Source organism: Haemophilus haemolyticus (assembly GCF_001008205.1).
Classification (GTDB): Bacteria; Pseudomonadota; Gammaproteobacteria; order Enterobacterales; family Pasteurellaceae; genus Haemophilus; species Haemophilus haemolyticus_Q.
The window spans coordinates 1-56,708 of the sequence record NZ_LCTK01000032.1 but is presented as its reverse complement, the minus strand read 5'-3'; the positions used below and the strand labels follow the sequence as shown (position 1 = coordinate 56,708).

At 38.1% G+C, this 56,708-nt stretch carries 46 protein-coding genes, 1 tRNA gene and 3 pseudogenes; 22 read left to right on the top strand and 28 right to left on the bottom strand.

What is annotated here, in order from left to right:
- From AAX18_RS07620 to seqA, 3 genes and pseudogenes are all read right to left on the bottom strand, one after another.
- Positions 1 to 2,129, bottom strand: a pseudogene (locus AAX18_RS07620) (mechanosensitive channel MscK); the annotation flags it as partial.
- A gap of 16 nt (positions 2,130 to 2,145) precedes the next feature.
- Positions 2,146 to 3,507, bottom strand: coding sequence for an o-succinylbenzoate--CoA ligase (menE, locus tag AAX18_RS07615; RefSeq protein ID WP_046953459.1), 1,362 nt, complete (start codon positions 3,505 to 3,507; stop codon positions 2,146 to 2,148).
- Between the two features lie 2 nt (positions 3,508 to 3,509).
- Positions 3,510 to 4,121, bottom strand: coding sequence for a replication initiation negative regulator SeqA (seqA, locus tag AAX18_RS07610; protein WP_046953455.1), 612 nt, complete (start codon positions 4,119 to 4,121; stop codon positions 3,510 to 3,512).
- A gap of 69 nt (positions 4,122 to 4,190) precedes the next feature.
- Between seqA and AAX18_RS07605 the strand changes: the two genes are divergently transcribed.
- The 3 genes and pseudogenes from AAX18_RS07605 (at position 4,191) to fur (ending at position 6,070) form a co-directional block, all read left to right on the top strand.
- On the top strand, positions 4,191 to 4,973 hold the full coding sequence (locus AAX18_RS07605; protein ID WP_046953454.1) for an alpha/beta fold hydrolase: 783 nt from the start codon (positions 4,191 to 4,193) through the stop codon (positions 4,971 to 4,973).
- Positions 4,974 to 5,071: 98 nt separating this feature from the next.
- Positions 5,072 to 5,596, top strand: a complete 525-nt coding sequence (gene fldA, locus AAX18_RS07600; RefSeq protein WP_005629135.1) for a flavodoxin FldA — start codon at positions 5,072 to 5,074, stop codon at positions 5,594 to 5,596.
- Positions 5,597 to 5,625: 29 nt separating this feature from the next.
- Positions 5,626 to 6,070, top strand: a pseudogene (gene fur, locus AAX18_RS07595) (ferric iron uptake transcriptional regulator).
- Positions 6,071 to 6,176: 106 nt separating this feature from the next.
- On the opposite strand, the gene gdhA reads toward fur, so the two are convergent.
- The 5 genes from gdhA to AAX18_RS07570 all read right to left on the bottom strand — a co-directional run bounded on the left by gdhA (position 6,177) and on the right by AAX18_RS07570 (position 10,325).
- On the bottom strand, positions 6,177 to 7,526 hold the full coding sequence (gene gdhA, locus AAX18_RS07590; RefSeq protein ID WP_046953453.1) for an NADP-specific glutamate dehydrogenase: 1,350 nt from the start codon (positions 7,524 to 7,526) through the stop codon (positions 6,177 to 6,179).
- Between the two features lie 375 nt (positions 7,527 to 7,901).
- Entirely contained in the window at positions 7,902 to 8,672 is a 771-nt protein-coding gene (gene tatC / locus AAX18_RS07585; RefSeq protein WP_046953452.1) for a twin-arginine translocase subunit TatC, read from the bottom strand.
- Positions 8,673 to 8,681: 9 nt separating this feature from the next.
- Complete coding sequence (gene tatB / locus AAX18_RS07580) at positions 8,682 to 9,242, bottom strand: Sec-independent protein translocase protein TatB (RefSeq protein ID WP_046953451.1); 561 nt, start codon at positions 9,240 to 9,242, stop codon at positions 8,682 to 8,684.
- Between the two features lie 3 nt (positions 9,243 to 9,245).
- Positions 9,246 to 9,473: a twin-arginine translocase TatA/TatE family subunit gene (gene tatA, locus AAX18_RS07575; protein WP_005629124.1), complete on the bottom strand. Its 228-nt coding sequence runs from the start codon at positions 9,471 to 9,473 to the stop codon at positions 9,246 to 9,248.
- A gap of 444 nt (positions 9,474 to 9,917) precedes the next feature.
- Entirely contained in the window at positions 9,918 to 10,325 is a 408-nt protein-coding gene (locus AAX18_RS07570; RefSeq protein ID WP_007526955.1) for a MerR family transcriptional regulator, read from the bottom strand.
- 121 nt (positions 10,326 to 10,446) lie between these two features.
- On the opposite strand from AAX18_RS07570, the gene AAX18_RS07565 reads away from it, so the two are divergent.
- Together AAX18_RS07565 and fghA are read left to right on the top strand one after the other, a co-directional pair.
- The gene (locus AAX18_RS07565) at positions 10,447 to 11,583 is read left to right on the top strand and encodes an S-(hydroxymethyl)glutathione dehydrogenase/class III alcohol dehydrogenase (protein WP_005629122.1); all 1,137 of its coding nucleotides are present in this window, start codon (positions 10,447 to 10,449) and stop codon (positions 11,581 to 11,583) included.
- A gap of 8 nt (positions 11,584 to 11,591) precedes the next feature.
- Entirely contained in the window at positions 11,592 to 12,419 is an 828-nt protein-coding gene (gene fghA, locus AAX18_RS07560) for an S-formylglutathione hydrolase (protein WP_046953450.1), read from the top strand.
- Between the two features lie 185 nt (positions 12,420 to 12,604).
- On the opposite strand, the gene AAX18_RS07555 is transcribed toward fghA, so the two are convergent.
- From AAX18_RS07555 to AAX18_RS07545, 3 genes are all read right to left on the bottom strand, one after another.
- The gene (locus AAX18_RS07555) at positions 12,605 to 14,044 is read right to left on the bottom strand and encodes an alanine/glycine:cation symporter family protein (RefSeq protein ID WP_046953449.1); all 1,440 of its coding nucleotides are present in this window, start codon (positions 14,042 to 14,044) and stop codon (positions 12,605 to 12,607) included.
- A gap of 183 nt (positions 14,045 to 14,227) precedes the next feature.
- Entirely contained in the window at positions 14,228 to 15,142 is a 915-nt protein-coding gene (gene nagK, locus AAX18_RS07550; RefSeq protein ID WP_046953448.1) for an N-acetylglucosamine kinase, read from the bottom strand.
- Between the two features lie 62 nt (positions 15,143 to 15,204).
- Positions 15,205 to 15,930, bottom strand: a complete 726-nt coding sequence (locus tag AAX18_RS07545) for a phosphatase PAP2 family protein (RefSeq protein ID WP_005629113.1) — start codon at positions 15,928 to 15,930, stop codon at positions 15,205 to 15,207.
- Positions 15,931 to 15,999: 69 nt separating this feature from the next.
- Between AAX18_RS07545 and ribA the strand changes: the two genes are divergently transcribed.
- The gene (gene ribA / locus AAX18_RS07540) at positions 16,000 to 16,650 is read left to right on the top strand and encodes a GTP cyclohydrolase II (RefSeq protein WP_005629111.1); all 651 of its coding nucleotides are present in this window, start codon (positions 16,000 to 16,002) and stop codon (positions 16,648 to 16,650) included.
- A 272-nt stretch (positions 16,651 to 16,922) separates the two neighbouring features.
- Here the strand turns inward: ribA and AAX18_RS07535 are convergent, their stop codons facing one another.
- A complete protein-coding gene (locus tag AAX18_RS07535; RefSeq protein WP_046953447.1) occupies positions 16,923 to 18,578 on the bottom strand; it encodes a putative transporter in 1,656 nt (551 codons plus the stop codon).
- A gap of 205 nt (positions 18,579 to 18,783) precedes the next feature.
- Here AAX18_RS07535 and AAX18_RS07530 point away from each other — a divergent pair, with 205 nt between their 5' ends.
- From AAX18_RS07530 to mreD, 4 genes are all read left to right on the top strand, one after another.
- Entirely contained in the window at positions 18,784 to 20,562 is a 1,779-nt protein-coding gene (locus AAX18_RS07530; protein WP_046953446.1) for an ABC transporter ATP-binding protein/permease, read from the top strand.
- Between the two features lie 134 nt (positions 20,563 to 20,696).
- Positions 20,697 to 21,752 (top strand): rod shape-determining protein, encoded by a 1,056-nt coding sequence (locus AAX18_RS07525; RefSeq protein ID WP_005629101.1) that lies wholly within the window; start codon positions 20,697 to 20,699, stop codon positions 21,750 to 21,752.
- 79 nt (positions 21,753 to 21,831) lie between these two features.
- Positions 21,832 to 22,887: a rod shape-determining protein MreC gene (gene mreC / locus AAX18_RS07520; RefSeq protein ID WP_046953445.1), complete on the top strand. Its 1,056-nt coding sequence runs from the start codon at positions 21,832 to 21,834 to the stop codon at positions 22,885 to 22,887.
- Complete coding sequence (gene mreD / locus AAX18_RS07515; RefSeq protein WP_046953444.1) at positions 22,887 to 23,375, top strand: rod shape-determining protein MreD; 489 nt, start codon at positions 22,887 to 22,889, stop codon at positions 23,373 to 23,375. The genes mreC and mreD overlap by 1 nt, the downstream gene beginning before the upstream one ends.
- A gap of 53 nt (positions 23,376 to 23,428) precedes the next feature.
- Here the strand turns inward: mreD and AAX18_RS07510 are convergent, their stop codons facing one another.
- From AAX18_RS07510 to AAX18_RS07490, 5 genes are read right to left on the bottom strand one after another with little or no spacing between them, the layout of a single operon-like run.
- Positions 23,429 to 24,205 carry a TIGR01619 family protein gene (locus AAX18_RS07510; protein ID WP_046953443.1) on the bottom strand — a complete coding sequence of 259 codons (777 nt, stop codon included), beginning with the start codon at positions 24,203 to 24,205 and terminating at the stop codon, positions 23,429 to 23,431.
- A gap of 9 nt (positions 24,206 to 24,214) precedes the next feature.
- Positions 24,215 to 25,018 (bottom strand): exodeoxyribonuclease III, encoded by an 804-nt coding sequence (gene xthA, locus AAX18_RS07505; RefSeq protein ID WP_046953442.1) that lies wholly within the window; start codon positions 25,016 to 25,018, stop codon positions 24,215 to 24,217.
- 47 nt (positions 25,019 to 25,065) lie between these two features.
- The gene (locus tag AAX18_RS07500; RefSeq protein WP_046953441.1) at positions 25,066 to 25,740 is read right to left on the bottom strand and encodes a TIGR01621 family pseudouridine synthase; all 675 of its coding nucleotides are present in this window, start codon (positions 25,738 to 25,740) and stop codon (positions 25,066 to 25,068) included.
- Positions 25,740 to 26,804 (bottom strand): YcjF family protein, encoded by a 1,065-nt coding sequence (locus AAX18_RS07495; protein ID WP_046953440.1) that lies wholly within the window; start codon positions 26,802 to 26,804, stop codon positions 25,740 to 25,742. Before AAX18_RS07495 ends, AAX18_RS07500 begins: the two co-directional genes overlap by 1 nt.
- 60 nt (positions 26,805 to 26,864) lie before the next feature.
- On the bottom strand, positions 26,865 to 27,527 hold the full coding sequence (locus AAX18_RS07490; protein ID WP_005635459.1) for a Bax inhibitor-1/YccA family membrane protein: 663 nt from the start codon (positions 27,525 to 27,527) through the stop codon (positions 26,865 to 26,867).
- Positions 27,528 to 27,707: 180 nt separating this feature from the next.
- Between AAX18_RS07490 and AAX18_RS07485 the strand changes: the two genes are divergently transcribed.
- Positions 27,708 to 27,797, top strand: a tRNA-Ser gene (locus AAX18_RS07485).
- Positions 27,798 to 27,853: 56 nt separating this feature from the next.
- On the opposite strand, the gene AAX18_RS07480 is transcribed toward AAX18_RS07485, so the two are convergent.
- Positions 27,854 to 28,408, bottom strand: a complete 555-nt coding sequence (locus AAX18_RS07480; RefSeq protein WP_046953439.1) for a YtfJ family protein — start codon at positions 28,406 to 28,408, stop codon at positions 27,854 to 27,856.
- Positions 28,409 to 28,511: 103 nt separating this feature from the next.
- Between AAX18_RS07480 and AAX18_RS07475 the strand changes: the two genes are divergently transcribed.
- Complete coding sequence (locus AAX18_RS07475; RefSeq protein ID WP_046953438.1) at positions 28,512 to 28,838, top strand: zinc ribbon domain-containing protein YjdM; 327 nt, start codon at positions 28,512 to 28,514, stop codon at positions 28,836 to 28,838.
- Between the two features lie 47 nt (positions 28,839 to 28,885).
- Here the strand turns inward: AAX18_RS07475 and AAX18_RS09025 are convergent.
- The 8 genes and pseudogenes from AAX18_RS09025 to AAX18_RS07435 all read right to left on the bottom strand — a co-directional run.
- A pseudogene (locus AAX18_RS09025) lies at positions 28,886 to 29,181 on the bottom strand (IS3 family transposase); the annotation flags it as partial.
- A gap of 458 nt (positions 29,182 to 29,639) precedes the next feature.
- On the bottom strand, positions 29,640 to 31,928 hold the full coding sequence (gene gshAB, locus AAX18_RS07465) for a bifunctional glutamate--cysteine ligase GshA/glutathione synthetase GshB (protein WP_046953437.1): 2,289 nt from the start codon (positions 31,926 to 31,928) through the stop codon (positions 29,640 to 29,642).
- A gap of 174 nt (positions 31,929 to 32,102) precedes the next feature.
- The gene (locus AAX18_RS07460; RefSeq protein ID WP_046953436.1) at positions 32,103 to 32,816 is read right to left on the bottom strand and encodes a TerC family protein; all 714 of its coding nucleotides are present in this window, start codon (positions 32,814 to 32,816) and stop codon (positions 32,103 to 32,105) included.
- A 97-nt stretch (positions 32,817 to 32,913) separates the two neighbouring features.
- On the bottom strand, positions 32,914 to 34,743 hold the full coding sequence (uvrC, locus tag AAX18_RS07455) for an excinuclease ABC subunit UvrC (RefSeq protein WP_046953435.1): 1,830 nt from the start codon (positions 34,741 to 34,743) through the stop codon (positions 32,914 to 32,916).
- Position 34,744: 1 nt separating this feature from the next.
- On the bottom strand, positions 34,745 to 35,509 hold the full coding sequence (kdsB, locus tag AAX18_RS07450; protein WP_005643449.1) for a 3-deoxy-manno-octulosonate cytidylyltransferase: 765 nt from the start codon (positions 35,507 to 35,509) through the stop codon (positions 34,745 to 34,747).
- Positions 35,510 to 35,579: 70 nt separating this feature from the next.
- Entirely contained in the window at positions 35,580 to 36,578 is a 999-nt protein-coding gene (gene lpxK / locus AAX18_RS07445; protein ID WP_046953434.1) for a tetraacyldisaccharide 4'-kinase, read from the bottom strand.
- Between the two features lie 71 nt (positions 36,579 to 36,649).
- On the bottom strand, positions 36,650 to 38,413 hold the full coding sequence (msbA, locus tag AAX18_RS07440) for a lipid A ABC transporter ATP-binding protein/permease MsbA (RefSeq protein WP_005627993.1): 1,764 nt from the start codon (positions 38,411 to 38,413) through the stop codon (positions 36,650 to 36,652).
- A gap of 40 nt (positions 38,414 to 38,453) precedes the next feature.
- Positions 38,454 to 40,820 carry a DNA internalization-related competence protein ComEC/Rec2 gene (locus tag AAX18_RS07435; protein WP_046953433.1) on the bottom strand — a complete coding sequence of 789 codons (2,367 nt, stop codon included), beginning with the start codon at positions 40,818 to 40,820 and terminating at the stop codon, positions 38,454 to 38,456.
- A gap of 258 nt (positions 40,821 to 41,078) precedes the next feature.
- Between AAX18_RS07435 and dksA the strand changes: the two genes are divergently transcribed.
- The 8 genes from dksA to glnE all read left to right on the top strand — a co-directional run bounded on the left by dksA (position 41,079) and on the right by glnE (position 51,321).
- Positions 41,079 to 41,516 carry an RNA polymerase-binding protein DksA gene (gene dksA, locus AAX18_RS07430; protein ID WP_005627987.1) on the top strand — a complete coding sequence of 146 codons (438 nt, stop codon included), beginning with the start codon at positions 41,079 to 41,081 and terminating at the stop codon, positions 41,514 to 41,516.
- Between the two features lie 247 nt (positions 41,517 to 41,763).
- Entirely contained in the window at positions 41,764 to 43,122 is a 1,359-nt protein-coding gene (gene pcnB, locus AAX18_RS07425; RefSeq protein WP_046953458.1) for a polynucleotide adenylyltransferase PcnB, read from the top strand.
- Between the two features lie 8 nt (positions 43,123 to 43,130).
- On the top strand, positions 43,131 to 43,613 hold the full coding sequence (gene folK / locus AAX18_RS07420) for a 2-amino-4-hydroxy-6-hydroxymethyldihydropteridine diphosphokinase (RefSeq protein ID WP_046953432.1): 483 nt from the start codon (positions 43,131 to 43,133) through the stop codon (positions 43,611 to 43,613).
- A gap of 75 nt (positions 43,614 to 43,688) precedes the next feature.
- Complete coding sequence (gene tsaE, locus AAX18_RS07415) at positions 43,689 to 44,165, top strand: tRNA (adenosine(37)-N6)-threonylcarbamoyltransferase complex ATPase subunit type 1 TsaE (RefSeq protein ID WP_005627897.1); 477 nt, start codon at positions 43,689 to 43,691, stop codon at positions 44,163 to 44,165.
- Between the two features lie 7 nt (positions 44,166 to 44,172).
- Complete coding sequence (locus tag AAX18_RS07410; RefSeq protein ID WP_046953431.1) at positions 44,173 to 45,546, top strand: N-acetylmuramoyl-L-alanine amidase; 1,374 nt, start codon at positions 44,173 to 44,175, stop codon at positions 45,544 to 45,546.
- On the top strand, positions 45,547 to 47,427 hold the full coding sequence (gene mutL, locus AAX18_RS07405; protein WP_046953430.1) for a DNA mismatch repair endonuclease MutL: 1,881 nt from the start codon (positions 45,547 to 45,549) through the stop codon (positions 47,425 to 47,427). It abuts the gene before it with no gap.
- Positions 47,428 to 47,434: 7 nt separating this feature from the next.
- A complete protein-coding gene (gene miaA / locus AAX18_RS07400) occupies positions 47,435 to 48,370 on the top strand; it encodes a tRNA (adenosine(37)-N6)-dimethylallyltransferase MiaA (RefSeq protein ID WP_046953429.1) in 936 nt (311 codons plus the stop codon).
- Positions 48,371 to 48,375: 5 nt separating this feature from the next.
- A complete protein-coding gene (glnE, locus tag AAX18_RS07395; RefSeq protein WP_046953428.1) occupies positions 48,376 to 51,321 on the top strand; it encodes a bifunctional [glutamate--ammonia ligase]-adenylyl-L-tyrosine phosphorylase/[glutamate--ammonia-ligase] adenylyltransferase in 2,946 nt (981 codons plus the stop codon).
- Between the two features lie 21 nt (positions 51,322 to 51,342).
- On the opposite strand, the gene recN is transcribed toward glnE, so the two are convergent.
- Both recN and AAX18_RS07385 read right to left on the bottom strand, forming a co-directional pair.
- Positions 51,343 to 53,019: a DNA repair protein RecN gene (recN, locus tag AAX18_RS07390; protein ID WP_046953427.1), complete on the bottom strand. Its 1,677-nt coding sequence runs from the start codon at positions 53,017 to 53,019 to the stop codon at positions 51,343 to 51,345.
- Positions 53,020 to 53,130: 111 nt separating this feature from the next.
- On the bottom strand, positions 53,131 to 54,021 hold the full coding sequence (locus AAX18_RS07385) for an NAD(+) kinase (RefSeq protein WP_046953457.1): 891 nt from the start codon (positions 54,019 to 54,021) through the stop codon (positions 53,131 to 53,133).
- 100 nt (positions 54,022 to 54,121) lie between these two features.
- Between AAX18_RS07385 and grpE the strand changes: the two genes are divergently transcribed.
- Positions 54,122 to 54,712: a nucleotide exchange factor GrpE gene (gene grpE / locus AAX18_RS07380; protein ID WP_046953426.1), complete on the top strand. Its 591-nt coding sequence runs from the start codon at positions 54,122 to 54,124 to the stop codon at positions 54,710 to 54,712.
- 315 nt (positions 54,713 to 55,027) lie between these two features.
- On the top strand, positions 55,028 to 56,708 hold a 1,681-nt coding region (gene nrdD / locus AAX18_RS07375), incomplete at its 3' end, for an anaerobic ribonucleoside-triphosphate reductase (RefSeq protein ID WP_046953425.1).

Genomic DNA, 56,708 nt, shown 5'->3' with positions numbered 1-56,708 from the left:
TTCAACGCAGTGTAATAGTATCCCAACGCGACTAATATCACTAAGCCAACAGGAATAATCTGTAAACCGAATTGAACGATTTTGACAATAATGTGATTATGGCTTTTTTTCTCATCTTCGTAAGAACGTAGCACATTTTTGAAACGTGGCGCGATGATAATAATGCAGAACAACAATGAAACTATTGTATTCACTTGTCCAATCACATCATTTGCTAACCCATAATCAGTCACGTTACTAAATACTGATGTATTCAGTAATAAAACAACCGCTACAACAATACGTTTAATTACACTTTGAAAACGCACCGCACTTTGTTGAGAAAATTCAAAGTGACGGACAAAAATCCCATTCGGGCGAAATAAAGAAAGCCAAAACGTGAAGAACCACCAATAGCCCGCCATACTAAACGACCAATCCCAAAACTCAGTTGGATTTTTCATAAAGAAAAAGCCAAGCATTTGACAAATGGCTAAAAACCATAAAGTTCCTGAAAGCGTTAAAAATGCAGTAAGCAATAAGGCTTGTGGAGTATTCCACTGATTATCATATTTTAATCGGTTAATTTCGCCGTTAATTTTTGACAGGCGTTGTTTGATACGATCTTTGAATTTAAAAATAGCGCCACCAATAATAAACAAGCCCAAGCAGTACATCAGTAAGTAAGGCAAGTTACTGTAATTTGTTGGTAAACCAATTTTTTTCAAAATACCATCAACTTGCGCCATAAATGCTCGAGGCAATTCAGCAAACCAATCTAAATTGATAGGATTATTACTCCTAACCCAGAAACTTTGTTGCTCCAATTTTGATTGAATTTGATCACTAATTTGAGTAATTTGTTGCTGAGTAAGCTCTAAAGAAATAGCTAAATTAAGTTGATTATTCAATGACTTAATTAAGTCAGAAGCCATTTTACGACGTTCAGTTAGCAAATTAACTAATTGTGTTTTTTCAGCGTGAGTAAATTTCTCACCTTCATCTGATTCGACTTTAGCAATATAGGCATCTAAATCGTAAAGTTCATTACGTTTTTGAGTAATATCGAAAATTTGTACCCGCAAATCCGCAATTTGTTTTGATAAACCTTGAATATTTAAGTTCGTCGGTAATTTTTGTTTTTGTTGTTGAATAATACGAGAAAGCACCAATGTACCTTGTAATGCACTAATTTGCTCCTCGATGGTATGTTGAGTTTGAGTGAGACTATCAAACACATTGCGCATTCTTAAATCATCTTGTGTCAAGATGTTCGTCTTTTCAGTTTGTTGCAACAAATATTGACTCAACTCTGCATTACGCGCCAATTCTTTCTGAATATAAACATTTTTTGCACTATTTTGTTGCTGTTGCTGAACTTGTTCTACTTGGTTTTGAGTTTGCGCCAAGTTTTTCTGATTAATCACTTCTTGGAGCGCCACAATTTGTTGTTGTAGCAGTTGCAAACGAGCATTCAACAAATCATAACGGCTTTGATAAAGCAATGTCAGCTGATCGCTATTTTTCAATAAATCTTGGTTATAAGCGTTTTTTAAATCAATCAACTGTAATTCTATTTGATTTTTTTGACGTAAGGTTTTTGTAAGATTGCTATCGGCTAATTGTTGATTAATTTCTTGTGTGCGTTTCAAATTCTCAGTAAGACTAGTTTGTGCACGCTCAGATACAGAACTTTGCCCCGCTAATTGAGTATTAGCCTTGCTTAACTCAGTTTGGGTTTCCTGCTGTTGAACATTAAGTTTACTTAATGTAGCCTGTAAATCTGCTAAATTTTGTGCTTGATAATCGACTGATTTAGATTGTTCTAACTGCTTCTTAAACGCCAATAAATCTGCATTATTTTTCTTAATTTCACTATCAGCATGGGCTAAAACATCATATAAATCTTCGTTATTTTTTTGTTGAGTTTGAATGAGTTGCAATAAATCTAAAGAGGTTTGTAATTCATTAATAAGTGCTGTTTTTACATCACCATCAGCCATTTTTTGCACATCAGCTAAATCTGCAGTGAGTTCTTGCTCCGTAGGTAATAATATTTTGCTTTTGTTTGCAGCAAATGTTGGAGGCACCGTTGCCCAACCAATTAAAGCTGTAGCTAAAAGTGCGGTGAAAAAACGTGATGTTTTCATAAGTTACCTGTATTTTTTATTGTTCGTTTATTTGTTTTGCTAACCAATCGGCAAGCACTTTACGTGATATTTTTATTGCGCCAGCAGATAAATCTACTGGTAATTCATAATAAGCTATTGGCTGTTTAAAACGAGCCAATTTATCTTGTAAAAATTCAGTGAGTTTTTCGACCACACTTTGATTAAAGGGTTCATTCAAAGCAACAATCGCAACTGGGCGATAGCCAAATTCATGATCGGCTTTGGGTAAAACAAAAACTTGTTTCACCGTAGCATTTTTCAGCATCACTTGCTCTATTTCTTCTGGCTGAATATTTTCACCGCCTGAAATAAACATATTATCAAGTCGTCCGATAATAACCAGTTCGCCTTTTTGCAAAATGCCCTTATCTTTTGTCTGAAGCCAGCCGTCGCTATTCGTTAATGGAAAAATTTGTCGATCTTTCCAATAGCCCATCGCCAAACCAGCACCTTTTAGCCAAATTTCATCATTTACTAAGCGATACTCCCTGCCTAATAACGGTTGCCCTACGCCTTGTTTTTCATTAGATTTTTTGGCAAAAACCGTAGAAGCCATTTCCGTCATTCCGTAGCCAGAATACGTTTCGATACCATATTTCACCATTTTTTGTGTAAGTTCTGTCGGAATATGCGCACCGCCCAGTAAAATATGACGTGTAGAAAATGAAATACTCGGATTTTCCTGTAAATAATCTAATAAACGCTGTAATTGCGTTGGCACAAGAGAAACGTGAGTCGTCTCCAATAATGAAGCGTAAAAATCCGTTTCCGGAAAATGCAATTCGGCGCCACAACTCAACCAACGCCAAACAATACCTTGACCTGAAACATGATATAACGGCAAGGAAAGTAGCCAAGAATGTTCACTATCGAACTTCATCAATTCGCATACGCCCTTCGCATTATCTAAATGCGCTTGAACATTATGCACTACCGCTTTTGGCAAACCTGTCGAGCCAGACGTGAGCGTCATTGTAACAGGGCGAAAGAAATGAGCTTTTTGTATAACTACATCAGCTTTGGGAAAATACCTCAAATCTTCATCATAAAAACAAAAATCGATATGATGAACATCACACAATTCTGTAATTTTTTCTTGCGGAAAAGCCGGATTAATACCTAGAATTTTTGCACCCAGTTGGATTGTAGCAAGATATAAAAATAAAATGTTTTCTGTATTTTTTCCGACAAAAGCAACCGCACTTTCAGGATTTACACCTTTATTTTGTAAGAAGGAAACAGTTTGGTTCACTTTCTCGGCTACTTGCGCCCAATTAAAAATATCGCCCTGTGCAGTGCGCAAGGCGATTTTATGAGAAAACTTAGATTGGAGAGCAAATTCTTGCCAAGGATACATCATTAATTTACCGTGAAATATGCCCGCACTTCGTCAATTAAACTTTCAGGCAAATCCATTGATTGCATGGCACCTTCCAACATCAGCATTTTACGACCACTGTTTGTATTAGTAATAACCCAATAAGGCGTATCTGGAATTTGTTTTGGTTTTGTATGATTGCCGGTCATTAACAATGTTGCTTCATCGCGCGCAAAATAAACTCGAGTACGGCCTTGTAAAGATTCTGTGGCTTGCGCAAAACTTTCAGGATTAGTGCGATAAAGCACGCGCAAAATAGCCAAGAAACGCGTAACAGCTTTGCCTTCCTCTTGAAATTCTGTCGAGTTCAATAAGGTTTGAACTTTTTCTACGATCTGATTAATTGCAGTTATCGGCTGTTTTTTCGTCGGTTTTACACTTTCTGACTTAACAAGTTCAGGCTGTACTTCTACTTTTGATTCTGTTTTTTCGTTATTTTCAGCCGGAGCAAATGTTAAGTCATCAGCAAAAACACTCGCATGTGCCGGTAAATTAAGCAAACGGCGTAAAATATCCGAAGCACTTTCCCCAATAGAGCGGGTTTGGCTCGCAATGTATTGGTATAATTCTTCATCAACTTCAATGATCTTCATTTTTTTCTCTCTGTTTGCTAGAATTTTTTTAATTATAGCGACTTCTTTACAAATTCTCACGCAAAAATTATGGCAAATTCATTGCTCAATTATCAATTTCATCAAGTAAAACAAACGATTAATTCTCCAACTTTAGTTTTTATTCACGGTTTATTCGGGGACATGAATAACCTTGGCATCATCGCCAGAGCTTTTAGCGAAAATTACAATATTTTACGCGTAGATCTGCGCAATCACGGCCATAGTTTTCATTCGGAAAAAATGGATTATCAACTTATGTCGGAAGACGTTATCGCAGTAATCCGCCACTTAAATTTATCCAAAGTGATATTAATTGGCCATTCCATGGGGGGAAAAACCGCCATGAAAATCACCGCACTTTGTCCAGAATTAGTCGAAAAATTAATTGTAATTGATATGTCTCCCCTGCCTTACGAAGGATTTGGACATAAAGATGTGTTTAATGGCTTGTTCGCTGTAAAAAATGCAGCCCCTCAAACTCGTCAAGAAGCCAAACCGCTCTTAGAAAAGGAAATTGGTGATCAGGATGTCGTTCAATTTATGCTGAAATCTTTTGAACCCAATTCACCTGATTATTTTCGCTTTAATCTCACCGCACTTTTCAACAATTACGCTAACATTATGGATTGGGAAAAGGTGCATGTACTCACGCCGACGTTGTTTATCAAAGGCGGAAATTCTTCTTATATAAAAATAGAGAATAGCGACAAAATTTTAGAACAATTTCCTCATGCGACGTCTTTTACTATTAGTGGTTGTGGGCATTGGGTACATGCTGAAAAACCTGAATTTGTTATACGTGCGATAGCGCGATTTGTAAATAAGAATTAATTAATTTAAATGAGAATACTTTTGTAGTATACTCCCACATAATTTAGGGTATATCCCCTATTTATAATCAATACGTTAAATTTTAAAAGGAAAGAAAAATGGCAGTTGTTGGTCTATTTTATGGCAGTGACACAGGCAATACCGAAAACATCGCGAAAATGATCCAAAAACAATTAGGTAATGACTTAATCGATATTCGTGATATTGCAAAAAGTAGCAAAGAAGATATTGAAGCATACGATTTCTTACTTTTCGGTATTCCGACTTGGTATTACGGCGAAGCACAAGCTGACTGGGATGATTTTTTCCCAACGTTAGAAGAAATTGATTTTACAGATAAACTCGTAGGTATTTTCGGCTGTGGCGATCAAGAAGACTATGCTGATTATTTCTGCGATGCTATCGGCACCGTGCGCGACATCGTAGAACCGCGCGGCGCAATCATTGTGGGTAACTGGCCAACTGAAGGTTATACTTTTGAAGCATCAAAAGCATTATTAGAAGATGGAACTTTCATTGGGTTGTGTATTGATGAAGATCGCCAACCTGAACTCACGGCAGAACGTGTAGAAAAATGGTGTAAACAAATTTACGATGAAATGTGTTTAGCCGAGCTCGCTTAGAATTTTTCACATAAAAGGAAGGGAACTTTATGTCTGAAGAAAACATTAAATTACTTAAAAAAGACTGGATTAAAAATCACTGAACCTCGTTTAACGATTCTTAGCTTAATGCAAGAACACAAACACGAACATTTCTCAGCAGAAGATGTGTACAAAATCCTACTTGAGCAAGGGAGTGAAATTGGCTTAGCGACCGTTTACAGAGTATTAAATCAATTTGACGAGGCTCATATTCTAATTCGTCACAATTTTGAAGGTAACAAATCTGTATTTGAGCTAGCTCCAACTGAACATCATGATCATATTATCTGCGAGGATTGCGGAAAAGTATTTGAATTCAGTGACAATATCATCGAACAACGTCAACGTGAAATTAGCCAACAATATGGTATTAAGTTAAAAGCACACAGTTTATATCTTTACGGTAAATGTAGTGATATCAATAAGTGCGATGAAAACAATTCAAATAAATAACATCACTAAGGCGACTCAATGTCGCCTTTCTTATATTCAAATTTTATCCGAAAAAATAACCGCTCTTTTTTAAAGTGCGGTTATTTTCTATTTGAAATTTTGAGGATTAATAAACACCTTGTGCCAGCATAGCATCAGCAACTTTGACAAAACCTGCTACGTTTGCGCCTACCACATAGTTGATATTTTCTTGCCCCTCAATCGTGCCGTATTTTTTACAGTTTGCGTGAATATCTAACATAATTCGATGCAATTTTGAATCTACTTCTTCTGCAGTCCAATACAAACGTTGTGAGCTTTGCGCCATTTCTAAACCTGAAGTCGCTACGCCACCAGCATTAGCCGCTTTACCAGGTCCAAATAATACACCTGCAGCCTGTAAGGCTTCTGTTGCTTCAATGGTAGTTGGCATATTGGCGCCTTCAGCGACCAATCTCACGCCATTTTTAATTAAAAGTTGAGCATCTGAAAGTTCTAATTCATTTTGAGTTGCACAAGGAAGCGCAATATCAACTTTCACTTCCCAAGGGCGTTTACCTTCAAAATATTGCAAACCAAATTGTTCTGCATAATCTTTCACGCGACCACGTTTTACATTTTTAATTTCTAAAAGTGCGGCTAATTTTTCAGTAGTAAATCCCTCCGCATCATAAACATAGCCTGATGAGTCAGAGCAAGTCACCACTTTTGCGCCAAACGATAATGCTTTTTCAATAGCATATTGCGCTACGTTACCAGAACCTGAAACCGATACGACTTTACCCGCAAAGCTATCGCCTTTTTCAGCCAACATGGCTTGAGCAAAATAAACTAATCCATATCCCGTTGCTTCTGGACGAATTAAACTACCACCAAAAGATAATCCACGCCCAGTAAAGACGCATGCTGCTTGGTTCGATAATTTTTTCATATAGCCCGCTAAATAACCAACTTCGCGCCCACCAACACCAATATCACCCGCAGGCACATCAGTATCCGCCCCGACATGGCGATAAAGTTCAGCCATCAATGCTTGGCAAAAACGCATGACTTCTGCATCTGATTTCCCTTTCGGATCAAAGTCCGAACCACCTTTTGCTCCGCCCATAGGCAATGTAGTTAAAGCATTTTTAAAAATTTGCTCAAAACCTAAAAATTTTAAAATAGATAAGTTTACTGATGGATGGAATCGCATACCGCCCTTAAATGGACCAATTGCACTATTAAATTGCACTCGGAATGCACGGTTAACTTGCACCTGACCATTGTCATCGATCCAAGCTACACGGAATTGAAATGCACGTTCAGGCTCGACTAAACGTTCTAATAATCCCTCTGAACGATATTTAGGATTCGCTTCTAAAAAGGGCCAAATAGAAGTAAATACTTCTCTCACCGCTTGTAAAAACTCAGGTTGATGACCATCACGTTGAGCGACTTTTGCTAAGAATGCATCTAAGGAAGCAACTGTTGACATAATGAATTTCCTTCTTTGTTGTTGATGTTGTGTGTATTGTGTTTTTTATTATGTTCGCCTCATAGGCTCGCAATGACAATATGCAATGAGCGATTTAACGTTGCAATAATTTTTATGAAGGAAATTTAAAGAAAAACAAAACAAAAAGAAATTATCTAAAAAATCACCTTATCTATTAAATATAAAATAAAAATAAAGATAATAACCTAATAAAATGATGCTGTTTTAGGTGAAAATATGAAACTTTTACTAAGCTATAAATAACATTTATTCGTGAATAAAGAAAAAATATTGTTTTATGAAAAAACAACGCGAGGATGACATCAATGCAATAAAAAAGGGGCTAAGCCCCTATTTAATATATTAATCGATTTATTATTCTGTTTTTTCTGATTCATCGTTGTTTTCAACCGCAATTTCATCGTCTTTAGGTTGATAAAAACGAGCTACTAATAGGCCAAGCTCAAAGAGCAAGCACATCGGTACTGCGAGTAAAGTTTGTGAAAAAACATCAGGAGGCGTTAAAAGCATGCCGATAAAAAACGCTCCCACGATAATATAAGGACGTTTTTCGGAAAGAGCTTTCACAGTGGTAACGCCAGTCCAGCAAAGTAGAATGATAGCTATCGGTACTTCAAAACACACACCAAACGCTAAAAATAATGCCAAAGCAAAATCTAAATAGCTGCTGATGTCTGTTGCAATAGCAACACCTTCTGGTGCAGTTTGTGTAAAGAAACTAAAGACAAACGGGAACACAACGTAATAAGCAAAAGACACGCCACAATAAAATAAAATCGTACTTGAAAATAGCAACGGATAAATCATCCGTTTTTCATGTTGGTACAATGCAGGCGCAACAAAAGCCCAAATTTGATAAAGCAAATAAGGGACAGAAATAAAAACAGCAACAATCGCTGTCAATTTAATTGGCGTAAAGAAAGGCGTTTGAATATTGGTTGCGATCATCGTCGCACCTTTTGGCATAACAGCCGTTAAAGGTGCAGCAACGAAATGATAAATATCATTAGAAAAATACACCAATGCGACAAAAACCAATACGACACAAATCACACAGCGTAATAAACGGTTTCTTAGCTCAACAAGGTGTGTAATTAAAGGTTGAGATTCATCCACATTACTCATAAAAACTCGCTATGATTCAGTTTTTGAAGATTGAGATTTTGGTGCTGGAGCGATGTCAATCTCATCCGGCGGATAATAATCAGATAAACGCTCAGTCAATTCTGCTTGCTCGTGGGCTTCAAGTGCGGTTAAATCTGCAGGTTTTTTTTCTACTTCAGGTAAAGTTTCTGTAGAATCCTCAGTTAATGCCACATTTTGAGGCTTTTCTGCATTTTCAGCCGCACTTTTAATTTCTTTAATTTGCTCTTCCACCGTTGTACCAGCTTGAGCCGCTTTATCTTCTAGCTCTGCTTTCATTTTATCTGCTTGAGCTTTTAATTCTTCCACCGTTTTACTCAATTCTGGTGAAAGGGTTTGCAAGTTCAAAGATTCAGCTTTTTTGATACTATCCTGTAATTCTTGCAATTTTAGTTCTTGTTTCAACTCATTTTGCACATTGGCAGCTAAACCACGAATCGTTTTCACCCAGCCCATCACTGTGCGAATAGCGATAGGCAAACGCTTCGGTCCTAGCACAACTAGGCCAACCACCATTAACAAAACAAGTTCTGAAAAACCAATATCAAACACGGATTAAGCCTGTTCTTTCTCTTTTGTGGTTTCAGTTTTTGCAGATGTTGCATTATTGTCAATAGACTTAAATTCAGCATCCTTTGCTTTTTCATCATCTTGCATTGCTTTCTTAAAGCCTTTCACAGCAGCGCCAAGATCTGAACCCGCATTTCTTAATTTTTTCGTACCGAAAACCAATAAAATGACCACTAATAAGATAATCATTTGAGCAGGGGATAAACCAAACATAATAAACTCCGTTCTGTAAAAAAGAAAAAATTTGGGTCGGAATATACCCTTTTTACCCACGTAGAACAATAGCTATCGCGGATTATTTTTATGTTATTCTGATCTTAATCATAAAACTCAATTTTTAACTTGTTTATGTAATAAAAAAGTTAAAAAATTTATCTATATGCCAAAATGAGATAAACAATCTACAGATTTTCTATAGCTAAATTTAACAAATTCGTTATGTTGGAAAAGATGGATATAGGTAACTATGAAATTATTGTAAGTATAACTAGTGCAATCTATTTGATGGATAGGTAACTATTCCAATATAGTAACATAAGCCATCGCTTAGAGCAGATTACTACTTTATCTTCAATATCAAAGCATTCGGCGTGATAACGGTAAGACAATCTTAAAAAGCGGTTTATTTTTAGCTAAATTTTGACCACTTTTCCCCTTTTAGGTCGTTTCAGGAATCTGCGGCAAATTTACGGCTTCCACCGAGCCTAATGCTTTGGCTTTTTGATAAAATGCTAACTTGTATTCCAGTAAGTTTAAATAGCGTTTTAATTCAGCAATCTGGCACTTCACATTTTCTGTTTGGCTTTCAAATAATGCAAGGCGTTCGTCAATGGTATCGTCGCCAATGGTGGTACATTCAGCGAAGCGTTTGATGTCTTTTAAGCTCATTCCTGTATTTTTCAAGCATTGTAATAAACTCAACCATTGCAAGTCGTTATCTGTAAAACGGCGATTGCCGTGTTCATCGCGTCCAACGTTAGGCAATAAGCCCTCTTTGTCGTAAAAGCGTAAGGTGTGGGCGGAGATACCGATTTTTTCGGCAGCTTTAGCGGTGGTGTAAGTCATTTCCCTTTCTTCCCAATAAAAAATTGCAAAAAACGCTTGCCTTAGAGTGAGCTCTAAAGTGTAAACTGTTGCTATCTTGCTTAGGCAAGGCAACTTTGTCAATGAATTAAGAGGAAGAACAATGGAAATTAAACAAATCAATTCAACAATCAAATCTCGTGCGGCGGTAGCATTCGCCCCAAATCAACCCTTACAAATTGTAGAAATCGACGTAGAAATGCCACGCAAAGGCGAGGTGCTAATCCGTAACACTCACACTGGCGTGTGCCATACTGATGCATTTACGTTATCAGGAAGCGATCCTGAAGGCGTATTCCCAGTAGTGCTTGGGCACGAAGGTGCCGGTGTAGTTGTCGCCGTGGGCGAAGGTGTGTTAAGCGTAAAACCAGGTGATCACGTTATTCCGCTTTACACCGCAGAATGTAGCGAATGTGAGTTTTGTCGTTCAGGTAAAACTAACTTGTGCGTCTCAGTGCGTGATACACAAGGTAAAGGCTTAATGCCAGATGGCACGACACGTTTTTCTTATCAAGGTCAGCCTATCTATCACTATATGGGCTGTTCAACCTTCAGTGAATATTCTGTTGTTGCAGAAGTGTCACTGGCAAAAATCAATCCAGAAGCGAACCACGAACAAGTATGTTTACTCGGCTGTGGTGTTACCACAGGTATTGGTGCGGTACATAACACAGCAAAAGTACAAGAAGGCGACTCTGTTGCCGTGTTTGGCTTAGGGGCAATTGGTTTAGCTGTGGTGCAAGGTGCACGTCAAGCCAAAGCGGGTCGTATTATCGCCATTGATACTAATCCTGCAAAATTCGAGTTGGCAAAACAGTTTGGTGCAACGGATTGTTTGAACCCGAACGATTACGATAAACCGATCAAAGATGTGTTGTTAGACATCAACAAGTGGGGCATTGACCACACCTTTGAATGTATCGGTAACGTAAACGTAATGCGTCAAGCATTAGAAAGTGCACACCGTGGTTGGGGACAATCCATTATCATCGGCGTAGCGGGTGCAGGACAAGAAATTTCAACGCGTCCGTTCCAGTTGGTCACAGGTCGTGTTTGGAAAGGCTCCGCATTTGGTGGCGTGAAAGGCCGCTCTGAACTGCCGAAAATGGTGGAAGATTCAATGAAAGGTGACATCCAGTTAGAACCGTTTGTGACTCACACAATGACACTCGATCAAATCAATGAAGCCTTTGAGTTAATGCACGAAGGTAAATCGATCCGCACGGTTATTCATTACTAAGGTACGCTATGAAACTTATTGAACAACATCAAATTTTTGGCGGTTTGCAGCAAGTTTGGGCACATGATGCCCAAACGCTTCAATGCGAAATGAAATTTGCCGTCTATTTGCCAAATAATCCGGAAAATCGACCGCTTGGTGTGATTTATTGGCTTTCCGGCTTGACTTGTACGGAACAAAATTTCATTACTAAATCAGGCTTTCAGCGTTATGCAGCAGAACATCAAGTGATTGTGGTTGCCCCTGATACCAGCCCTCGCGGAGAGCAAGTGCCGAACGATGCAGCTTACGATTTAGGGCAAGGTGCGGGCTTTTATCTTAATGCGACCGAGCAACCTTGGGCGACGAATTATCAAATGTATGATTATATTTTGAATGAATTGCCTGATCTGATTGAAGCAAATTTCCCTACCAACGGCAAATGTTCCATTATGGGACATTCAATGGGCGGACACGGTGCATTGGTATTAGCACTACGAAACCAAGAACGTTATCAAAGTGTTTCTGCCTTTTCGCCTATTTTATCGCCAAGCCTCGTGCCTTGGGGAGAAAAATCCTTTACTGCTTATTTAGGGGAAGATCGTGAAAAATGGCAGCAATATGATGCCAGTTCGCTCATTCAACAAGGCTGTAAAGTGCAAGGCATGCGCATTGATCAGGGCTTGGAAGATGAATTTTTGCCAACACAATTGCGTACCGAAGATTTTATTGAAACCTGTCGTGCGGCAAATCAACCGGCCGATGTGCGCTTCCACAAAGGCTACGATCATAGCTATTACTTCATCGCCAGTTTTATTGATGAGCATATTGCCTATCATGCGGCATTTTTGAAGTAAGCCAAAGAGTGGACAATTTTCAAAGCTGTTTGGGATAGCCGGCACGAGGGCGGTAAAGATGTGCCGGCAAAAGTTTATTCCGTCTGAACTAGAGGAACCAAGCCTGAAACAATATCAAAACATTTCTTTAAATAAGAATCTAACTTTTTGGAAAGGTAGATGATCTCTTTCTAGCCATTTTATCTTTATTTCCAAATACGGGAATCAAATATTTTCTTACGTAATTCAGGGTGTTCGTCAATTTTAAACTCTGGCGTTTTTCCTTCTTTAAGCTGGCGTTGATAATCCTTCATCAATTTCCATACGATTGGCGACAACATCAAAATTGCGATCAAGTTAATAATTGCCATGACTGCCATTACCGTATCTGCGAAATTCCACACTACATTGCCTGAACGAACCGAACCAAAATACACGAAGAATAGCACCATTAAACGGAACAAAAATACAAACCAAGGTTTATTCTTGATAAAACGGATATTACTTTCCGCATAAGCATAGTTACCAATAATAGAAGAATAAGCAAATAACAATAAGATAAACGCTAGGAAATGCACCCCAAATTCACCTATGTGATATTGCAAGGCATTTTGCGTAAGTGAAATACTTTTTAGCGTTTCGCTACCATAATTATTTGAAAGCAAAATAATCACGGCAGTACAAGAACAAACAATCATGGTATCAACAAACACACCCAACATCTGTACTAAGCCTTGACTAACAGGATGTTTAACATGAGCAGCAGCCGCTGCATTAGGCGCAGAACCCATCCCAGCCTCGTTAGAGAATAATCCGCGTTTAATTCCCATCATCATTGCTTTTGATACCAGCGCACCAAACATTCCGCCAGCGGCAGCGTCAACACTAAATGCACTTTGAATGATACGATGAATCACAGAAGGAATCATATCAATATGCATGCCAAGAATAATCACAGCCATAATCAAATAGAAAAGCGCCATCATTGGCACAAGACTACTCGAAATAACCGCAATACGCTTAACACCACCGAAAATAATAAGTGCGGTCAAAATTACTAATGAAATACCGACATATTCTCCTTTCCAATTCCACGCATTGCTCGTTGCTTCCACAATGGAGTTCGCTTGTACAGAATTAAAGGCAAAACCAAATGTAAAAATTAATGCAAGCGCAAAAGCCACTGCCATACAGCGTGATTTTAAACCTTGCACAATATAATAAGCGGGGCCACCACGGAATGAGCCATCTTTATCTTGAATTTTAAATAATTGAGCAAGAGTGGATTCAGCGAAAGCACTCGACATACCAATAAATGCCGTTACCCACATCCAAAACACTGCGCCTTCGCCTCCTAAGGCGATTGCCGTTGCAACCCCACCAATGTTACCTACACCAACGCGGCTCGCAAGACCTGTCGTAAACGCTTGGAAAGGTGTTAACGAACTCCCCTCCACCGCACGACCAAACCACATTTCACGAAGGCTTGCTGGGAATAAACGGAACTGTACAAATCCTGTTGTAATGGTAAAAAATAGACCCGTCCCAAGCAAAATAATAATTGTGGCATCCCATAAAGGTCCATCAAGGTGTGCGACTATCCAAGTTAGCACTTCTTCTAACATTTTTGAAAATTCAAATTCCATAATCATCCCTCAAGCGATAAATAATTTGATTGTATGGGTTTTCAATGAAAAGGCGAGATTTTTTAATAATTTCTCTAAAGAAAAGAAATACAAACAAGAAAAAATCTAATAAATTTAGAATATTCTAAATATTTTTCAAAATAAAGGGCGTATTATTTAAACACGCCCCACTAGTTTGCTGAATTATTTGGTTAAAAACAACGCTGCCGCACCACGCACACCACCGGAATCGCCATGTTTCGCTTTTTTAATTGGCGGAACTTTTGCTGTCCGCATCAAATGAGGCGGGAGTGCTTTTGGTAAAGCCTCATAAAGGTAATCAAAATTAGATAATCCACCACCTAACACAATCATATGAGGATCAAATGCCGTAATAATATTGCCAATAGAAATCGCCGCTAATTCAACAAAAAGATTCACAAAATCTACCGCACTTTCATAGCCTTGATAGAACAAATCAATAATTTCACGAGCGGATAATGTTTCGCCTTTCAAATCTCGATAAAGCATTTCAAAACCGCGACCTGACAGATAATTATCCAAACAAGCCTTGTTGCCACAACCACATTGATAAATTGGGGCTTTATCCCATCCCAATAATTTCAAGGCATGATAATTTAGTTGTAAATGACCAAGCTCTCCCGCCATTCCTACTTGACCTGAATGAACTTTACCGTTTAAGACAAAGCCACCACCAAAACCAGTCCCAAGAATTAAACCAAGTACAGTCGGATATTGCTGATTTTCCGTATCCCACGCTTCAGATAACGCAAAACAATTTGCGTCATTTTCAGCCCGCACTTCTCGGCCTAAACGCGCAGACAGATCGCGTAAAATTGGTTTATTATCTGCCACACGAATATTGGTAATTTCGGCTAATCCAGTTTGTTGATTAACAAAACCAGGTACGCCCAAACCTACGGTGCCCACTTCACCAAACTTTTCATCAGCACGATTCACTAAATCTACAATCGTGTTAAGCCATTCTTCATAGTCGTTTTTAGGTGTTGGCACCCGTTCAGAATATAATTTTTCTAATTTTTCATTGAATACGGCAAGCTCTATTTTCGTGCCACCAATATCTAAACCATAATACATAATCTACCCCTTATAAAGAAGTGCGGTTAAAATTAGCCAAAATTTTAACCGCACTTAAATCATTATTTTATGACGAAGATCGCCTTTTTCTTCAAAAAGGCAAAAATAATGCTATTAATCAACCATGCCAGTAATGTCGCTACCAATAAATCAATTGGGTAATGCATGCCTAATCGCACACGGCTAATCAACATCAACAAGCCCCACGCCGCAATACCCACCACCAGCAATTTTGCTTTAAAAGAACGGTTACCCAATAATTGGGTAAAGCCAACAGCAAGCATAAGCCAAGTTGCCGCAAAAATTGTATGTCCAGAGGGGAATGAATACCCCGTTTCATTTTCATAATGATGAACTAACCAAGCTGGTGTGATGGCATCCATCGCATAAAAATCCTTAGCTATTTCAGCACGCAAAGTGCGGTCATTTTTATAAAAGTTTTCAGGCGTTGAATGAGTTTGCTCAGCCAGATAAACGGTGAATGGACGAGGTTCTTCAAATAATGCTTTAGCCCCTGTTTTTGCGGCTTGAGTTGCAATAACTGAAATCCCCATCACAATTACGCCTAATAGCCATTGTTTTGGATTTTTAAATAAAAACGCGAACAAAAATGTAAACAACACACAGGTGATCAACGCATAAGGTACGCTACCCGTTTCAGTGAGCAAATAAAGCCAATAATCAGCTTCAGTTAATTGGCTATTGCCATGCCACTGATAGGAAATACCCCAAATAAAAAATGGTACAAGACAAAGTAATAACGTATATAATGACAGTCTTTTAAACATGCTCGCCCCTTGATAATAAAAAATAACGCGCGCATTCTAACAGAAATGACTACGAATAAGGATCACTTTATGGCAAAAATTCAGCTAGTTGCCCAAGCTAATTTACCTACTGAATACGGCATTTTTAAAATGGTGGGATTTGAATTTCCAGATACAAAAAAAGAACATGTAGCCTTAGTGATGGGTGATATTTCTAATGCAGATGAACCTGTGTTAGCACGTATCCATTCTGAATGTTTAACTGGCGATGCACTTCACAGCTTAAAATGCGATTGTGGGTTCCAACTGGCGACAGCATTGAAACAAATTCAAGAAGAAGGACGTGGCGTCTTAATTTATCATCGTGAAGAAGGCCGCGGAATTGGTTTGATTAATAAAATCCGTGCGTATTCTTTACAAGATAAGGGAATGGATACCATTGAAGCCAATCTTGCTTTAGGTTTCAAAGCAGATGAACGTAACTTTGAGGTCTGTGCCGATATGTTCGAGCTACTTGGTGTCAAAAAAGTTCGCTTGATGACCAACAATCCAGAAAAAGTAGAAACCATGAAAAAAGCAGGTATCAATGTGGTTGAGAGAGTTCCGCTTAATGTTGGCGAAAACCGCTACAACACAAAATATCTTGATACTAAAGCGAAAAAAATGGGGCATTACATTGTGCATAACAATGATGAACAACATTTAATGACTTGCCCACATTGCCAGGAAGAGATTATTTGATACTTCTTAATATATAAAAAATTAACTGAAACTAACCTTCCAGATTGATATAACCTTTAGAAGTCTCAATTAAGGATTTTTATTTAGAACTTTCTAGTAACTAAAAGATACGATCCATTAATACATATTAAGATAAAAAGAATAAATCTTATGTATTAAATGGATCATATTCTTAACTAAGAATGAACCTAAAGTTAATTATAAAAATAAACGCTAACGTTATTTATATGAATTATTCTTGCATTCAGTATTTTCTATTAAATAAAAACCATCTACGCGGCCCACAATAACACAGCCAATAACTGTGGCGACATTATCCGCAAGAACATCACCAATGGATACACTGTTGCATAAGAAAGTGCTGCAGCACCATTATCTTCTTTAATTTCATTAGCAAATGCTAAAGCTGGAGGATCTGTCATTGAACCGGCAAGTAAACCACATATTGTAAGGTAATTCAGTTTACCATATAGACGAGCCAAAATACCGGTAATCATTAATGGAATAAAGGTGATAAAAATACCGTATCCCATCCATTCAAGGCCTGAGCCATTCAATAAGGTGTCAAAGAAACTTCCGCCTGATTTTAAACCTACCACAGCCAAGAAAAGAACAATCCCTATTTCGCGCAATGCCAAGTTAGCACTAGGTGGCATAAACCAGTAAAGTTTACCAATCGTACCAATTCTCGCTAAAATCAACGCAACCACCAATGGCCCACCAGCAAGTCCTAATTTTAACGCGACAGGGAAACCGGGAATATAGAATGGAATCGAACCAACAAGCACACCTAAACCAATACCGATAAACACAGGTAACATCTGCACTTGAAGCAATTTTTGTTGTGCGTTACCAATTACGGAAATCGCTTTGTTTAGCACATCGGTATGCCCCACCATATGAAGTACGTCACCAAACTGCAAGGTTGTATTCGCTGTTGGCACTAATTCAATACCGGCACGATTCAAGCGAGAGATCACCACACCATATTTTTGATGAATACCCAAAGTGCGGATCTTTTTACCCAAGACTTTTTCATTAGTAACCACTACACGTTCGGCACGAATCTCTCCACTATAAGAGGATGTTGGCGCATCTACCTCATGACCAATAATCAAGCGCATTTTGGATAGAGCGGTATCATCGCCGACTAATTGTAAAATATCATTGATACGAATTTCTGTGCTAGCCTTTGGAACAATTTCCATGTCCTCGCGTTTTAGGCGAGAGCAAACCACTTCCTCATCACTAAATCCTGGCACTTCAATCAGCATCAAACCATCTAAATTTTGGTTGGTCACTTTTAAAGAAATATTATGTAAACTTTCCTTATCTTGACCACTCTCTGCATTAAAACGAGCGGCTTCATCGTCCACTTTTACTTTAAAAAATAAGCGGATTAACCACATTGCAAGCAAAATACCACAAATCCCGAATGGATAAGCCATCGCATAAGACATCCCCATTGTCACTGTAGTTTGTTGCACGCCAAGTTCAGTCAAAATTTGCTGACCAGCACCAAGGGCTGGCGTGTTAGTTACCGCTCCAGCATAAATACCAAGTGCAATATCTAACGGAACATCCGCAACCTTATGCACTATTACCGCAGCAACAGAACCGAGTACAACGATTAAAATGGCAAAAGCATTGAGCTTTAAACCTGATTTTCTTAAAGATGCAAAAAAGCCAGGTCCAACCTGAATCCCAATCGTATAAACGAACAGAATCAAGCCAAACTCCTGCACAAAATGCAACGTACGCGCATCTAATTGCAATCCATATTGATTGGTGAAATGAGCCACAATAATGCCACCAAATAGCACACCACCGATGCCAAGTCCAACTCCTCGGATCTTCCAATGCCCGATCCATAAACCAATTACGGCAACAAGGGCAAGAAGACTAATCGTGATTGCAATATCACTCATATTGACCCCTTAAAAATGAAATCTAACTCCTTCGGATTATATCCAAGTTGTTTTTTGAAAACCTTAACCAAACTCAAAAAATGCTACGTTCGTCACATTTTTTCTTGCGAAATTGAGCATAGACTCTACAATACCGAAAATTTTTGACCCTTTTACAAAAAGTGCGGTTATTTTTCACCGCACTTTTATCTCGGATGGAATATTTATGGATTACGGCCAAGAAGCCATTACTTCTCTTATTTGGATTTTACAAACGTTAGCCATCACCTCTGTCGTCTTTAGTTTTGGCATTTTTCTTTTGGTATGTTTTACCCAATGGGGAAAACAATTTTGGATGTTTGCAGGTGGCTATCTTTCACCTAAACGCAGCATAAAACCTATCCTATTCTTTCTGCTTATTGTTGCAATGACATTACTCAGCGTACGTATCAGCCTTGTACATTCTGAGTGGTACAAAAATATGTACACATCATTGCAAGAATTTAATGAACCTGTATTTTGGCAACAAATGGGCTTGTTCTGCGTCATTGCCGCAAGTTCTGTTTCAGCAGCATTAGTAAGCTATTATTTAGAGCAACGTTTCGTCATCAACTGGATTGAGTGGCTTAACGAACAGCTTGTTGATAAATGGATGGCACACCGAGCCTATTACAAAACCCAGTATTTATCAGAAAATCTAGATAACCCCGATCAACGTATTCAACAAGATGTCCAATCTTATGTAAAAACCACGCTTTCTTTAAGCACTGGAGTCATTGATGCGGTCACCTCTATGATCTCTTACACGATTTTGTTATGGGGATTAGCGGGTCCAATGATGGTACTTGGCGTGGAAATTCCACATATGATGGTGTTCTTAGTGTTTGGCTATGTCATTTTCACTACCCTCATTGCATTTTGGCTCGGTCGCCCATTAATATCGTTGAATTTTATTAATGAACGCTTAAACGCAAACTACCGTTATTCTTTAATTCGCATAAAAGAATATGCCGAAAGCATTGCTTTTTATGCAGGTGAAAAAGTAGAAAAAAATCAGCTTTACCAACAATTCAATGCTGTCATCCATAACATGTGGGTAATCGTATTTAGAACGCTAAAATTTTCAGGATTTAACTTAGTTGTAAGTCAAGTTTCTGTCGTTTTCCCATTGTTAATTCAAGTTGGGCGTTACTTTGAAAAACAAATAAAACTCGGTGATTTAATGCAAACTTTACAAGTATTTGGAAAATTGCACAGCAATCTTTCATTTTTCCGTAATACTTACGATAGTTTTGCTGGGTATAAAGCGACGCTCGATCGTTTAACCGGTTTCAGCTATGCCATTGAAATGGTGAATCATGAATCGCAAGCACAAATCCACAATCACCCTACAGATGTTATTTTTAAAAACTTAAGTGTTAAAAATCCATTAGGTCACACACTGATAGAAAATCTCAACATTACGCTACCGCTAGGAACAAGTTTACTCATTCAAGGAAAATCGGGTGCAGGGAAAACGACACTTTTACGAACAATCGCTGGACTTTGGAGCTACGCAGAAGGTGAAGTAATTTGTCCAATAAATAGTCAGCTTTTCTTATCGCAAAAACCCTATTTGCCACAAGGAAATTTGATTTCAGCATTAACTTATCCCAATAAGCCCGACAATATTTCACATACGCAAGCGGTAGAAATATTAAATAAAGTGCAACTAGGACATCTGGCTGAACAATTAGAAAAAGAACAAGACTGGACGCGTATTCTTTCGCTTGGTGAACAACAGCGTTTAGCATTTGCTCGTTTGATTCTACACAAACCTGCCGTAGCCTTCTTAGATGAAGCCACAGCGAGCATGGATGAAGGTTTAGAATTTGCGATGTATCAACTATTAAAACAAGAGCTACCAAAAACCACGCTAATCAGTGTTGGCCACCGTTCAACACTGAAAACTTTACATCAGAAACAACTGACTCTACAAGATAAAGGCCAGTGGCAACTAATGTAAAAAACACGAAAAACAACTGTAATTTCAACACATTTTTTGGTACATTTAGCACAATTTTTTTGCGTGCTTGGCGATGGGATAATTTCACTTTTTCAGCCAAGCAAAATTAACTCTGATTTTAGAATAGGATAATTATGTTATTTAAAAAAATTCGTGGACTTTTTTCAAACGATCTTTCTATCGACTTAGGTACTGCAAACACGTTAATTTACGTAAAAAGTCAAGGTATTGTCTTAGATGAACCTTCCGTTGTTGCCATTCGACAAGATCGCGTTGGTTCACTAAAAAGCATCGCTGCTGTAGGTAAAGAAGCAAAATTAATGCTTGGACGTACACCCAAAAGCATCGCTGCAATTCGCCCAATGAAAGATGGCGTAATCGCAGATTTCTTTGTTACAGAAAAAATGTTGCAATACTTTATTAAACAAGTTCACAGCGGTAATTTTATGCGTCCAAGCCCTCGTGTACTCGTCTGTGTGCCTGCTGGTGCAACACAAGTAGAACGTCGTGCAATTAAAGAATCCGCAATCGGTGCTGGTGCGCGTGAAGTATATTTAATTGAAGAACCAATGGCAGCTGCAATCGGCGCTAAATTACCTGTTTCTACTGCAGTTGGTTCGATGGTAATTGACATCGGTGGCGGGACAACTGAAGTCGCTGTAATTTCTTTAAACGGTATCGTATATTCTTCTTCAGTTCGTATCGGCGGTGACCGTTTTGATGAAGCGATTATTTCTTATGTTCGCCGTACTTTTGGTTCTGTTATTGGTGAGCCAACAGCAGAACGAATCAAACAAGAAATCGGTACAGCCTACATTCAAGAAGGTGATGAAATTAAAGAAATGGAAGTGCATGGTCATAACCTTGCTGAAGGGGCACCTCGTTCATTCACCTTAACCTCACGCGATGTTTTAGAAGCTATCCAACAGCCATTAAATGGTATTGTTGCGGCTGTTCGAACTGCACTCGAAGAATGTCAACCAGAACACGCTGCTGATATTTTTGAACGAGGTATGGTGTTAACTGGTGGTGGTGCACTATTGCGTAATATTGATACGCTTCTCTCTAAAGAGTCTGGCGTTCCAGTAATTATCGCAGAAGATCCATTAACCTGTGTTGCTCGCGGTGGCGGTGAGGCATTAGAAATGATCGATATGCACGGTGGCGACATTTTTAGTGACGAAATTTAATTTAGAACAAAAATAAAAAGTGCGGTTAAAATGACCGCACTTTTCCTTTTAATCTTTTTATCTCAATGTAGGACGCTTAATGAAGCCTATTTTCGGTAAAGCCCCCCCGCTTGGCATTCGATTATTATTAGCTGTAGCAGCTTCCCTTTCTTTAATCTTAGCTGATGGTCAAACTAATTCAATGACTAAAGCTCGCAGCGCCATGGAAACTGCAGTGGGTGGCCTCTATTATCTTGCCAATAGCCCTCGTACAGTATTAGATGGGGTATCTGATAATTTAGTAGATACCAGTAAATTACAAATCGAAAATAAAGTATTACGCGAACAATTACGTGAAAAAAATGCAGATTTACTTTTACTAGATCAACTCAAAGTCGAGAATCAGCGTTTACGTTTATTATTAAACTCCCCTTTACGCACAGATGAATACAAAAAGATTGCAGAAATTTTAACTGCAGAAACAGATATTTATCGTCAACAAATTGTTATTAACCAAGGGGAAAAAGACGGTGCATATGTAGGCCAGCCTGTAATTGATGAAAAAGGCGTTATTGGTCAAATTATTTCTGTGGGGGAGAACACGAGCCGAGTATTACTCTTAACTGATGTCACCCATTCTATTCCAGTACAAGTTCTACGTAACGATGTTCGCGTCATTGCAAGTGGTACAGGGCATACTGATGAGCTAACTCTTGATAATGTACCTCGTTCTGTGGATATCGAAAAAGGCGACTTACTTGTAACGTCTGGTCTTGGTGGTCGTTTCCTTGAAGGCTATCCAGTAGCTGTTGTACAAAATGTTTCACGCGATGGTTCCAATTACTTTGCAACTGTCAAAGCTAAACCTCTAGCTGCCCTTGAACGCTTACGCTATGTATTGCTGCTTTGGCCAAGCAATTTAGATATGTCTAAAGTAAAATCTATGTCTCCAGAAGAAGTGCGTAATTTAGTGCAAAAACGTTTAGAAAGCCAAGCGAATGAAACTGATTACAAAGTAAAAAAAGCCCCGTTAACAGACGATAATCTTCAAGAAAATAAGGATAAATCAACGGTTGAACCTGAAATTCCGACCGACGCACCGCAAAATGAAGAAGCTGTACCGTCAGAACAACAAGAACATAGGGAAGAAGATTAATGCAAACTCGCTTTATTTTACAATGGCTCACTATTTTGAGTTTCTTTGTGGTGGCATTAGTGCTAGAACTTGCACCCTGGCCGCTTGGTTTTCAAGCATTTAAGCCTGCTTGGTTAGTTCTCGTTTTACTTTACTGGGTTCTGGCTATTCCAAATAAAATCAGTATTGGATGGGCATTTTTATTAGGACTTGTATGGGATTTAATCCTAGGTTCCACATTAGGCATTCATGCTTTAGTCCTTTCTGTGACAATTTATTTTGTGGCAAAAAACTATCTCGTACTCAGAAATTTATCGCTTTGGTTTCAAAGCCTTTTAGTGATTGCGTTTGTGTTTATTGTCAGATTAGCTATTTTCTTAGTCGAATTCTCCCTGCATACCGCATTTTTTAACTGGCAAGAAATCTTTGGGGCTTTAGCGTCGGGAATACTATGGCCATGGGTATTTTTATTAATGCGTAAAATGCGCCGAAAAGTTAAATTACATTAAAAAAGAGAGATAAATATCTCTCTTTTTTTTATGACTTACAAGTATCTAAAAAACTAATTCAACTGATTATTAGCATCCATCAAAGAATCACATTCCCAGCCGATATACTCTCCCGCAAATTGTCCAGCCAGTTTTTCAAACCGTTCTACTTGTTCAAAAATTTCACCATTATCTAATGAAATTTCTTGCTCTAATTTCACCAAGAAATAAGGTTCATCATCTTCATTAAACTGAATAGCTTGTGCGGAATATTGTAATGTCGTAAAAGAATAATCCCCTAAACTAAGTTCATCCATAAAAGGGAACATTTTCTCTTCTTCATCAAAATGAAAACTATGTTCCACCAGATAGGTATCACTTAAATCACGACCTTTATTTTTCAATAAATCAAGCAACTCTTCCGTTGCATTTAACTTAATCTCTAATGATGAAGCGAGCAAAAAGTCAAAATAAGTATCCCAACTTAAATCCTTTTGTACATTAATATCTTTAACAAAATCAATTTGTTGTAAGGTTTCTACTACAAGATTTTCATGCTCACAATAAAAATGCATTTTCGCTTGGGAATTACAAATAAAATGTCCCGCAAAAAATACATTCGGAAGTGCGGTTAATTGCGCCAGAATTTTAAATACACGATTAATTAACTTATCGTATTCAACTTCTGAGGGCAAACCAGTTTCATCATCTGCTTTATAAGCGATTGTGAATTGCACTATTTTATCAAGATCTTTGCCGTGATATTTTTCAACATCTTCAATATTTGCGGTAAACACGGCAGGCATACCATTCACGGTAGAACGATAATTCTGCCAATTTGCCATATCCATTTCGCTTTCCTATTTAAATTCAGCCCAAATCGGTGCGTGATCAGAAGGTTTTTCCATTGCTCGAATATCTAGTGCAATGCCCACATCGACACAGCGTTCAGCCAATTTTGGGCTTACTAAAATATGATCAATTCGTAAACCTCGATTATCATCAAAACCTTTAGAACGGTAATCAAACCACGAGAATTTATCATTTGCTGTTGGGTTCAGCTTACGGAAACTATCTTCTAATCCATAATCATACAAACGTTGATACCACTCTCTTTCTTCTGGTAAGAAAGAACATTTCCCTGTGCGTAACCAACGTTTACGATTTTCATCTCCGATACCAATATCTAAATCACTTGGGCTAATATTCATATCACCCATAATTAAAATAGGATTCGATTTGTCGTGTTCTTTTTCTAAATACTGTTGAAGATCTGCATAAAATTTCTCTTTAGCTGGAAATTTAGTCTCGTGCGCACGGCTTTCCCCTTGAGGAAAATAGCCATTAATTACAGTCAGTAAACCAAATTCAGTTTCAAGATCAACCATAATAATGCGTTTTTGCGCATCTTCATTGTCTGTTGGAAAACCACGACGAACTGCTTTAGGTTCTTGTTTAGTCAATAATGCTACGCCATAGTGACCTTTCTGTCCGTGATGAAATACGTGATAACCTAAATTTTCTGTAATTTCATAAGGAAAAGCCTCATCAGCGACTTTAATTTCTTGCAAGCCGATTACATCTGGCTGATATCTTTCAATAATGGCTTCAAGTTGATGTGGTCGAGCACGTAAACCATTTATATTAAAAGAGATAAATTTCATTTTTGTTCCTATTAAAGAGTAAAATTTTCTTTATTATACAGAGATTTCTATTTTGATAAAAACGGCTTTACCAGATAAGCCTTAATTTGCTCAAACACACTGGATTTAATCCAAAATTGACCTTGAGAGGGTAAACAAGTTACCGAAATAAAATCATTCAAATAATCAAATTCCAATTGGGCAGCATGTAAATAAGTGCGGTCAATTTTTTCAGTGTTTTTAGCATAAAGTCCATCGCCTAAAATCGGACTACCTAAACTTTTCATCGTAACACGTAATTGATGCGTTTTTCCCGTTTGTGGTTTTAAAATAAATAAACGTAAATTAGGCTCACAGCTTACACTTTCAAAACGTGTAATTGCGGGATTTTCTTTTGTTTGACAAAGTTTCCACGCGCAATCTCGAGCTTTCTTCATATCCCCAACAACCAAACCTTGTTTCTTTTTAGGCTTTTGGTTACTTAATGCCAAGTAAGTTTTATGAATTTTGCGTTCAGAAAAAAGTCGTGAAAATTCAGCCGCACTTTCAGCATTCAGCGCCAAAATTAATAGCCCCGACGTCACTTTATCCAAGCGATGAACCAGCCATACTTGAGGCATATTGAGTTGTTTTGCAACAAGTTCTGTTAAACCTTGTTCTTCTTGATCTTTGTGAACACTAATACCTTCAGGCTTATTGATAATAATAAAATCGCTATGTTGATAAACAACCTCGATTTTCATCAGACTTGCTCCTTTTTGTAAATCTTATTTTTACCGAGAACAATATCTTTCACCGAGCTAAGTAATTCCTGTTGAATATGGGAAAGCTTTGGTTTTTCATTTAATTGAAATGCTAATGGGCGACAAAGCTCCATTGCTTTCACGCCTAATCTAGCAGTAAGCAATCCCACACCGATTCCTTGAGCTATACGCGCAGAAAGCTTTGCTGTTACATCTTGAGAAAGCCAATCCATTCCAATATCTTGTGCCACTTCGGTTGCCCCAGCAAAAGCAATATTGACCAATACTATTCTTAACAATCGAATACGCGAAAAATACCCTAATTCAATCCCATAAATGTCAGCAATCTTATTCATTAATCGAAGATTTCTCCACGCAATAAAAAACATATCCACTATAGCAAGTGGACTAATCGTGACAATCACAGCTGATTCAGCAGCCATTTTACTAATCAATTTTTTAGCTTGTGCATCAAAAGTAGACAAAACATTACGACTAAATAAATGAGTAATTTCTTGCGCTGAATAAGCTTCATTTAATTGGTGTTGCCATTGAATTACCGCTGGAGAATCATTTTCCAAACGTAGCGATTTTGCAATATCTAAGCAAAGAACTTTACTTTTTTCTACGTTATGAACGGAAAAAACATCACCATTTTTTACCGTACTTTCCAACCAGAGCTGCTGACTTTGTTGTTGCAATTGCTCACGTTTTTTTAAACGAACTAAACGTCTCCACTCACCAATAATCTCTTTAATACCCAATAAAATGACAATTAAACTGACTAAAGCAAAAGCAAGATAAATCCATTGATGTTGTTGATAGCTATCCCAAATCCACTGCACGGATTGCGCAACTGTCGCTGCACCAAATAAAAGTGCGGTAAATTTTAATAAAGTTTTTCCAAAACCTGATTTTGGTTTCAATGCCTGTTCAAGTTGAGAATCAAGTAATTCCCCTTCCAAGGGTTCATCCAGCTTTGTTTCTACATGATGAAATTCTTGCTTAGGCTGATATTGTTCTTCCTCAACGTTGACTGCATGTTCAAAAATTTGTTTTTCCATTGCCTATTCCAAAAAAATAACCCCACTGAAAAGTGGGGTCACAATGTCAAAATTCAATCATTATTCATCGCTTGAGAAGATAGAAAGTAATCTTAATAAACTCAAGAATAAATTGTAGATTGAAACATAAATATTCACGGTTGCGCGAATGTAATTCGTTTCACCACCATGAATGATATTACTCGTTTCATACAAAATAGTCATTGTAGAGAAGACTACAAATAATGCACTAATTGCGACTGATAACGCAGGAATTTGGAAGAAGAAACTTGCCACCATACCAAGCAATAGCACAATAAATAATGCGAACATTGCGCTTGATAAGAATGACATATCTTTTTTCGTAGTTAACACATAGGCTGAACATGCGAAGAACACAATTGCAGTTCCTGCGAATGCAAGCATAATCAAATCTTCCATTCCACGTGCCACATACATATTTAAAATTGGCCCGATGGTGTATCCCATAAATCCTGTGAACGCAAAGGCTGCCAAAATACCAGCAGGACGATCAGCTAATTTATTTGTTAAGAAAAGTAAGCCATAAAACCCCACTAATAACACAATAATATTTGGATATGGCAAGTTTAAACTCATTGAAATAAACGCAACAACCGCTGAAAATGCCATTGTTAATCCCAATAAAAAATACGTGTTACGCAAAACTTTATGTGTACTGAGTAGTGATTCCTGCTGAGCATCCACAATAAGACGTGATTGCATAAAAGCTCCTTGTAAAATAAGTAAAAAGTCTCCAGTAAAGTAAGGGCTAGGGGTAAAAAAGTCAATGGTATTGATAGAATTAATTTCATCAAAATGAATAAATTATCATCACCTAAACTTAAATCATGAGATTTCTGTTTACATCAATAAAATATTCATTATACTACGCCCATCAATCACGGAGGAATGGTCGAGTGGTTGAAGGCACCGGTCTTGAAAACCGGCGAGGGTTTACGCCCTCCTAGGGTTCGAATCCCTATTCCTCCGCCATAAGAATTAAAAAATCCCTAAGTCGAAAGGCTTAGGGATTTTTACTTTTTATTAGATTATTTGGTTAATCCATTCACCAGTGAAATAACAGCCTGAATATCGCTATCAGACAATTTTCCTTCTTTCACAAATTTGATTTTTCCCATTTTATCTAACACGATAATTGCGCTATCTTTAGGATTTAATCCCCAAGCATTTTTCACCGCACTTTTATCATCTAATACAACTTGGCTATGTGGATTTTGCTGTTTTCCTTTTTGTGCACCATTTTTTACAAACATACCTGTACCAACAATCGCATCATCAGCATTAATAATGGTCGTTGTTTGGTATTTTGCAGGATTAAAATGAGATGCTTTTATAGCATCAATCATTGGCTGATTTTTCTCTTTTGCTGCAGTTCTACCCGCTAAATGATGTACAACACGCACTTTACCCGCTAACCCCGCAGCCCCCCAAGGTTGAAACGCGGTATCTTTTCCAGAAAGTACAATTTCACCATACTCACTCACTTTGACCGATGGTAAAGATTGCTCTAATTGCAAATTGTGAGCCCAAGTTGAGCTACTAAACATCACGCCACAAACTAAGGCAAGAATTTGTTTCTTCATACATTTTCCTCAAAAATTTATCAAATACTTTCACGCTTTGGCGAAAGACATCTTTTTTGCTATACTCGCGCGCCTATTATATGTAATCAAGAAGGAAAACCCAATGGATCAAATGCCTAATTGCCCAAAATGTCAAAGTGAATACGTTTACCACGATTCAATTAATTTTGTTTGCCCTGATTGCGGTAATGAATGGGACAATAATGAAATTCAAGAATCAGATGACGATAAACTAATCGTAAAAGACAGCAATGGGAATTTGCTTGCAGATGGCGACGATGTACTTTTGATTAAAGATTTAAAATTAAAAGGTTCATCAGAAGTATTGAAAAAAGGTACAAAATTCAAAAACATCCGCTTAGTAAATGGCGATCATAACGTCGATTGCGGCAAAATCATGTTGAAATCTGAGTTTTTGAAAAAAGCTTAATCGAAAAAAATGCGGTCTAAATGATCTGACCCCAAAAAGTTAGACTGTTATTTAAAGGATTGTTTTCGATATTGTATTGGACTCAGTCCTTTTAATTTTAGTTTAATCCGTCGATGATTATAGTAATCCAAATAATCCCTGACGGCATCAACTATCTCTTCTCTACTGTAAATTCCAGGCCATAAAAACATTCCGGTTTTAATCGCCCAAAGAAACTTTCCATCGCAACATTATCCAAGAAGCAGCTCCCTTTTCTCGACCTACTTTGAATGATACCATGTTCAGCCAAAATTCGACGATAAATCACCATTTGATACTGACAGCCTTGGGCTGAATGTAAAATGGCACCAAAAGCTTTGTTTAATCCTTTGGCGTTTGGATAATTTCCGTTGTTCGGTTTAGTTCTAAAGTCGGAGCATTCTCAACTCCTTTAAATAAGCTACCTCCGCTTCAAGCTGTAAAATTATCAAACGTAAGCGGTCTTCTTCCGTTTTAGAAGGAGGCATTTGGGCATATTTATTTCATAGAGGGTCGTTCTAATGGATTACAAGGAATCAGCCTATTTATGCTATTTTTTCAATGCGTTTCAACTAGGTTCCAACTAATGTATCTGAGGGAATATTATAAAAATGAGCCGCTTCTCTGATAATCATTTTTCAATTCAGAATAGATTGGAGAAGCTGTAATTTAAATTCGATTGTGTAGTGTTTACCCATAATAAAATCTGCACCTCAATTGTTAGTTTGTTTAATCCAACTCTTGGGGTACAGATCATTTCTTATCTCTTAACTTAAGTTGATACTACATTTCTATATTTGGAAACAACATTTTAATGACGTTCTTAGTCAATCTTCTTGATTTACCTTGATAAGGGAAAATATGCATCATCATCATTGGATTAAAATTAGCTTCAATTACTCCCCAGGAATTTAAGGATGGTTCAGCTTGTTTTGTTAAATCAGGAATAATTAAATCAACCCCGCAAACTTTAGCCCCCATCGCACGAGCAACCCCTACAGCAATCTGTTTATAACTCTCATGCATTTTATCAGTCATATCAATAGAATCACCACCTGTACTGATATTAGAATTAGCACGTAACTGCACAATTTGACCATCCTGAGGTACACTATCAGGTGTTAATCCTTGTTCTTTTAACTGTAATAATTCTATGTCACCTAAAGCGATCTTTTTGAGAGGTGAACGAGAACCATCTCCCCGTAAAGGATCTGCATTTTTTATCTCGACCAATTCACGCACCGTGTTCTTTCCATCACCAATAACATTTGCAGGTACACGCAACAACACTGCAAGCGTTTCATCCCCCAAAACAAAGAAGCGATATTCTGTACCAACTAAATAATCTTCAACCATCACTTCTTTATCTTCGCGAAAAGCAATCTCAATCGCTTTGACAAAATCATCTCTATGTGCCACACCCTGTTTGAAAATTGTGATGCCTAAACCATAATTTGTGGATTTTGGCTTAATAACGACAGCGCGCCCTTCAAATAAAGCATAATGTGCAACAGCTTGTTCAATCGATGTAAATTCCAAGCTTTTTGGTACATTAAAACCAGCCTTTGATAATACTTTCTTCGTCACTACTTTATTTTCCATAATCAATGGAGAGATATATTGATCATGGCTAGTCATATTACCGTTTTTAACATATTCAAAGTGTTCACCAAATTTAAGTGCAAGAAATTGATCATTCTCATCTAGAATTTCAGTTGTAACACCTTTTTGAATCAAATCAAATAGTAAAGCTTGAGTGGAAAGCTCCATATTATCAAATGCAGATAAAGCATAAAAACGTTTAAAAGCTTGAGATTTATATAGCTTCGCAAGTTTTATCCCCAAGGCTTTATAACTTCCCTCCTGCTCAATCGCTTCAAGCAATTTTCCATTTACTGTTAGACTTGGCTCTGCCAATTGCACCAATTTTTCTTCCGAAATTTTAACCGATCTTTCATCTGCATTGATAATTTTCAACATATCAATAATTTGGCGCAATATTGCTTCCCCCTCTTCTCGAAATGCTGTTTGCTCACGAGGATCTTCAAGGGATACTTGATATAATCTTTGTTTACCAAGCTCTACTTCTTTTTGACCACTTGTCTCATCAAGCCATAACATTCCTAATAAGAAAGTATGAATAAATTTTGCATCATCTAGACTGATACCATATGGTTCAAGTGGATTCAAATCAAACAAACGAAATTCTGCATACTGAACGCCTTTTTCTAGCAATTCACGAGCTTTTTTCGAACCTCGTAAACGAACATTAGAATAAAATTCTTTTTCTGCAATCAAATGACCAGATTTAACTTGAAACTCTAATGTTTCTACATAATTTTCAAGGTTATCATGATTCACCACAACATTAGATGAATTAACGTAACCATAGGGACTAGAACGTAAACTACGTACTAACTGCCCCTCTTTCAAAGGAAAATTCAGTACGCCATTTCGAGAAAAATAATTTGCTTCCACTATAGGACTTGCTGCAAGTAAATAAACTAAGATCCACTGATAGCGTAGAAAATTATTAGCCAATTTCATATATAAAGCATTCTGAAAATCTTTAAGATGAACATATTCATCTTGCAACAGGAATACAGCTTTCACAAATTCAGGTGACAACTGGAAATTGTAATGAATTCCACTTACCATTTGCTTGTATTTGCCATATTGTTTAGACAGATGCTCTCGATATTCCACATCTTCCTGTTTATCAAGCTGCGCCTCTTGAATCTCATTTTCTGGTGGTAATCCCGCAGGCATACTAAATGGGAAAATATATTCATTTTCAGGTAAAGAACGCTGCACCACCTCATGAATTGCAGAAAGCCAACGTAGGCTATCTTCCAGTTTAGCATTTGGTGGCGTAATCAACTCAAGCTGACTCTCGGCAAAATCTGTTTGAATATAGGGATGATAAGAACGGTTACCAAATACTCGTGGATGGGGGGTCGTCACAATATTCCCCTTATCGTCAATACGTTGACTTTCCTTTTCTAAACCAAATTGACCCTGCTGAAAAAGTAAACCTAGTTGATATTGTTTAACCCATCGTTGTAATTTCATTATGTCCCCTTTCAAATAAAAACTTTTATTGAAATAATACCATACTAAAAGAGTCCCATTTATGTTGAAATGGAACTGAATAGATAATTTAGTTATATAAAGATTAACTAAATAAACTAAAAGGGCCAAGTTCCTCAAATCACAGAACTCAGCCCTTAAATTATTTTTAATCTTCTATTTAATCCGTTTTCTCATTCGAATATTGATCATTTCGACCACAACAGAGAATCCCATTGCAAAATAGATGTAACCTTTCGGGATGTGAATATCTAAACTTTCTGCAATTAAACTAATTCCCACTAAAACCAAGAAGGCTAAAGCTAGAATTTTCAAGGTTGGATGCGTATCTACGAAATCGCCGATTGGTTTTGCTGCAAACATCATCACGCCAACGGCAATAATAATCGCCAAAATCATAACAGGAAGGTGGCTTGCCATACCTACTGCAGTAATCACGGAATCTAAAGAAAACACAATATCTAGCACTGCAATTTGAATTAATACACCAAGATAACTCACTTTGTTTTTGCTTTCAGATTCATGGTGTTCTTGATGATTGATTGCTTCTTTAATTTCGCCTAAACTTTTTACAATCAGGAATAAACCACCGATTAATAAAATCAAATCACGCCCAGAAATTTCTTGATTAAACACAGTAAATAACGGTGCGGTAAGCTTCATCATCCAAGCAAGTGACATTAAAAGTAAAATTCTTGTCAGCATTGCTAAACCAAGTCCAACAATACGACCAGACTGGCGTTGGCTTTCAGGTAAACGCCCAACTAGGATACTAATAAAAATAATATTATCGACCCCTAAAACGATCTCCAAAGCAGCAAGTGTCGCAAGTGATATCCACGCTTCAGGATCAGTAATCCATTCAAACATAATTTTTCCTATAATAAAGTTAAATAAATCCGAAAGTGCGGATCATAATGGCTTTATGATGAAAAGCAATCGTTATTTACATTTAAGAGATAATTGATTAATCGTTTCTGAGCGTTTCAAAAATCGTTTCGGCAAGTTTAAGGGAAATCCCAGGTACAGAGGCTATTTCATCTAAGGTCGCCTTTTTCACACCTTGTAAACCACCAAGATATTTCAGTAAAGCCTGACGACGTTTAGCGCCCACACCTTCAATGGTTTCTAAACCACTTTGTGTAAAGGCTTTTTGACGTTTTTTACGGTGCCCGCTTATTGCGTGATTATGGCTTTCATCACGGATGTGTTGAATCAAATGCAATGCCAAACTATCATCAGGTAAATGAATTTCGCGGTCTTGTTTGCTGATGATCAGTACTTCCTGCCCTGCTCGACGATCCACACCTTTTGCCACGCCAATTAAGTGCGGTCTATTTTTATCCCATTTTACTTGAAGATGTTGGAATACATTCAATGCACGATTTAATTGCCCTTTTCCACCATCAATAAAAATAATATCGGGAATTTTATCTTCTTCTAAATCACGCTCATAACGTTTCTGCAACGCTTGTTCCATCGCAGCATAATCATCCCCGCCAGTAATCCCTTCAATATTAAAACGACGATAATCAGATTTCATTGGACCTTCTTGATTAAAGACAACACAAGATGCCACCGTTTGATTTCCCATCGTGTGGCTTATATCGAAACATTCCATACGCTTAATTTCAGGAAGATTTAACAGATCACACAACGCTTGATAACGCTCTGACATTCGTGAAGATTGTTTAAGTTGTACATTTAAAGCCGCTTTGGCATTAACTTGTGCGAGCTGTAAATATTTACTCTTATCGCCTTTTACGCTTTCTTGAATCGTCACTTTTCTGCCCGCTTGATCAGTAAGAAGTTGCTCAAGCTCTGATTTTTCAGCTAATTGACGATCGACAATAATGCTATTCGGGATACTTCGTCCTTGATGACCTTGTAAATAAAATTGCCCCACAAAAGTTTCGGTAAGTTCTGATAAATCCGTATTGGCGGGTACTTTTGGGAAGTAACTGCGATTGCCGAGCACTTTTCCTTGACGAATAAACATCACTTGTACACAGGCTAAACCGTGTTGGTAAGCGATGGACATAATATCCATATCATCTAAACGCTCATTGGATACAAATTGTTTTTCAATAACCGAACGCACCGCCTGAATTTGATCGCGATAACGAGCAGCCTGTTCAAAATCTAAATTTCTGCTTGCCTGCTCCATTTTACCGATTAAATAATCTAACACCTGTTGATCTTTGCCTTGTAAAAATAAGCGCGCTAATTCAACTTGCTGATTATATTCTTCATCAGAAACATATCCCTGTACACAAGGTGCGGAACAACGCCCAATTTGATATTGCAAACAAGGACGAGAGCGATTGGAATAAACGGAATTTTCACATTGACGAACAGGGAAAAGTTTTTGCAAAAGCGATAACGTTTCACGCACGGCTCCGGCGTGAGGATAAGGCCCGAAATATTCACCCGCAAATTTTTTAGACCCACGATAGGAAGTGATTCTTGGATGACGTTCTTTGGTTAATAAAATAAATGGATAGGATTTATCATCTCGCAATAACACATTATAACGAGGTTGATAAAGCTTGATAAAATTATGCTCTAGCAGTAAAGCTTCCGTTTCAGATGAAGTTAGCGTGGTGTCAATATGATGAATTGATGCCACCAACGCCTCTGTTTTTTTACTGCTCAGATTTTTACGAAAATAGCTTGAAAGACGTTTTTTTAGATCCTTTGCTTTCCCAACATAAATAACCTGATCTTTATCGTCATACATACGATAAACACCTGGTTCGTGAGAGACATCCGCTAAGAACTTTTTAGCATCAAACATTTTAATTCGCCGCTAAAATTGCCCGCACTTTTTCCAAATCTTCAGCGGTATCCACCCCCACTGCTGGCACTTCTTTCGCAAGTTCCACATGAATGCGTTCGCCGTTATATAACACACGAAGCTGCTCAAGTTTTTCTAGATTTTCAAGTTGAGTCGGTGCCCATTGCACATATTGTTTTATGAAACCCGCACGATACGCGTAAATACCAATATGACGTAAGTAAGCATCCGCAAGCTGTACTTTCTGAACATCCTGTAAATTCATAAACTGATCACGATCGTAAGGAATAACCGAACGAGAAAAATACAGTACATAGCCCTCTTTATCTGTTAACACTTTCACTGCATTTGGATTGAATAATTCCTCAGCATCATGAATTTTTACCGCAAGGCTTGCCATGTTCACGTTAAATTTTGCTAAATTATCTGCCACTTGTCGCACGATAACGGGAGGAATCAAAGGCTCATCCCCTTGAATATTGACAATGATTTCATTGTCAGGAATCGCTAATTTTTCTACAACTTCCGCTAAACGTTCTGTACCAGAATTATGATTAACCGAAGTCATACACACTTCCGCACCAAAACTTTTGGCAACATCAGCCACATTTTCATTATCGGTGGCAATAATCACTCGGCTCGCCCCAGACTGCAACGCTTTCTCAAATACATGTTGAATCATTGGCTTACCCGCAATATCAGCAAGAGGTTTTCCAGGCAAACGACTTGATGCAAAACGAGCGGGGATAATCACAGTAAATGACATAATTTATTCCTTATTCTTTAATATTTCAGCTTTATCGGCAAGTAATCAAAACAACTGGAGATTAATTCTTTCAGCCATTTCTATATTGCGCCACAAGTTTGTCTATTTTGTCCCAAAAGAGCGGTAAATTTTCACTTTGTTTTTCAGCCTCAATAATCTCCGCATCCACAGGGACATACCACCAATTATCTTTGGCAAAAGATTGGCATTTTACGGCATCTTTTTCCGTCATAAAGAGCGGTTGATTTTCAGCAATTTTTTCTAATTGAGACGCTTCAAAATGTTGATGATCTTGAAATGCTTGAGTTTTCTGTAATTGAATCCCTAACTTTTCTAACATAGTAAAAAAACGCTGTGGATTGCCAATCCCTGCAATGGCAAAACCTGATTGAAATTCCTTTAATTGGCGTTTTTCATTGGTTTTTAAATTAATCGCGAAATGAGGCACAAGACGCATAACCGCATCTGAATACTGATTTTGTCCACCATTAGTGATCACAAAATCTACGGATTTTAATCGACTTGGTAATTCACGCAATGGGCCTACAGGCAATACAAAACCATTTCCTAATGCACGCTCAGCGTCCATTACGACAATTTCTAAATCACGCTGTAATTTATAATGCTGTAAACCATCATCAGAAATAATAATATCGCACTCTGCTTGGCTTAAGAGTAATTCAATCGCTTGCTGGCGATTCGGGGAAATCACTACTGGCGCATTGGTTCGTTTCGCGATCAATACTGGCTCATCGCCACCTTCAATTGGATTCGTATTTTCAGTGACAAATAACGGATAAGTTTTAGATTTACTGCCGTAACCACGAGAAATCACACCTACGCGCAAACCTCGTTTTTTTAATTCTTCCACAAGCCAAACAACCACAGGCGTTTTGCCATTTCCACCAACAGACAAATTTCCCACAATTATCACCGGTTTTGGTGCGCGATAAGAAGATTTTATCCCCAAAGAGAATAAGGCGCGACGAAGTTGGCTAATCAACCAAAACAATAAAGAAAAAGGCGATAAGAGCCAAATAAGTTTGGAGTTGGAATACCAGAAGGGCATAGAAAATCCTTTCTAATAAGTGCGGATAAATAACGCGAGTTTTTCAACTCGCGTTTTCGATAATCAATAAATTAGCCACTAAACTGCATACTGTGTAATTGTTTATAGGCACCATTTTGTTCAAGCAATGCCTTATGGTTACCACGCTCACGAATTTCACCATGATCAATCACAAGAATTTCATCCGCATTTTCAATGGTTGATAAACGATGAGCGATTACGATAACAGTACGATCTTTCTTCAATTCATCTAATGCAGATTGAATTGCTCGTTCTGATTCTGTATCTAGTGCAGATGTAGCTTCATCTAAAATTAATACTGGAGAATTACGCAATAAAGCACGAGCAATCGCTAAACGTTGACGTTGCCCACCGGATAAGCTAGCACCGTTTTCACCAATGACCGTATCAAAACCTTGTGGTAATTTTTCGATAAACTCTAAAGCATAAGCCGCTTTTGCTGCTGCAATAATTTCTTCGCGAGAATACTTATCCTGCGCTGCATAAGCAATATTATTCGCAATGGTATCGTTAAATAAATGGACTTGTTGAGAAACCACAGCGCAGTTTTCGCGTAAATTAGATAAACGATAATCTTGGATATTTACGCCATCCAGTAAAATTTCACCTTGCTCAATATCGTAAAAACGGGTCACTAAATTAGCAATAGTTGATTTACCCGATCCAGAACGACCAACCAAAGCAACGTTTTTTCCTGCAGGCACGCTAAAAGAAATATTATTTAATGCAAGTTCCTCTTTTCCTGGATATGCAAAACTCACATTTTTAAATTCCAGTGCACCCTTCGCAGGTTCTGCTTTATAAGTACCGTTATCTTTTTCTGGTTCTAAATCTAAAATGGCAAATAAAGTTTGACAGGCTGCCATTCCACGTTGGAATTGAGAGTTTACATTGGTTAAAGATTTTAATGGACGCATCATCGCCAACATAGATGAGAAAACCACCGTAAAAGAACCCGCACTTAGGTTATCTTCCGCAATCAATGGAGTAGTCGCTAAAAACAATACTGCCGCCAAAGCAAGAGAAGCAATAATCTGCACAACAGGATCGGAAATGGAATCTGCGGTGACCATTTTCATACCTTTACGACGCATATTGTTACTGACTTTATTAAAACGTTCTTCCTCGACAAGCTGACCACCAAAAGAAAGCACGACTTTATGTCCTTTCAACATTTGCTCGGTCGTCGCTGTCAATTCCCCCATTGAATCTTGTAAATTCTTACTCAATTTACGGAAAATTTTTGAAACGATAGTGATCAATACCGCAATAATTGGCCCGATAACAAATAACACAAGCGTTAATTCCCAGCTTGTGTAAAACATTACGGCCAATAGCGAAATAATATATGCTCCTTCTCGCACAATTGTAATCAAAGATCCTGAAGAAGAACTTGCAATCATCTCCGAATCATAAGTGATACGAGAAAGTAATTTACCCGTTGAATTTCTGTCAAAGAAACTCACAGGCATAAACATCAAATGTTTAAACAAGCAGCGACGCATTGTCATCACAACTTTGCCTGACACCCATGCTAAACAATAATTAGAAATAAAGTTAGAGATCCCACGCAAAAAAATCATTCCCACGACGACCACAGCCATCATTTTCAAAAATGAATGATCCGCCTTACCGAATCCATCATCTAGCAAAGGTTTTAATAAATAAATAAGGCCTGAATCTGCCAAAGCATTAAGCACCAATGCGATAGCAGCTACCACTAAACCCGCTTTAAAAGGTTTAATTGTTGGCCATAAACGCTTAAACGTTTGTAAGGTTGAAAAATCATTTTCTTGTAATTTTTGCTCTTGCATAATCACTATCTAATGGTAAAAATTGCGCGCATTGTACCTTTTATTCGCTCGAGAATCCAATTACACGCGCATACCAAGGGGAAAATTCTGTGCGTGCTTGTTGGATTTCTAATCGGTCTTTAAAAAAATTTACCCGTACTTGCCCTGAAATAGCGGTATTTTCTACCGCACTTTTATAGCGTTGAAGCCTTTCTATAACCGAATAATGAGGGAATTTCCACGGATTCCAACGTCCACTAGAAATAATCGCCACATCTGGTCTAATCTGAGAAAGCAAGTATTCACTTGTCGATGTTTTACTCCCATGATGCCCCACTTGTAACATATCAATTTTTCCTAAAGTGCGGGCAAAAATTTGCTCATTTTTTACTTCAGCATCGCCAGTTAGCAAAACGCTATGCTTTCCATCATCGACTAAAATCACACAAGAATGGGCATTATCTGCTCGCTCCACAATAGAATGCGGCGAAAGTATTTGAAAATGTAGCTCTTGCCAATCCCAATCACGTCCAGCAGTACAAAAAGTGCGGTAATTTTCCCAATAATTTCTTTGTGAAGGGGTAATAAATTCCACATTGGGATACGTCTTTAAAATTGCCGAAGCACCACCTGCATGATCGTTATCATCGTGGCTCAAAATCAACTTTTCCAAAGTAATCCCTTCTCTTTGCAAATAAGGCAAAATTTCTAATTCAGCCATATTTCCACTTTGCCATGCTGGGCCTGTATCATAGAGAATCCCTTTACCATTTTTCACAATCAACGTTGCCAAGCCTTGCCCCACATCTAAAGTATCTACCTGCCAAGTTGGCTTGCTCAATTGTTTAAACAACAAAATCATAAAACAAAGCGACATAATGCCGAAAGAACATCGCAAAACGTTGATTCGCTCATCTTTTAGCAAAGGTTTACTAAGATTTAATGTAAAAAATCTTGCTCGTTTTACTTGCCTGGTTGATGATGAAATCTCGGGTTCTCGGTAAATACTCCAAATAATTAACATAAACATTCCCGCACAAAGTGCGGTTAGAACCAGCGCTAAATTAAATGAAACATTTAACCAATTCCCTTGAAAAGCAGAAATTAACCAAGTAATTCCTTCGGCTAGCTTATTTGCAAGTTGCCAAGAAAAAACCGCACCGTTAGTAAAAACAGCAAATAAAATCAATGGCACGAGGAAAAAGCTATAAAGTGGTACAGCCATAAGATTGGCTAAAAACCCACTCAGCGATAAGCCATTAAATATAAAAAGTTGCAAAGGCGTAAAAAAGAGCAATAGCCCAAATTGCAAATGAAATAAACTCAAAATCCACCGCACTTTTGGTGAAAAGGGTCGATTTTTCCATTGAAAAAGAGAAAAAGGCACATAACGATACCAGACAATTAAACAACCAACTGCACCACAAGAAAGCCAAAAACTGGCCGAAAGCGGCATTAATGGATCGCAGAAAAGCAAGAATCCGACAACCAATGTAAAAAGCTGAAGGGGCGAATAATGTCGCCTCATTATTTGAATGAATAAAACGAAAACAAGTGCTGAAATGGCACGAAAAGTGGGCACGCTAAAACCAGCCAAATACGCATAAATTAAAGCAAATAAAACACCAAAAACTAAAGGAAAATAAGGATGAATAAAACGGGTGGGGTAAAATACTTGCACAACACGCGCCAAGCAAAATCCAATCCCCATAGCCAACCCAATATGTAAGCCAGAAATAGCAATAAGATGTGCGGTATTCGTTTGTTGGTAAATTGACCAAGTGTTTTTATCTAACCAAGCCCGTTCACCAAAAGCTAACGCGATCAATAAACCTTGTAGAGATAATCCTTCCGTTTGCTTCTTTACTTGTTGCAATTTTTCTGCGCGCAATGATGAAACATCAGAAATTTTCACCGCACGTTTTACGGTTCCAATAGCAGTAATCCCCTTTGAAAAATACCATTGTTGCCGATCAAATCCACCAAAATTTAATCGCGCAGAAAGTGTGCGTAAGGAAATTTCCGCTTGCCAAATTTCGGATAATTGAGGCACCTCTTTTGCCTTCCAATTTAAAAAAATTCGTTGCGCTCGCAAGTTACCCGCCAATGTTGCTGTTGCGATAAGCGTTTGATAATCCCGCTGGTGCAAAATTTCTTGAATCTCAAACGTCACCACTTGTTTTTGAGCGGTAATACTTTGGGCATGTTGTAACAAGCTGAGTGCTGAATGATGCGTATAACCGAGAGAAACAACAAAAAAAGCAAGAAAAACCAAAAAGTTTCTGCGCACAAAGATAAAAAGAAAAATCAAGGCAAGCGCAATAACCAGAGCAACTTGCCAAGACAATAGCAACGGTTGTGGTAGAAATAACAACGTTAAATCCGCAATAATCAACAAGACAGCTAAAGTTATTAAGTTTAATTTCATTTTTTAAAAGATTAATTCCTATCTCTCTAAGCCTAGGCTAGTTTTATTTAAATATGCAAACGGTTGCTTAAAATTTTGCGATCCGTATCGTAAAAATAACTTTTTCAGGAAAACTTACTTGCTAAAACAAACAACTTCTGATATTTATAGCGCCCTCAAAAATTGGGTTCCTAAACGTGCTGTCAGGAACAAACTAAAATAACAAGACAGGAAGTCGTGAAGTCCACGCTTAAATTCTGTATGTATTAGGAGTGAGAGATGTCAAAAGCATCATTGAGCTTGCTAGATTTAGCAGGCGTTAAGCCTTATCAAATGAAAAAAGATGAAGAATATATGAGTGAAGATCAAATTCTTCATTTCAGAAAAATTCTTAATGCTTGGCACGAGCAAATCGTGGAAGAAGCTTCTCGCACCGTTGCACATATGCAGGATGAAGTGACCAATTTCCCCGATCCCGCAGACCGAGCAACTCAGGAAGAGGAATTCAGTCTAGAATTACGTAATCGCGATCGCGAACGTAAACTAATGAAAAAAATTGAAGCAACCTTGAAAAAACTTGATACAGATGATTTCGGTTACTGCGATTGTTGTGGTGAAGAAATTGGCATTCGCCGTTTAGAAGCACGCCCAACAGCAGATCTTTGCATTGATTGCAAAACGTTAGCTGAAATCCGCGAAAAACAGGTCGCTGGTTAATTCATTCTATTGAAAAATATAAAAGTGTGGTTAAAATTAGCCGCACTTTTTTACATTTAAAAATGCGGAAAAATCTCCTTACCTTTTTCTTTACAGAAAAAGAGCTAAGCCATTTATTTCCAACTAAAAAACGGAGCAAATTATTCTTACTTATATCAAAAATTTGTTTGGCAAGAAGACAAAAAAATCAAAAGAGGTTGCCAAAACAAGTGCTCATTCTAAACGAGTTGAGCGTTCTAATACTCAAATGCCAAAAGCGCGGGCAAAAAAATCAGAACAAACACACCGCTACGATAAAAATGTGATTAAAGCGGCTCAATTTGATATTTCACCGCGTGATTTTAGCCGTAATGCACTGACCGTAGTGGAAAAACTGCAACGTCAAGATTTCGAAGCTTATATCGTCGGCGGATGTATCCGTGATTTATTGCTCGGAAAAAAACCAAAAGATTTTGATGTTGCAACAAACGCCCGTCCTGAGCAAATCCAAAATATTTTCCAACGCCAATGTCGTTTAGTGGGTCGCCGTTTCCGATTAGCACATATTATGTTTGGTCGAGATATTATTGAAGTCGCCACTTTCCGTGCCAATCACAGTGATGCTCGCAATGAAAATCAAGCTAAGCAGAGCAATGAAGGCATGTTACTGCGCGATAATGTTTACGGCACAATCGAACAAGATGCAGAACGCCGAGACTTTACGGTCAATGCGCTGTATTACAATCCACAAGACAATACCTTACGTGATTATTTTGATGGTATTCATGATCTCAAAGCGGGAAAACTACGCTTAATCGGCGATCCAGTTACGCGTTATCAAGAAGATCCTGTGCGCATGCTACGCTCAATTCGTTTCATGGCAAAACTTGATATGTTCCTTGAAAAACCAAGCGAACAACCAATTCGTGAACTTGCGCCTTTATTAAAAAATATTCCGCCAGCCCGCTTATTTGACGAAAGTTTAAAATTATTACAAGCAGGACAAGGGATAAAAACCTATCGTTTATTACGCCAATATGGTTTATTTGAACAACTTTTCCCTGCATTAAGCGCATATTTTACAGAGAAAGAAGATAGTTTTGCAGAACGCATGATCGTCACCGCACTTACATCTACGGATGAACGTGTTGCGGATAAACTTCGTATTAATCCAGCATTCTTATTTGCAGCATTTTTCTGGTATCCATTACGCGAAAAAGTGGAAATTTTAAAAAATGAAGGTGGTTTAAATAATCATGATGCTTATGCTTTAGCGGGTAATGAAGTTTTAGATTTATTCTGTCGCGCTTTGGCTGCACCACGTCGTCATACTGCGGTCATTCGTGATATTTGGTTCTTACAACTGCAATTATTAAAACGTACAGGTTCAGCACCAATGCGTACCATGGAACATCCAAAATTCCGTGCTGGCTTTGATTTACTGGCTATGCGTGCGGAAATTGAAGGTGGCGAAACGATTAAATTAGCCAAATGGTGGCACGAATATCAATTCAGCAATGGTGAACAGCGCGAGCAGTTGGTACACGAGCAACAACGCTTACATCCCAAACCAAAGAAAAAATACTACCGTCCACGCCGTCGTAAAACAACACGCTCAGCAGAATAAGGGAAAAGATGATTACTGCATATATTGCCCTAGGTAGCAATTTAAACACCCCAGTGGAACAATTACATGCTGCGCTTAAAGCGATAAGTCAGTTACCAAACACGCATTTGGTAACGACGAGCTCTTTTTATAAAAGTAAACCGCTCGGCCCACAAGATCAACCCGATTATGTGAATGCTGTTGCAAAAATTAAAACCGAACTTAGCCCGCTTGCGCTATTGGATGAATTGCAACGCATTGAAAATGAGCAAGGTCGAGTACGTTTACGTCGCTGGGGTGAGCGTACATTAGATTTGGATATTTTGCTTTACGGCAACGAAATCATTCAAAACGAACGCCTAACAATTCCTCATTATGATATGCATAACCGAGAGTTTGTCATCGTGCCGTTATTTGAAATCGCATCGGATTTGGTCTTACCTAACACTCAACTACTAGCAGATTTGGTCAAGCAATTTGATGACCATGAAATGGTAAAATTAAATCCCTAGAAATTTCACCGCACTTTTATGAACCTCAAAAGTGCGGTAGAATCTGCCCACATTTTTCTTCATTCATGACCCGTTATGGAAAGCTTGACTCAATATATCCCTGATGAATTTTCTATGCTCCGCTTCGGCAAAAAATTTGCGGAAATTCTTTTAAAATTGCATACAGAAAAAGCAATTATGGTTTATCTTAACGGTGATCTTGGTGCAGGAAAAACAACGCTAACACGCGGAATGCTGCAAGGTATCGGCCATCAGGGTAATGTAAAAAGCCCAACTTATACGCTGGTTGAAGAATACAATATTGCAGGTAAAATGATTTATCATTTTGATTTATATCGTTTAGCAGATCCTGAAGAGCTAGAATTTATGGGTATTAGAGATTATTTTAATACTGATAGCATTTGCTTAATTGAATGGTCTGAAAAAGGCCAAGGCATATTGCCGGAAGCAGATATTTTAGTAAATATTGATTATTACGATGATGCACGAAATATTGAATTAGTCGCACAAACGAACTTAGGTAAAAATATTATAAAAGCATTCTCTAATTAATTTATTTATGAAAACAAAAATTTTATTTTTTCTTTTTTTCTCAACGTTTAGCTTCTCTCTTTTTGCAGCCCCAATTACGATTGCGATTGACCCAGGTCATGGGGGAAAAGATCCCGGTGCAATCAGCCGAAATTTGGGCATTTATGAAAAAAATGTCACTCTTTCGATTGCAAAAGAATTAAAAGCCTTACTCGATAAAGATCCAAATTTTCGCGGCGTATTAACGCGCAGCGGCGATTACTATATTTCCGTGCCTGAACGTTCAGAAATCGCACGTAAATTTAAAGCGAATTATCTCATTTCCATTCATGCGGATTCATCTGAATCACCTGAGCGCCGCGGCGCCTCCGTGTGGGTGTTATCAAACCGTCGAGCTAATGATGAAATGGGTCAATGGTTAGAAGACGATGAAAAACGCTCTGAACTACTCGGTGGCGCAGGAAAAGTGCTTTCACACAATAACGATAAATATCTTGATCAAACTGTGCTTGATTTACAATTTGGTCATAGCCAACGTACTGGTTATGAACTTGGCAAACATATCTTAAGTCATTTTTCAAAAGTGACAACCTTAAGCCGCAGCATTCCTCAACATGCAAGCCTTGGCGTTTTACGTTCGCCCGATATTCCTTCCGTATTAGTGGAAACAGGTTTTCTATCAAATTCTGACGAAGAACAAAAACTTAACTCTCCAGCTTATCGCCGTCGTATCGCCTATATGATTTATGAGGGATTAGTGGTTTTCCGCGGCGGAAAAGCCAAATCTTTCATTAGTGATGATATTGTTCAGAATAGCAAACAAAATGATACAAAAAATACTGAAAAAAATGACCGCACTTCCGATAAAAATGCCAATGAAAACGCAGTGAAAGATAGCGGCCTTCGCCATACAGTCAAAAATGGGGAAAGTTTAGGAAGCCTTGCGAATAAATACGATGTCAAAGTGGCTGACATTGTGGCGTTAAATAAATTAAAACGCGAAGCGCTTTGGATTGGAGAAACCATCAAAATTCCAGATAATGGAAAAACTCAGAAAGCACAAGATGACAAAACAAATTCATCAAAAAATAAAGAAAGTGCGGTGAAAAAGACAGAGAAAACGACTGAAAAAACCAACAATCCAAAAATAGAAAAATCAGAAAATAAAACGGATAAAAATAAATCCTCAAATAAAATGAAAAAAGAGGAAACCTCATCCACTAAAAAATCGGATGATGAAAAAAAAGAAATTCCGCTTTACCATGTCATTCAAAAAGATCAGACAATCTATGCTGTATCACGAGAATACAATATTTCAGTCAACCAAATTTTAAAGCTGAATCCAAAATTAAAAGATGGTAAAGCCCTGAGCGGACAAAAAATTAAATTAAGAGAAAAATAAATGCCAATTAAAATTCTTTCCCCACAACTTGCTAACCAAATTGCTGCTGGTGAAGTAGTAGAACGCCCTGCGTCTGTGGTGAAAGAATTAGTGGAAAATAGCCTTGATGCAGGTGCAAATAAAATCCAAATCGATATCGAAAATGGTGGGGCAAATTTAATCCGCATTCGTGACAATGGCTGTGGTATTCCAAAAGAAGAATTAAGTCTTGCTTTGGCACGACATGCTACGAGTAAAATAGCCGATCTTGACGATCTAGAAGCCATTTTAAGTTTAGGGTTTCGTGGCGAAGCATTGGCGAGTATCAGCTCGGTATCTCGCTTAACGCTCACCTCTCGCACCGAAGCGCAAACTGAAGCGTGGCAAGTTTATGCGCAAGGTCGTGATATGGAAACCACAATCAAACCCGCATCACATCCTGTCGGCACAACGGTTGAAGTCGCCAATCTTTTTTTCAACACGCCAGCCCGTCGAAAATTTTTGCGCACAGATAAAACGGAATTTGCTCATATTGATGAAGTCATTCGCCGCATTGCTTTAACAAAATTTAATACGGCATTTACATTAACGCATAATGGGAAAATTATCCGTCAATATCGTCCTGCTGAAGCGCTCAATCAGCAACTAAAACGTGTCGCCGCTATTTGTGGGGATGATTTTGTCAAAAATGCCTTACGAATTGATTGGAAACACGATGATTTACACTTATCGGGCTGGGTAGCCACACCAAATTTTAGCCGAACTCAAAATGATTTAAGTTATTGCTATATTAATGGCCGAATGGTTCGAGATAAAGTGATCAGTCATGCTATTCGACAAGCCTATGCACAATATTTACCAACCGATGCTTATCCTGCGTTTGTGTTGTTTATTGACTTAAACCCGCATGATGTGGATGTCAATGTTCATCCAACCAAACATGAAGTGCGCTTTCACCAACAACGCCTCATTCATGATTTCATTTACGAAGGCATCAGCCATGCACTAAACAATCAAGAACAACTTAATTGGCACACAGACCAAAGTGCGGTAGAAAATCACGAAGAAAATACGGTGCGTGAACCCCAACCAAATTACAGTATTCGCCCTAATCGTGCAGCTGCGGGGCAAAATATCTTTGCGTCACAATATCATGAAAAACCACAGCAAAATCAACCGCACTTTTCTAACACACCAGTGTTGTCAAATCATGTAAATACTGGTTATCGAGATTACCGTTCTGATGCACCGAGTAAAACTAAGCAACGTTTATATGGTGAATTGTTACGTACATTACCGCCTACAGAGCAAAAGGATATATCACAACAAAATATTTCAGATACAGCTAAAATCATCTCAACTGAAATAATTGAGTGCTCATCACATCTGCGCGCCCTTTCACTTATTGAAAATCGCGCGTTGTTATTACAACAGAACCAAGATTTCTTTTTGCTTTCATTGGAGAAATTACAACGCTTGCAATGGCAATTGGCTTTACAACAAATACACATTGAACAACAGCCATTGTTGATTCCAATCGTATTTCGTTTAACGGAAGCACAATTTCAAACATGGCAACAATATTCAGATAACTTCAAAAAAATTGGCTTTGAATTTATCGAAAATCAAGCACAATTACGCTTAACCTTAAATAAAGTGCCAAGTGTATTGCGTACACAAAATCTACAAAAATGCGTGATGGCAATGCTGACTAGAGATGAAAATTCATCATCATTTTTAACCGCACTTTGCGCACAATTAGAATGTAAAACCTTTAACGCTTTAGCGGATGCACTCAATTTATTAAGCGATACGGAACGTTTACTAACTCAAGTAAATCGCTCGGCATTCACCCAGTTGCTAAAACCTGTTAACTGGCAGCCTTTATTAGACGAAATTTAGATTCTTCATGAAACCAACCGCAATTTTTTTAATGGGCCCTACAGCCTCAGGTAAAACAGATTTAGCCATTCAACTACGAAGCTCGCTTCCAGTCGAAGTGATTAGTGTAGATTCAGCGCTCATTTATAAAGGAATGGATATTGGCACAGCAAAACCATCAAAAGAAGAACTTGACCTTGCCCCTCACCGTTTGATTGATATTTTAGATCCTTCAGAAAGCTATTCCGCAATGAATTTCCGCGATGATGCGCTACGCGAAATGGCGGATATTACCGCACAAGGCAAAATTCCGTTACTAGTGGGCGGTACGATGTTGTATTACAAAGCATTAATTGAAGGGCTTTCTCCCTTGCCTTCTGCTGATGAAAATATTCGCGCCGAGCTTGAACAAAAAGCAGCTCAACAAGGTTGGGCCGCATTGCATACAGAACTCGCCAAAATCGATCCTATTTCTGCCGCCCGAATTAATCCGAGCGATTCTCAACGAATCAATCGTGCTTTAGAAGTTTTTTACATCACAGGAAAGTCACTCACGGAGCTGACGGAAGAAAAAGGCGAAGCCTTACCTTATGATTTTGTGCAATTTGCAATTGCGCCGCAAGATCGTCATATTTTGCATGACCGTATTGAACAACGCTTTCATAAAATGATTGAACTGGGCTTTCAAGAAGAGGTAGAAAAACTTTATACGCGTGGCGATTTAAATATTAATCTACCGTCAATTCGATGTGTAGGCTATCGTCAAATGTGGGAATATTTGCAAGGTGATTACGATCACGAAGAAATGATTTTCCGAGGTATTTGCGCTACGCGCCAACTTGCAAAACGTCAGCTCACTTGGCTGCGCGGTTGGAAAACACCAATACAATGGCTGGATAGTTTGCAACCTCAACAAGCGAAAGAAACCGTATTACGTCACTTAGATTCTTATCAAAAAGGTTAGAAAAAATGACCGCACTTTCTGCCCTCATTGAACAAAAATTACAATCTCTTGGCACAATCCTGTGCCAATCTTTTCCAGAACTTTCCCCAGAAAAAATTCACGACGCCATTCAACAAAATTCAAATCATCCTGAACTGCCTGTTTATCAATTAGGCTATGCTATGGCAATGTCTGACTTTGTAGAAAAAGTCTTGCAAAAATACCAACACTTAGTGAAACAATGGTGGGAAAAATCCCCCTGTTTTGCAGATTGCTCTGCCTATACTGAACGTTTGAATAGAGAGTTAGCCAATGTACATGACGAAACTGCACTCTATCAAACATTACGCCAATTCCGTAACATTGAAATGGCAAAATTAAGTTTTTGTCAAAGTTTGAATCTTGCGACTGTTGAGGAAATTTTTGTTCAGCTTTCACAACTTGCAGAAAGTTTAATTATCGCTGCCCGCGATTGGCTTTATCATCAAGCCTGTGCGGAGATGGGCACGCCAATGGATGAACAAGGTAATCCGCAGCAGCTTTATATTCTAGGAATGGGGAAACTAGGTGGCTTTGAACTAAATTTTTCCTCGGATATTGATTTAATTTTTACTTATCCATCACAAGGGGAAACATCCGTTGAGAATACGAATGCTCGACGTTCTGTGGATAATGGAAAATTTTTTACGCGTTTAGGACAACGCCTCATTTCTGCCTTAGATGAATTTACTTCTGATGGTTTTGTGTATCGAACCGATATGCGCTTGCGCCCATTTGGTGACAGCGGTGCGCTTGTTCTCAGCTTTGCAGCAATGGAACAATATTATCAAGATCAAGGTAGAGATTGGGAACGCTATGCAATGATTAAAGGTCGAGTATTGGGCGCACAAACAAAGGATCCCAACGTTTCAAAATTGCAAAAAATGTTACACCCCTTTGTGTATCGTCGCTATATTGACTTTAGTGTGATTCAATCTTTACGCGAAATGAAAGACAAAATTGAGCGAGAAATACGCCGTCGTGGTTTGAAAGATAATATTAAACTAGGTGCAGGGGGGATTCGTGAAGTCGAATTTATCGTGCAAGTTTTTCAACTCATTCGAGGCGGGCGAGAAATCAATCTACAACAACATTCACTCTTAAAGATCTTGCCTGAAATTACCAAACTAGGATTAATTACCGAGCAACAATTCCACGATTTACGTGAAAGTTATATTTTTCTACGCCGCGTAGAAAACATTCTACAAGCTATTAACGATCAACAAACTCAAACGCTACCAACCGATGAAATAGATCAAATTCGTTTAGTAGAGGCATGTAAAACATTCACCTGTTTAAATGAAAATAATCAAACCATTGAAAAACATTATCCAATAGAAAATTGGGACGATTTTTACCGCACTTTGCAACAAAAACAAGAAAAAGTGCGAGCGGTATTTACTCAATTAATCGGTGATGAACAAGATGAGCCTTCACAAACTGATAGCCAGTGGCAAGATTTTTTAGAATCAGATTTTGAGGATATTGAACAAACATTATTAGAGAGTGGTGTATCAGAAAATAATATTGATGAAGTTTTAGAAAAGCTTTCTCAATTCAAAGACAGCCTAAATCACAGAGTGATTGGTTCGCGTGGGCGTGATGTTTTGAGTCATTTAATGCCAACAGTATTTGCACTCATTTTTCAACAAGAAAATTACCGCACTTTGCTCCCCCGAATTCTGAACATTATTGAAAAAATTTCGAGTCGCACGACTTATTTAGAATTATTATTGGAAAATCCTCGCGCACTTCAGCAAGTTATTGAACTTTGTGCTCAGTCTCAACTTATTTCAGAGCAACTGGCCCGCCATCCTATCTTATTAGATGAATTGCTTAATACAGAAGCGCTAGCCCATCCGTTGCCATTTACCCAATATCCTGCGGAGTTACACCAATATTTGCTTCGTTTACCTCCTGATGATGAAGAACAGCTTATTGATGCTTTACGTCAATTTAAACAAGCAACCCTATTAAAAGTGGCCGCAGCAGATATTTTGGGGGCATTACCAGTGATGAAGGTAAGCGATCATTTAACCTATCTTGCCGAAGCGATTATTGAAGTCGTTGTGAATCTAGCTTGGAAACAAGTTTCGTCTAGATTTGGCGTGCCTGAACATTTGCAAAATAATGAAAAAGGATTTTTAGTGATTGGTTATGGAAAACTGGGTGGTATTGAACTCGGTTATAAATCCGATTTAGACCTCGTATTTTTGTACGATGCCGTAGAAAATCAAACAACAGGTGGCAAAAAAGTGATTGATAGCAATCAATTTTACCTACGCTTGGCACAAAAGATTGTAAGTATTTTCAGCATAAATACTTCCGCTGGCGTACTTTATGAGGCAGATATGCGCCTACGCCCTTCTGGCGATGCTGGCTTAATTGGCTGCTCTCTTTCTGCATTTGCCCATTATCAATTAAATGAAGCTTGGACATGGGAAAAACAAGCGCTTGTGCGTGCTCGCCCTGTATTTGGCGAATCATCTCTTAAAGCTAAATTTGAGCATATCCGCCAACAAGTACTTTCTGCATCACGAGATCTTGAACAATTAAAGCGAGATGTTGTGGAGATGCGAGGAAAAATGTTCACTCATTTGTCCCATTCAAAAGATGGTGAATTTAATCTTAAAACAGATCGCGGTGGCATCACTGATATTGAATTTATTGCTCAATATTTAATGCTTGCCAATGCCCCACAAAACCCACAACTGACAAAATGGTCAGACAATGTACGTATTTTCGATGATATGGCAGAGGCTAAAATTATTAGCCAAACAGACTGCGACGCTTTAAAACAAAGTTATGTCGATTTACGCAATGCTATTCACCATTTAAATTTGATTGGCAAATCCCCTGTTGTAGATGAAACTGAATTTGTCAAAGAGCGGTCATTTATTCAAGCATTTTGGGATAAGTTATTTAGTTCATAAAATACTAATTAAATCCCATTTTTAATGAACTAAATCTAACATTTCCTGAGCATTGGCTAAAGCTAATTCTGTAATTTCACTTCCGCCCAAGAGTCTTGCCAAGGCTGGTACACGTTCAGCTTGTGAAAGTGCGGTCATTTGCGTTTCAGTTTTATTATCCACAGTAAATTTTTCCACATTGAACTGATGATGGCCATGACAAGCAACCTGTGGCAAGTGCGTTACGCATAACACTTGGCAGCGTTCACTTAATTGACGTAAAAGTTTTCCGACAACACTGGCTGTTTTTCCGCTAATGCCCACGTCCACTTCATCGAAAATTAACGTTGGAATAGCCGATTGATCAGAAGTTAAAACTTGAATCGCCAAAGAAATACGAGAAAGCTCACCACCAGAGGCAATCTTAGCTAACGGTTGAGGTTGTTGACCTAAATTACTACGCAAAGTAAAAATCACATTATCTGCACCGTTTGATCCTACTTTATCTAAATCCGTATTCAACTCTACATAAAATTCAGCATTTTCCATTGCAAGTTGTTTTATCGACTGCGTGACATTCTGCGCTAAGCGAGCTGCAGATTGCTGACGACTTGCAGTTAATGCTTTAGCCGTTGCTTGCATTTGTTCAAATGCGAGTTTTTCTTGCTCAATTAACATCTCTTCACTTTCAGAAAAATCTAAAAGTGCGGTTAATTCTGCTTTTAATTTTTTGTGATGTTCCACAAGATCTTCAGGTTTAACTTGATGTTTACGAGCAAGTTGTAAAGCCTGACTAATTCTCTGTTCAATTTCCTGTAAAAGTTGAGGATCTTGCTCGATATTACTTGATAAATTTCGCACTTCACTGGTTGCTTCTTGCACTTGAATCAACGCATCATTCAACATACTTTGCACTTCAGCATATTGCGGATCAAGTTCAGCTAATTCATCAATATATTGTGTCGCACGATAAAGCAAGCTATCGATATTTACCGTGTCATTTTCACTTAAAATTTGCAGGGCTGATTGAGAAAGTTGAGTTAACTGTTCACTGCTAGACAAACGGCGTTGTTCATCTTCTAATTCCAAATATTCATTTGGTCGAAGATTAAACTCATCTAGCTCATCCACTTGATACTGTAAAAGTTGTTTACGTGCTTCATTTTCTGCCACTTTTTGTTGAAAGGTTTTAACTTGATTTTGAAGATTTTTCCATGCCTGATAATCTTCACGCATTTTCACAAGTAATTCAGGATGAGCGGAAAAATTATCAACTAACTGAAGCTGATAGTCATTTTTTAGCAATAATTGAGAAGCATGCTGCCCATTTATATGAACAAGATATTGACCAATTTCTTTTAATTGAGAAGCGGATACAGGAGTACTATTAATAAAAGCTTTAGAACGTCCGTCTGCATTAATCACACGACGCAAAATACATTCAGTTGGATTATCTGGATCTTGTAATTCTTGATCATTCAACCATTGATAAGCAGGATTCTGCGATTCTAGTTGGAAAGTTGCACAAATTTCTGCGCGTTCTTGCCCTTCGCGTACCATTGAAGTTTCTACTCTTTGTCCGAAACATAAACCTAAAGCATCAATTGCGATAGATTTTCCGGCACCAGTTTCCCCAGTAATCACAGACATTCCTTTCGCCAATTCGATATCAAGCTGGCGAACAATCGCAAAATTATTGATAGTAAGTTGAGTAAGCATAGCAAAATCCTTTAACTGTATATCAATCATATTACAACTGATTTAATTTACAGTAAAGGATTTTTTTACAGTATTTTAATAATGCGTTTCTACTATGCTTTTTTATAAAAATCAAAATGATTTCAACCAACCTAATTTGGTACTTAATACATTGTAATAATTATAATTTTTCAGATGAAGCAAGCGAAGTTTATGCTCGCTTTTTTGAATATGCACCACGTCATCAGGCGTAAAAGGTAAGGCTATTTGACTATCACAACCCACTTCCAATTGAGATGTATTATGCTCAGCAAAACGAATCGATATTTTGCTATCACCATCAATAACAAGGGGACGAGAAGTTAATGTATGCGGAAACATTGGCACTAGCGAAATGGCATTAAGGTTTGGGGTCAAAATAGGTCCACCAGCAGAAAGAGAATAAGCCGTAGAACCTGTTGGAGTAGAAATAATTAATCCATCAGAACGTTGTGAAAATGCAAACTTATCATTGATATACACATGAAAATCGATCATATGTGCAATTTTCGCAGGGTGGATAACCGCCTCATTCACAGCATTGCCTGTCGATACAATTTCACCTGCTCGCTCAATTTTTGCTTCCAATAAAAAACGTTCTTCCACGAAGAATTCACCGCGTTCTAAACAAGCTTCAAGTTGAGCATAGGCATTTTTCGGGTCAATATCTGTTAAAAATCCCAAATTACCGCGGTTAATTCCAATCAATGGAATATCATATTTTGCTAATACGCGAGCACGCCCCAACATATTGCCATCCCCACCAATCACGATAACCAACTGCGCTTGGCAACCAATTTCATCAAGTGTTGCAAGATTTTCTGCAGGAAGCCCCAGCTTTTCAGCAACATCTTTTTCCATCATTACTTGATATCCGCGTTCCGTTAACCAGTGAAACAAATTTTTGTGCATTTGTAGGTTAATATCATTTCTAGGTTTTCCTACAAGTCCAATGGTTTTAAAGGAACGATATAAATTATTCATAAAATAAACTGCACTTGAATTTAACATTTTCGTCATTATATAGTTTTTTGTTAAACTATAGCTAACGACTATGGCGAATTTTGTATTTACGGAGAAAAAAATGTCAGAACAAGAACAAAAAGTTGAAACCCAAGAAGTAGAAGAAGAATCTGTTGTGGAAGAAACACAACAAACAGAGCCTTCTCAAGAACTTGATCCTTTAGAAGAAGCGATTGCACGAGTGCAAGAACTTGAAGAGCAGCTAAAAACTCAAATTGAAGAAGCGGCAAACAAAGAACAGGATATTTTACTTCGCTCTCGTGCTGAAATTGAAAACCTTCGTCGTCGAACTGAACAAGATGTAGAAAAAGCACATAAATTCGCATTGGAAAAATTCTCAAAAGACATTTTGAATACTATCGATAACCTAGAGCGTGCGCTTGCCACTCCAGCAAATAAAGAAGATGAAAGCGTAAAAGCGTTATTTGACGGCGTAGAACTGACCTTAAAAGAATTAGTTTCAACCGTTGGTCGTTTTGGCGTGGAAGCTGTGGGGGTTGTCGGTGAAGCATTTAATCCTGATTTACATCAAGCCATTTCAATGCAACCTGCTGAAGGCTTTGAAAGCAATCAAATTAGCGTCGTATTGCAAAAAGGCTACACCTTAAATGGTCGAGTCATTCGCCCAGCGATGGTAATGGTGGCCGCTTAAGTTATGATAAAAAGAGCGGACGAATTTTCGTCCGTTTTTTTATATTCATCAATAACAATTATATGATTAATTTTATTGTTCACACTGCCCTTCAGTTTTAAAAATAAAAACTTTGATCTCGCTCACAAAATCAAAAAATGTTTGAGAAAAGTTCTCAACAACTTAATTTGATATTTTTCTAATAAAATCAATCTTTAACAAAATTCTATTACAATAAAACACCTAAAAACACTACATATTGTGTGTTGATTATCTTTTTAGATCTATATATAGTGCAGTCCGCATTTCAAAAACACTATATATTGGAGCTATATCATGAGTAACTTTGGGGTCATCAAGCGCGATGGTTCTCGTGCGGAGTTTGAGATTCAACGTATCATCAATGCCATTAAAAAAGCCGCAAGTGCGGTCAATATTTCCGATGAATTTTATTGCCACCAAATTGGACAAGAAGTAGGAAATGAAATATTCACCCATCATCAAGGCGAGATTGATATTAATCAGATTCAAAAAATCGTTGAAGATAAATTGATGGCAAGTCGTTATCCTGAGGTTGCTCGTGCGTATATCGAATATCGTCATGATCGTGATTTAGCGCGAGAAAAACGTAGCCAGCTAACAAAAGAAATTGAAGGCTTGATTGAACAAAGCAACGTAGAATTACTTAATGAAAATGCCAATAAAGACGCGAAAGTGATTCCAACGCAACGTGATTTGCTTGCTGGAATTGTGGCAAAACATTATGCCAAACACCATATTCTTCCACGCGATGTAGTAGAGGCTCACGAAAAAGGTGAAATTCATTATCACGATTTAGACTACGCACCGTTCTTCCCGATGTTTAACTGTATGTTAGTGGATTTAGAAGGCATGCTTTCTCGTGGTTTCAAAATGGGCAATGCGGAAATCGAACCCCCTAAATCCATTGGCACCGCTACTGCAGTGACAGCACAAATTATCGCTCAAGTTGCCAGCCATATTTACGGTGGCACAACCATTAACCGTATTGATGAAGTACTTTCCCCTTATGTGCAAATCAGTTACGAAAAACACCTCAAACATGCCCAAGAATGGAACGTGCCTGATATTGAAGGTTACGCCAAAGCATTGATTGAAAAAGAGTGTTTCGATGCCTTCCAATCTTTAGAATATGAAGTGAATACACTGCATACGTCGAATGGGCAAACGCCATTTGTGACCTTTGGTTTTGGTTTAGGTACAAGTTGGCAATCCCGCTTAATTCAGCAAGCTATTTTAAAAAATCGTATTCGTGGACTCGGAAAAAACCATAAAACGCCAGTCTTTCCAAAACTTGTTTTCACCATCAAAAAAGGCTTGAACCAAACTCAAGGCGATCCGAATTACGATATCAAACAACTCGCATTGGAATGTGCATCAAAACGTATGTATCCAGATATTCTCAATTACGATCAAGTTGTCAAAGTCACAGGCTCTTTTAAAGCCCCTATGGGATGCCGTAGCTTTTTAGGTGCATACGAAGAAGACGGACATGAAATTCACGATGGGCGTAATAATCTTGGAGTGGTGAGTTTGAATTTACCGCGTATTGCATTGGAATCTAAAAACGAAGAAGATTTCTACCGCACTTTAGATGAGCGTTTGTCTATTGCGAAAAAAGCATTAATGACACGAGTTGCCCGCCTTGAAAATACCAAAGCTCGCGTCGCTCCTATTCTTTATATGGAAGGCGCATGCGGAGTGCGGTTAAAAGCGGATGAAAATGTGGCACAAATTTTCAAAAATGGACGCGCCTCTATTTCGCTCGGCTATATCGGTATTCACGAAACCATTAATGCGCTATATAACAAAGGGCATATTTTTGATGATGAACAATTACGCGATAAAGGCATTGCGATTGTTCGCCATCTTAGTGAGGCAGTAAAACGCTGGCAAAAAGAAACAGGCTATGCCTTCAGCCTTTACTCCACGCCAAGTGAAAACTTATGTGACCGCTTCTGCCGTCTAGACACCAAAA

What these genes read in the sequence shown, in the direction of transcription:
- menE (WP_046953459.1), bottom strand. Translation starts at nt 3,507, where the DNA reads ATGTATCCTTGGCAAGAATTTGCTCTCCAATCTAAGTTTTCTCATAAA.
- seqA (WP_046953455.1), bottom strand. Translation starts at nt 4,121, where the DNA reads ATGAAGATCATTGAAGTTGATGAAGAATTATACCAATACATTGCGAGC.
- AAX18_RS07605 (WP_046953454.1), top strand. Translation starts at nt 4,191, where the DNA reads ATGGCAAATTCATTGCTCAATTATCAATTTCATCAAGTAAAACAAACG.
- fldA (WP_005629135.1), top strand. Translation starts at nt 5,072, where the DNA reads ATGGCAGTTGTTGGTCTATTTTATGGCAGTGACACAGGCAATACCGAA.
- gdhA (WP_046953453.1), bottom strand. Translation starts at nt 7,526, where the DNA reads ATGTCAACAGTTGCTTCCTTAGATGCATTCTTAGCAAAAGTCGCTCAA.
- tatC (WP_046953452.1), bottom strand. Translation starts at nt 8,672, where the DNA reads ATGAGTAATGTGGATGAATCTCAACCTTTAATTACACACCTTGTTGAG.
- tatA (WP_005629124.1), bottom strand. Translation starts at nt 9,473, where the DNA reads ATGTTTGGTTTATCCCCTGCTCAAATGATTATCTTATTAGTGGTCATT.
- AAX18_RS07570 (WP_007526955.1), bottom strand. Translation starts at nt 10,325, where the DNA reads ATGACTTACACCACCGCTAAAGCTGCCGAAAAAATCGGTATCTCCGCC.
- AAX18_RS07565 (WP_005629122.1), top strand. Translation starts at nt 10,447, where the DNA reads ATGGAAATTAAACAAATCAATTCAACAATCAAATCTCGTGCGGCGGTA.
- fghA (WP_046953450.1), top strand. Translation starts at nt 11,592, where the DNA reads ATGAAACTTATTGAACAACATCAAATTTTTGGCGGTTTGCAGCAAGTT.
- AAX18_RS07555 (WP_046953449.1), bottom strand. Translation starts at nt 14,044, where the DNA reads ATGGAATTTGAATTTTCAAAAATGTTAGAAGAAGTGCTAACTTGGATA.
- nagK (WP_046953448.1), bottom strand. Translation starts at nt 15,142, where the DNA reads ATGTATTATGGTTTAGATATTGGTGGCACGAAAATAGAGCTTGCCGTA.
- AAX18_RS07545 (WP_005629113.1), bottom strand. Translation starts at nt 15,930, where the DNA reads ATGTTTAAAAGACTGTCATTATATACGTTATTACTTTGTCTTGTACCA.
- ribA (WP_005629111.1), top strand. Translation starts at nt 16,000, where the DNA reads ATGGCAAAAATTCAGCTAGTTGCCCAAGCTAATTTACCTACTGAATAC.
- AAX18_RS07535 (WP_046953447.1), bottom strand. Translation starts at nt 18,578, where the DNA reads ATGAGTGATATTGCAATCACGATTAGTCTTCTTGCCCTTGTTGCCGTA.
- AAX18_RS07530 (WP_046953446.1), top strand. Translation starts at nt 18,784, where the DNA reads ATGGATTACGGCCAAGAAGCCATTACTTCTCTTATTTGGATTTTACAA.
- AAX18_RS07525 (WP_005629101.1), top strand. Translation starts at nt 20,697, where the DNA reads ATGTTATTTAAAAAAATTCGTGGACTTTTTTCAAACGATCTTTCTATC.
- mreC (WP_046953445.1), top strand. Translation starts at nt 21,832, where the DNA reads ATGAAGCCTATTTTCGGTAAAGCCCCCCCGCTTGGCATTCGATTATTA.
- mreD (WP_046953444.1), top strand. Translation starts at nt 22,887, where the DNA reads ATGCAAACTCGCTTTATTTTACAATGGCTCACTATTTTGAGTTTCTTT.
- AAX18_RS07510 (WP_046953443.1), bottom strand. Translation starts at nt 24,205, where the DNA reads ATGGATATGGCAAATTGGCAGAATTATCGTTCTACCGTGAATGGTATG.
- xthA (WP_046953442.1), bottom strand. Translation starts at nt 25,018, where the DNA reads ATGAAATTTATCTCTTTTAATATAAATGGTTTACGTGCTCGACCACAT.
- AAX18_RS07500 (WP_046953441.1), bottom strand. Translation starts at nt 25,740, where the DNA reads ATGAAAATCGAGGTTGTTTATCAACATAGCGATTTTATTATTATCAAT.
- AAX18_RS07495 (WP_046953440.1), bottom strand. Translation starts at nt 26,804, where the DNA reads ATGGAAAAACAAATTTTTGAACATGCAGTCAACGTTGAGGAAGAACAA.
- AAX18_RS07490 (WP_005635459.1), bottom strand. Translation starts at nt 27,527, where the DNA reads ATGCAATCACGTCTTATTGTGGATGCTCAGCAGGAATCACTACTCAGT.
- AAX18_RS07480 (WP_046953439.1), bottom strand. Translation starts at nt 28,408, where the DNA reads ATGAAGAAACAAATTCTTGCCTTAGTTTGTGGCGTGATGTTTAGTAGC.
- AAX18_RS07475 (WP_046953438.1), top strand. Translation starts at nt 28,512, where the DNA reads ATGGATCAAATGCCTAATTGCCCAAAATGTCAAAGTGAATACGTTTAC.
- gshAB (WP_046953437.1), bottom strand. Translation starts at nt 31,928, where the DNA reads ATGAAATTACAACGATGGGTTAAACAATATCAACTAGGTTTACTTTTT.
- AAX18_RS07460 (WP_046953436.1), bottom strand. Translation starts at nt 32,816, where the DNA reads ATGTTTGAATGGATTACTGATCCTGAAGCGTGGATATCACTTGCGACA.
- uvrC (WP_046953435.1), bottom strand. Translation starts at nt 34,743, where the DNA reads ATGTTTGATGCTAAAAAGTTCTTAGCGGATGTCTCTCACGAACCAGGT.
- kdsB (WP_005643449.1), bottom strand. Translation starts at nt 35,509, where the DNA reads ATGTCATTTACTGTGATTATCCCCGCTCGTTTTGCATCAAGTCGTTTG.
- lpxK (WP_046953434.1), bottom strand. Translation starts at nt 36,578, where the DNA reads ATGCCCTTCTGGTATTCCAACTCCAAACTTATTTGGCTCTTATCGCCT.
- msbA (WP_005627993.1), bottom strand. Translation starts at nt 38,413, where the DNA reads ATGCAAGAGCAAAAATTACAAGAAAATGATTTTTCAACCTTACAAACG.
- AAX18_RS07435 (WP_046953433.1), bottom strand. Translation starts at nt 40,820, where the DNA reads ATGAAATTAAACTTAATAACTTTAGCTGTCTTGTTGATTATTGCGGAT.
- dksA (WP_005627987.1), top strand. Translation starts at nt 41,079, where the DNA reads ATGTCAAAAGCATCATTGAGCTTGCTAGATTTAGCAGGCGTTAAGCCT.
- pcnB (WP_046953458.1), top strand. Translation starts at nt 41,764, where the DNA reads ATGCCAAAAGCGCGGGCAAAAAAATCAGAACAAACACACCGCTACGAT.
- folK (WP_046953432.1), top strand. Translation starts at nt 43,131, where the DNA reads ATGATTACTGCATATATTGCCCTAGGTAGCAATTTAAACACCCCAGTG.
- tsaE (WP_005627897.1), top strand. Translation starts at nt 43,689, where the DNA reads ATGGAAAGCTTGACTCAATATATCCCTGATGAATTTTCTATGCTCCGC.
- AAX18_RS07410 (WP_046953431.1), top strand. Translation starts at nt 44,173, where the DNA reads ATGAAAACAAAAATTTTATTTTTTCTTTTTTTCTCAACGTTTAGCTTC.
- mutL (WP_046953430.1), top strand. Translation starts at nt 45,547, where the DNA reads ATGCCAATTAAAATTCTTTCCCCACAACTTGCTAACCAAATTGCTGCT.
- miaA (WP_046953429.1), top strand. Translation starts at nt 47,435, where the DNA reads ATGAAACCAACCGCAATTTTTTTAATGGGCCCTACAGCCTCAGGTAAA.
- glnE (WP_046953428.1), top strand. Translation starts at nt 48,376, where the DNA reads ATGACCGCACTTTCTGCCCTCATTGAACAAAAATTACAATCTCTTGGC.
- recN (WP_046953427.1), bottom strand. Translation starts at nt 53,019, where the DNA reads ATGCTTACTCAACTTACTATCAATAATTTTGCGATTGTTCGCCAGCTT.
- AAX18_RS07385 (WP_046953457.1), bottom strand. Translation starts at nt 54,021, where the DNA reads ATGAATAATTTATATCGTTCCTTTAAAACCATTGGACTTGTAGGAAAA.
- grpE (WP_046953426.1), top strand. Translation starts at nt 54,122, where the DNA reads ATGTCAGAACAAGAACAAAAAGTTGAAACCCAAGAAGTAGAAGAAGAA.